Origin of the sequence: Desulfosporosinus sp. FKA, from assembly GCF_002196785.1 — a bacterium.
Lineage (GTDB): Bacteria > Bacillota > Desulfitobacteriia > Desulfitobacteriales > Desulfitobacteriaceae > Desulfosporosinus > Desulfosporosinus acididurans.
Window position 1 is genome coordinate 346029 of record NZ_NAHZ01000032.1, and the last position, 57671, is coordinate 403699.

The following is a 57671-nucleotide window of genomic DNA, read 5'->3' on the forward strand; positions in this document are numbered from 1 at the left end:
CCCAAACATGCGGAATCTATCGCTGCTTTACCTGAAGCAGAATTAGTTGCTGTATGTGATATTGTACCTGAACATGCCCAAAACTTTGCGGATAAATACGGGGCAGAGCCTTATACGGATTATCAGGAAATGCTCAAGAGACCGGATATTGACGTTGTGACGATTGCCACTCCCAGCGGTTTGCATGCCGAAATCGGAATTGCTGCTGCTGAAGCCGGAAAACATGTCATGGTGGAAAAACCGATGGCCATGACGTTGAAGACGGCCGATGCTCTGATTGCTGCCTGCCGCAAAGCCGGCGTGAAATTAGCGGTTATTCACCAAAACCGTTTCAATGCCTCGATTAAGCTTGTGCGTAAAGCATTAGAAGATGGACGTTTCGGCAAATTAACCCATGGACAGGCCACTGTGCGCTGGAACCGCAATGACAATTACTACCTCCAAGCCCCCTGGCGCGGAACAAAGCTTCAAGACGGCGGGGTTCTTATGAACCAATCGATCCATAACATCGACTTACTGCAGTGGATGTTCGGCCCCGTGGATTCTGTTTTTGGCTATACGTCAACATTTTTGCGCAAAATTGAAATGGAAGATATGGGCGCAGCCGTGATTAAGTTTAAGAACGGTGCCATCGGTATCATTGAAGCCGCCTCGACCATTTACCCCAAGAACATTGAAGAAACGATCAATGTTTTCGGAGAAACGGGGTCTGTTATTGTTGGCGGGATTGCCGTGAATCGCATTGAAGTCTGGGAATTTCCGGACAGCGATGATGAGAAGAAACAAATCTTTGCCAGCCAGGAAGTTGACCCGCCGACCGTTTATGGTTTCGGACACCGTGAACTCATCTTGGATATGATTCATGCCATTCGTGAAGACCGAGTTCCGGCCATACCCGGAGAGGAAGGGCGAAAAGCTCTGGAAATTATTCTGGCCATTTATAAATGCCAAGAAACAAAACAGCCCGTTGTGTTTCCGCTCATAGAAAGCTAAAAAAGGAGTAGAGTCTATGTCTCAAAACAACGTGCCGCGGCAGATTGCCCTGAGTGCCGTAGTGCCTTCAAGCGCAGCGATTGGGCCGTTTTGTGTGATTGGCGAACATGTTATCCTCGGCGAAAATGTCGTTCTGGGAGCCGGTTGTGTTCTCGCTGATGGGGCAATTGTAGGTGCCGGAAGTGAACTCGGAAACTATGTGACCCTTGGATCAGGAGCAAAACTGGGGCTTCATTCCCGGGTAGGAGACCATACTACGATATATCAGCAGACTCAGCTTGGTGATGAAGGCTTTATTGGCAGCAGCTCTTCAATCGGACGCTTGCCCAAAGCCGCCGCAACAAGTACGGTAAAAACCCAGGCAGACCTTCCCCCCCTTAACATGGGGAATGGCTATACCATCGGTTGTTCATCGGTTCTCTATGCAGGGACAACTTACTTAGACAAAGCGTTCATCGGCGACGGAGCAATAGTCCGGGAGCGGTGTTCAGTAGGTCAAAATGTCGTGATCGGCAGCGGAGTCGTCGTCGAAAATGATACTAAGATTGGCTCCTTTACCAAAATACAGACCGGTTCCTACATTACAGCCTATATGGAAATTGAGGAACGGGTATTTATCGCTCCCATGGTTACGACAACGAATGATAACTATATGGGACGTACGGAAAAGCGTTTCAAATCGATAAAAGGTGCGACAATTCAAAAAGGTGCCAGAATTGGCGGTGCGTCCATCCTTTTGCCGGGAGTAAAGGTTGCTCCCGAAACCTTTGTGGCGGCAGGAGCCTTGGTTACGAAAGATACCACAGCCAAACGTGTTGTTAAAGGTTTCCCGGCAAGAGACATACGAGAGGTTCCAGAGGAGGAGCTTTTGCCTTGAACCTTGTTAGTCCTGAATTAGTATTGAATAGTAACAATAGGGTCGCAGCCTTTGTAAAAGGTTAGGCAACAAGGAGGAAAAAGATGTTCTGGAACATTGGAGTTACACGCAAGAACTCAAATAAATTGCTGCTTATTCTGGCTATCATGTTATCGACCATGATCTTGCCCTCAATAGAAATCCGTTCGAGTTTACCCCGCGTGCGTGTAGACGATGTCTTGATTTTCGGGGTATTTGCCCTCAATCTCGTTATTGGCCTGATCCATCGTACGCCGTCGGAGTATGACCTTGGATTAACGTATCATGAGGAGCAGGCTCGGGGGATGAGAGCGGTTACAGGTGTTTTCTTGCTCTTGTTGGGATCGATGATTGTATCGAATTTATTCGGGCTCATTTTTTTGAAGACCCCTTTTGGTCTCCGCGATGCCATGGAAGGGGTTACCCTGGCAAAATACTATCTGGCTGCCACATTGGCCGTTTCTCTGGATTTGCAGGAAGGGGAATTCAGCCTTTTACGTAATATCTTTCTTGTGGGCTTTGCCTTTATACTCCTTCTTTCCTGGGGGCAGTTTTTAAATATCGCCAATGTCAACGCCTGGCTGACGCCTTTCTTTGCCCGGTCACATTTGGACAATCTCGTAAATGCCAATCCTCCTCGGGTTTTAGGGACTTTTGACAATCCCAATGTCATGGGAATTTTCTCCGTCCTTACGTTAACAGTATTTGTCTCCATGTTTTATTTTCGAGACAATGAACGTGCCAAGTCACTCTTTCTCTTTGCTGCCGTCGGATTGACCATCAAACTGATCTTTATGACAATTTCCCGAACGGCGCTTTTGGGAACAGCTTTTGTGCTCGTACTCTTAAGTCTTTGGGCTTTGTTTAAATTCCGCTGGAAAAAGGACATGCTTATAAAAGTAGGGGCGTTGCTTATTTTAACCTTATTAATCTTTTTCACCTCGCCCCGCGGGTTTACCACTCGAATTAATGAAGCAACGAATTTAGAGACAAGCACTTCTGCTCAGGGCCACCTTCTGCGAGCGGGAAATGCTTTTGGGTATATTAAGGAATCTCCCATTTTAGGCTGGGGCACAGCTAAAACCACCATGACGACGTTGGTGGATGATGAATATGCCTTGATTACCCGACGTTATGGTGTGATTGGGCTGGCATTTTATCTCTGGCTATTTCTGCGTCCTCTGAAAGCTGCTCTTTGGAAAGCCAGGTTCTACAATTTTTCAAGTCCTGACCAAGGCTTGAGGGAAACAAAAATATTGCTTGGTATCGCCTACGTGGCTGCGACAGGGGCCGTCTTTATTTACAACATTACTGCCGGGATATTTTACAATCTTCAGTTAATGACTTTCTTTGCCCTGTTTATGGGTTTGATTTATAGGATAGAAGGGGAAAACGATTGAAAGTCTGCATATTAACCACGGCCCATTCTCCTTTTGATGAGCGAATTTTTCATAAGGAAGCCCGCAGCTTAGCTGAGGCAGGTTACGAAGTGGTCATTATTGCACCTTATACGGCCTCAATGGTTAAAGATGGGATTAGGATTCAGGCTGTGCCGCCCTTATCCTCCAGGTCAGACCGCATTTGGCGGTTAAGACCTTTATACCGAACGGCCCTGCGGGAAAAGGCGGATATCTATCATTTCCATGACCCGGATTTGATTCCCGTGGGCTTGCGCCTGAGCCGTAAACATCGGAAACCGGTTATTTATGATGTCCATGAATATTACGGCGACAGTCTGCTTACACGTTACTGGCTGCCAAAACCAATGCGTAAATTTGTGGCTAAAACAGTGGATCGGGTTGAAAAACGGGCAGCACGCTCGTTTGCCGGTATTATTACGGTAAACAATCACATGGCAGAACTTTTCAAACGGGAAAATCCCGAAGGGGAGATCCTGCATAATTATCCGTTGCAGCGGCAATTCCAATTTCCCCGGCCGGAAGGCAGCAAACCTCCAGTCGTCTTATATCTCGGCGGCATTAATCGGGAAAGAGGCTTGGAGATCATCTTACGGGCGATGCCTTTAGTTCGGGAAAAGCATCCCGAAGCCGTCTGCGAATTAGTGGGGCCGGCAGAAACTGAAGATCTGGGGCCGGACTTTTCTGATCTTACCCCCTGGTTAGAGCGGGGAAACGTTCACCTGCGGGGCAAGGTCCCTTATGAGCAGGTTCCGGGAATCTTGGCTCAGAGTTCCATAGCCTTAGTCCCTTTGCTGCCCACCTTGAATTACCGCAAAGCGATTCCTGTCAAGCTCTTGGAGTACATGGCTGCCGGATTGCCTGTAGCAGGCTCGAGTTTTGGCTATATTGAAGAAATTATTGAGAAAAACAAGTGCGGGCTGCTCTGCAAACCCGGTGATCCGGAGAGCCTGGCCCAAGCGATATGTACGTTCATTGAAAATCCTGCAGAATCCTTAACCTATGCTCAAAATGGCTGGGACGCCTTTCAGAGCGAGTATACCTGGGAGAAAGAACAAAACAAACTGCTCAGACTTTATGAAAGAATTTTGTCTGCGAGGAAGCTGTAAGATGCGTGTTTTAATCTTGTCTCACATGTACCCGAATTCCGTATCCCCTTTAGGGGGGATTTTTGTCCGCCAACAAGCTGTCGCCTTGACTCAATTGGGCGCAGAGGTAAGGGTGGCAGCTCCGGTACCATGGGTGCCGGGTTTTATGTCGGGGCGGGGAAAATGGGGAGGATATCCGACTGTTCCTTTTTTAGAGGAACCCGATGGATTTCCTGTTTTTCATCCTCGTGTGCTGGAATTTCCCCGTTCCCTGTTTTTTGAGTATTATCCGCAAACCTTTGCCCAGGGGCTGCAAAAGGTAGTTGCCGAACAGATCAGGCAAGGTGTCGACGTGATTCATGCTCATGTGGCTCATCCTGACGGAGCAGCCGCTTTAACATTCGGCCAGAAATACCATCTTCCCGTTGTGGTCACGATTCATGGCCAGGACTTTGCTTATACTTTGCAGCGGAGCCGCGTCTGTGCGGAAAGTGTCAAAAAGACCCTCAAAGGGGCCTCGCAGGTGATCTTGGTCAGTCAAAAGCTTCAAACTCAGTACGGCTTGGAAACCTGGGCAGATAATTTAGCCAAGTATCAGGTTATCTACAATGGCGTTGATCTGGAGGATGTCGTTCCAAGTCCTGACGATAAGGAAAGGCAGGCTGAAATGCCTGCTTCAGATTGTGCTTCAGAAATCGGACGCCGCTGCCTTCTAAGTGTCGGTTTTTTACGCCCTGACAAAGGCCATGCTGTCGTCCTGCAGGCTCTGCCGGAGCTAATCCGGGAATTTCCTGATTTAGAATATCGGATTGTGGGTGATGGGTCAGAACGTCAGATGTTAGAATCACTCACCGAGGAATTAGGCTTAAGAGACCATGTCGTTTTCTTAGGGAGTCTGCCCCATTCTGAGGCTATGCGTGAGATGTCCAGGTGCGACGTTTTTATATTACCAAGCTGGAAGGAAGCCTTCGGAGTCGTTTATCTTGAAGCCATGGCCCATGGAAAGCCGGTTATAGGCACTCAAGGTGAGGGAATTGCCGAAATATTAGACCACAACGATGTCGGCAAAGCCGTTCCCCCTAAGGATGTACAAGCCATTGTCACTGCTGTGCGGGAACTTTTTAGAAATCCTCAGCGGCGACAGGACATGGGAATTCGAGGGAGAGAGCTTGTGACCCGTGACTTTACCTGGCGCTCCAATGCAGAGAAAACTCTCGCTGTTTATGAAAAGGCGAAAGAAAGTTTTTAGATAATAATAAATTGAACTTGTTCAGCTAAAGCTGTCCCTTTCCAGTTGTAGACGTGGGAGACTTATGATTGGTTAAAGACGTGGGCGCGTTTTAATTATCACTTTGAGTACGAACGACCTGATGATCGTAGAAAAGTTTATGGATAAAACGGTTGATTAATGGTTGAATAGAAAGGTGAACCTAAGTGGAACTACGATTAGTTCTTAAGAATGCTGCCGCCTTAAGTCTGGCAAGTGTACTTTCAAAAGCTATTACGGCTGTTGTGGCCATTGCCGTTACCCGTTATTTGGGACCGGATATCTATGGGGAGTATAATTCTGCCCTGGCCTTTGTAAGTACGTTTATCCTTTTTGTAGATTTTGGCCTGAGCAACTATATGGTTCAGGAAGGCTCCGTTGATGAGAGTGTTTTGCCCCTTTATTTGGGGAACACTTTGGCCTTTAAGACATTTACCTCACTGGCTATTTATGCACTCATGCTTATTCTGATGCCTGCCAAATTTGATTTAGCGATCAGGAACATGGTTATTGTCTTTGGGGTGGCCAGTGCGCTAAATGCCTTAGACAGTTCGGTTTATAACTATTTTCAGGCTAAGCAGCAAATGTATTATGCGGCAGTGTACCAATTCTTATCGACGTTTCTCATCGGTTTACTGACGATCCTAGTGGTTTTAGGCAAAGGAAATGTCCTGATGATTACCTTTGCTCAACTGGCCGCGACCCTGCTCGTTTCAATCTTGCTTTATATTCACCTGAGAAGAAGCATTCGTCTTAAGTTTAATGGACAACTTCTGGTTAAGATGCTGAGAAAAGGTCTGCCCTTTGGAGCCGCGGCTATTTTTTTATATGTCTATTTTCAAATTGACATGTTCATGCTTACCTTAATGAGTTCTAACCGGGAAATAGGGATTTATTCAGCGTCCTATCGCTTGATCGCCGTACTCTTATTTATCCCGGGCATTTTGACGAGTGTGATTTATCCCATCTTGTTTCAGCTCGGGGTGGAGAGCCGCGATAAACACCGGGAAACCATCGAAAAAATCTTTAAGGTCCTCAGTGCCGTGGGAATTCCGGGCAGTGTGCTGTTGTACGTTTTAGCCAACCCTCTATTATCCTGGCTTTACCATTATCGCTATCAGGAAACAATCCCTATTATGATGATTCTTTGTTGGTTTTTCGCGCTTGAATGTCTGAGCTACTCCTTAGGTGATATTTTAACAACAACCAACCGCCAATGGACGAGAGCCTGGATTCAGGGCGGGGCAGCCCTTTTAAATATCGGGATCAACCTTTACGCAATTCCCCGCTATGGAATTTACGGTGCCAGTGTGGCAACACTTATTACGGAACTGTATATCTTTGTCATGTATTATGGAGTTGTAAGGTTAAAAGTCTATAACGTGCGCATCTGGCGGCAGCTGCCGGTTATTGTTCTGGCATCTGCGGTTATGGCGGCAGTCGCTTATTTCCTGCGTCATCTCCATCCCTTACTTTCAGGAGGAATTGCAGGAATTATTTATCTCGCAATTTTGATCAGTCTGGATCGCGACTTTCAACGCATTGGCGGCTATGTTTGGCGTCAGGCAAAACAAGTTTTATCAAATTAGAATCGAGGTATGAAATACTATGAAAATAATTACCGTCCTCGGTGCCCGGCCCCAGTTTATTAAAGCGGCGCCGCTTTCCGCGGCTTTGCGGAAGAACCATGACGAAAAAATTGTCCACACGGGACAACATTACGATTACCAGATGTCGGATGTGTTTTTTGAAGAATTGGGCATTCCCAAGCCGGAGTATTTTCTGGGAGTAGGCTCCAAACAACATGGAGCCCAGACCGGGGAAATGTTAACCAAAGTGGAAGAGGTCTTACTGAAAGAAAAACCGGATTGGGTTTTAGTGTACGGAGATACGAACTCGACCTTGGCCGGGGCTTTGGCGGCTGCGAAACTCCATATTCCGATTGCACATGTAGAGGCAGGGCTGCGCAGTTATAACCGGCAAATGCCCGAAGAAATCAATCGTGTCCTCACAGATCATCTGTCTGCCTTACTTTTCTGCCCCACTGATCGGGCTGTGGAGAATTTGGCCCTGGAAGGATTGACTGAAGGCGTAGTACGCACCGGTGATGTCATGGCAGATGCCCTTTATTATCATGCCCGGAGGGCTGAAGATCGCCAGCTGGGAGAAAATCTGCGCTATCCGGAGAAATCGTATCTGCTGGCTACGGTTCACCGCGCTGAAAATACGGATAACCCCGAGCGCTTGCAGGGGATCGTGGAAGCTTTCGCCCGGATTAAGGGGCAGATCATTCTTCCCCTTCACCCCCGTACGAAAAAACTTCTGCAGGACCACAATATCTCTCTTCCGGAAAATGTTAAGCTGATTGAGCCTGTGGGCTATTTAGAAATGGTCCTTCTGGAAAAAGGAGCAGAGCTCATTCTTACCGATTCAGGGGGAGTTCAGAAGGAAGCCTACCTCTGGCGGGTGCCCTGTGTGACGATGAGAGATGAAACGGAATGGGTAGAGACAGTGCAAATAGGCTGGAATACCCTTACAGGCGCTTCTGCTGCTAAGATTGCGGCCGCAGTTGCCGGTTATCGCCAAAATCCTTTACCCCCTTATCAAGAGAATCTCTATGGAAACGGCCGAGCCAGCGAAGAAATCGCAGCGGCTCTGGAAAAGCAAAGAAGGTGAGTTGGGTGAGCAGCCGTAACGAACTTGGAAAGATTGGGATTTTTGTAGCCGAAGAGTTAGAGAGAGTCTATCAGGAGCTGACAGCACTGATGGGAATTCCCGCACCTGTTTGGCTAAAGGAGTCTTTTTTAGCTTGTGATGTTGTTATCGTGGATGGTATTTCTTTGGAGGATTTTAAAGCAGCCGGAACAACGCCACTAGCAGGAACAAGCCCCTTGATTATTGTCTGCGGACCAATACAAGGAGAAAATCCCGGTCTTCGTCTTGAAACCTTGCCTTTTAATCTTGGTCAAGAGGGGACACGCTTACTCATGGAAGGGCGGGACTATACGGAAGCGGGAGTAGAGGAACCTTCTCTCGATCTGATGCTTGAGACACTCCGCAGTGTTTTGCGCCGGGAAGTAAAAAACTATCTGGAACTTCCGCCGAAGCCCTGGGGCAATGCTTACATTATGACTCTTACTCACGATCTTGACATTTTAAGTCTGAGGGAAATGCCTATTGCCCGCACGTTTTTAGGGTATTTTTACCGCAGTTCCCTTGTCAACTGGAAACGTTGGCGCTCAGGCAAGGTAACGACCTCGGAGTTTCTCCAGACCCTTTGGGAAATGGTTCGCACCTTGGCGGCGAAACTTGGTATGGGCCAGGATGTCTGGCAGAGAGCTTTACCGCTGCTCCTTGATTTGGAAGAACGCTTGAGCGTTCGCTCGAGCTTATATTTTATGCCTTTTCCGGGTAAGCTCGGCCTCTTGCCGCAAGCGCTGCAAGACGGCAAAAACCAAGGTGAAGCTGAAGTGTACGCTCCTGCCAATCGGGCCTCTTTTTATGATGCTGCTAAACACCGCAGAACGATAACCCGCCTGGAAGAAGAGGGTTGGGAAGCCGGAGTTCATGGTATTGATTCCTGGCATTCGGCCCCGGCGGCCAGAGCTGAGTATAAGCGAATTTCGCAGCTGACGGGACAGAAGGAACTAGGGGTGCGGATGCACTGGCTCTATTTTGAGACACCTGCGTCTTTCCAGGCCATGGAAGAGGGCGGATTTTTATATGATGCTACCTTTGGCTATAATGAAGTTGTAGGTTTTCGAGCCGGAACCCTACAGCCTTACCATCCCTTAAACTGCCAGACTTTATGGGAATTACCCTTACATATTCAAGATGGAGCCCTTATGGCCGAAGAACACCTTGATTTAACACGGGAAGATGCTTTCAAGCAAGCGAAACCGGTCTTGGCCTGGGCCAAGCGCTTCGGCGGAGCGGTCAGCTTGCTTTGGCATAACCAGAGTTTTACAGCGCCTCGTTTTTGGGGAGAAGTTTATGAACAACTGATCGCTGAAGGGAAGCAGGACGGTGCTTGGATTGCCATCCCGCGCCAGGTGCTGAAATGGTTTGGTTTGAGACGGGAAGCTGAAGTGACCTTGACTAAGGAAGGAGCAAAATGGCAGGTTTTTTGTACTCAACCTGGTGGAGAAGCCAATGATGGGCCAGCAGATACTCCCCTGCCTCCTCTGCGAGTCCGGCTTTATCTTGATCCAGGCAGGATCAAAGAATGTTCTGTTGCTTATGAGGCGGGTGAAGGGTATATCGATATCCCGGCCCAACCCCTGGTAACCTTAGAAGTGGAAGGAGATGAACCGCGGTGATGCTGGTTCTGCAATGGTGTTTTTTTCTCCTCAGTCTGGCCGTCGTCGTATATTGCGGCTGGAAAAAGCCAAGCGCCTTAATCTCCTTTTTGGCCGGAGCCGTTGCCTTAGATGTCTCGATCAGGTGGTTTCCCCCTCTCGGGGGAATCGGTTCCCAGATTAACAGTTTGGCCCGCCTGTTTACAGTAGGGATTATAGCCGCACTCCTCTGGTCTCTTGGGCGGAACCCTGAGAAACGTCGGGAATTAAAGAAATTGTTTAAGCAACCGCTGACCATTGCCTTGTTGATTTATATCGCGGTCGGTGCTTTCAGCATTGTTTACACGATCAGCAAAGCCGATACGATCATGGGCGTCATCCGGCTTAGCACCATGTTTTTGCTGTATGTGGGCGTTTATCTGCTGGCAGAAAAGAATACCGGTCTGCTCCCGCTGAAGGTTGTTCATTGGATGGGAGTGGCTCTGGTTCCTCTGACAATCTATGAAGGGGCAACAAAGCATTTTCTGTGGCGGGGATATTTAGCCGAGGGAATGATTGCCCGGGTCAATGCGACCTTTGTCGATCCTAACATATTTGCCCGCTATCTCGTTTTAGGGATTGTGGCTAATTTGCTGCTTCAATATCTGTGCCAGGAGTCCCGCAAGCGGTTTCTCTACCTGGGAACACTCATAGCTTTATTAGGTGCCTTAGCCATTACCTTATCCCGCAGCGGCGTGGTGACCCTGGTGGCTGTTTTAATCCTTATGTGCCTGCTTATTCCCCGCAAAGGAATACTTCAGCCCATTGGCGTACTGGGAGTTATCGGAGTAGTGATTGCGGCCCTCAGGCCGACGGTCTGGAACCGCATTTTGACTATTCGCAACGGCTTGGGAGCGTTAGATGAGCAGCGTGCCTATCTGTTTAGAGTCTCCTTTGCCATGTTTCACGATCACCCTCTATTCGGAGTCGGTTTAGGCGGATTTCAGAAATCGTTTTTAACGAATTATCCGAGCTACAAGACAGTCATCCCTTATGTACAAGGGGTAACACTCTCGCACACAACGATCTTGACCATTGCGGCGGAATTAGGTATAGTCGGACTGACAGCCTTGGCTTTAGTTTGGCTGGCCATTTTTAGAAACTTGTGGAACCTGCGCAAAAGCAGACAAGTCGAAGCAAGTAAAAGCGGCGTAAGTCGTCCTGAATTTTATAAGGGCACTGATCTTAATAATGCCAACCTTGAGGCTGCAACAGAAAACACTGGTAAACAGGAAGCAGGCAGCGGAAAGTCAGGTTTTCCTAGAGACTATTTATTGGGTGTCGGCTATTTTTTATGGATCGCCGCCGTATTTATCAGTTCACAGTCTGAAGCACGGTTTTTTGAAGATCCTATGATCTGGCTCAGCATGGGTATGATGGTACACCTGTTGGTGGGTAAAGTTGGGAGTGGAAATAGACGTGAGTTTAACGATACAGCCAATTGAGCGTAAGGAATGGGACGATTTCCTCAAAGGAATCCCTCAGGGATCACTGTTCCACCGCTGGGAATGGCAGGATATTATCGAAATAGGTTTTGGCTTAAAGGTTGACCGACTGGGCCTTTTCGATCAAGAAGGGGTCTTAAGAGGGCTGCTTCCTTTGGCCAAACGGAAGATGAGTCTCTTAAAGTTAGCCGGAAGTGCCTTGTCCGGAGCGGCAACCCCTCACGCCGGACCTTGGGGAGCAGTAACGCTCCAAGACGTCCTTCCGGCCCTGGAAGATTATTTAATGAAGAAACATATTGATTATGTCGAGGTTAGACTTCCGGATATGGCGGGGAAAGAAATTTTCGAAGCACAGGGGTACACCGTCGAAGAATTATTGACGCTGGATCTGACGATGCCCCAGGATGAGGAAACATTATGGGCCGGTTTGGAAGTACGCTGCCGCAACGCCGTGCGCAAGGCAGAAAAATCCGGCGTCGAAGTCTATGAACCGACGACGTTGGCAGAGTGGCTGGATCCCTATTATGAGCTTTCAGTCGGCGTTTATCGCCGCCAGGATAAAGAGCCGCCGTTTACCAAAGAATACTTCACAGCTCTCTGGCAAAAACTATATCCGCCAGGAGATTTAGTCGTTTTGCTGGCTCGTTATGAGGGCAAGATAATAGCGGGAGGTATTTTTCCCAGGGATAAAAATGTCGCCTATTATTTAGATGGGGTATCTAATCGGGACTACAGTAAACTAATGTCCAATAACCTTGTGCAGTGGGAATATCTCAAACGGGCCCAAGCCTTAGGGATTGAACTTTATGATATGGTAGGTGCCAACATTCCGAGTATCGCTAAATTTAAGAAAAGCTTTGGCAGCACAGAGCGCAAATATCTCTATGCCTACCGCAATCGTACTATGGCGGCCAAAGTTGGACGGTCAGTCTATGCCAAGCACAGTGATACGATTAAGAAATTCCTCAAACGCTCCTGATAAAGCTCCCCTTTGGCTAAGCAGGCGTGTCATGTTAAAATGGAGTAGAACATTTACCGAGGAGTAAAAAGGAGCGGCGTTCCGATTGCGTATTTTAATGTTAACCCAATATTTTCCGCCGGAGTCCGGGGCAGCACAAGTCAGGCTTAAAGAAGTTGCTAAAGGACTGCAGGCCAACGGTCATCAAGTGACGGTGGTTACAGCTTTCCCGAACCATCCCAGCGGCATCATTCCCCCCGAATATCAAGGGCATTGGCGAATGAAAGACGAGGTCGATGGTATCCCCCTTTGGCGGACCTGGATTTATCCTGTTCAGCGGGGACGTTTTTGGAAACGTCTGCTGAACTATTTTTCCTTCGTTTTTTCCTCCTTTTGGGGCCTAAGCAAAGCCGGAAAACAAGATATTTTGTTCTTTGAATCACCGCCTTTATTTCTGGGCATTACAGCCTTAATCTATGGCTGGTTTACCCGCACCAAGATTATTATGAATATCTCAGACCTCTGGCCGGAATCAGCGGTGGCCCTGGGACTGGTCAACAGCCGCTGGATGATCGGCGCCGCCGAATGGCTCGAAAAGCTGCTCTACCGCCGATCCTGGAAAATATCCTGTCAGACGGAAGGAATACGTTCCTCGCTATTGGAACGAGGTGTACCCAGCCATAAAGTGACTTTTTTACCGAACGGAGTGAATTTGGATCTTTTTGCCCCGCGGGAACGGGATGAAGCACTGGCACAGAAATTGGGCATTAAAAAGGATGACTTTGTTCTGATCTACGCCGGGACAATGGGTTACGCTCAGGGATTGGAATCGGTGATTAAAACGGCGGAGCTCCTCCGAGAAGAACCGGGGATTCGCTTTTTATTTGTCGGTGACGGTACGGAAAAACCCATGCTGGAAGGTTTAGTCAAGGAAAAAGGCCTAGAGAATGTAAGCTTTGTTGATTTTCAGCCCGTTCAGGAAATGCCAAGATATTTTTCTCTGGCTTCAGCAAGTATTGTTCCGCTAAAAAAGAATAAACTATTTGCAGGAGCACGTCCTTCGAAAATGTTTCCCGCCCTGGGTTCAGCAGTTCCGGTGATCTATTCAGGAGAAGGCGAAGCAGCCGATTTGGTGTTATCCTCCGGCGGCGGCGTTGTTGTTGAACCGGAAAACAGTGCTGAATTAGCCCGGGCGATACTGGAATTAAAGCAGAATCCGCAGCGGCGGGAAATGGGGCAGCAAGGACGGAAATTTGTCCAAGAGCATTATGCCTGGAGGCAAATAATTGTTCATTGGCTTAAAGAGCTTGGGATATAAACGATACTTGGCATATAAACAATAACTAAGCGTTAACACGTTAGACTGGAAGAACAAACACGAAGACTTGAACTAATGTTAAGATTGAGATCATACTTCATGAGCCAAAGGTAAGAAATAGTTATTAAAGAATTGATACTATAGAGTTTGTCCTTGATTAGGAGGGAGACGTTATAATGAATCAGCGATCTTCGGCATCCGTAGAGAGCCTTAACGCTACCTATCCCCAGTGGCAGCTTGTTTTAAAACGGTTGTTAGATTTTGTGGTCGCTTTAATTCTCCTTGTACTTATATCGCCGTTTTGGCTGCTCATCGTCCTCTGGATACGCTCAGATTCCGAGGGGCCTGCCGTATTTACTCAGACCCGGGTGGGTTTACATGGTAAACCGTATACGATTTACAAGTTTCGCACCATGGTTCAGAACGCCGACGCCTTAATCAAAGACAAATTGGCCCAGGTTAAGGACCTTGAAGGATTTGTATTTCAGGAGAAAGATGATCCGCGAATCACCCGCAGCGGGCGGTTCCTCAGAAAAACGAGTTTAGACGAACTGCCTCAATTGTTAAACATTCTGCTGGGCAACATGAGTCTGGTCGGTCCGCGGCCGGAAGTGCCGGAAATCGCCAAACTTTATACGCCCGAGCAGCGGCAAAGGCTTAATGTTCTGCCCGGAGTCACGGGACTGGCCCAAATCAACGGCCGCAGTGAATTAACCTTAGGTGAAACCATGAACTACGACTTAGAGTATGTTCGGACCTGGAGTTTTTGGCTGGATTTAAAAATCCTCTGGCAAACGGTTTTTGTAGTTTTCAGTGGGAAAGGAGCCTACTAAGACCGGAAACCGGAGGTGCAGACAGTTGAACGGACGCTAAGAAAACGGATCTGCTGATTATATACGCAGCAACTGGAAGGGGGCTGTGACATTTTAAGGCGATTTCGCTCCACAATACCAGTGAAGCGAGATCGCCTTTCGCTATCTGAACCCACTTTTGATTTTTAATGTTAAGTTTCTAGACATCCCCTTTCTTTATTTTCCTGCGTTGGCTTTCATTCTCCAGCCTTAAGAAGATATCCATAGAATCATCACAAAACGGACATTAAATTCTAAGAACTCCTTGCTATGATTTAGATACGAAAGTTACCCAGCTCCAATGATTTGCCTTATTGGCTGATGTCTAACTTACGGTTATTAATTCGTTTAATGGGCAAGCTATTTCTTGAAAATAAGGTTAAATCTGCAAGTGAACAAACGTAAGGAGTGTCTTACAGTGTTAAACAAAGAACCTCATTATTCGCCGGAGATTGAGGTCGAACCATTAAGTCCCTATCATATTCCTGAAGTTGCTCAATTATATGAGGAAGTGTTTGGCGATCATTTCTTAGGCCATATGGGTCAAAGATTTTTGAGACCCTTTTGTGCCCAATTTATGAATTCTCCTACTAACTATGGGTATGTCGCCAAAAACAAGGGCAGAATCGTTGGTTTTGTCTTTGGGACAATCAACAGACGGCCTTTTTCCCAGTTTTACAGGCAAAATTTTTGGAAGCTGGTTGCTTTGGTTCTGCTCCGCTACGCTAGAGATGATTATGTCAGAAAACATCTTAGAAATAGAATGAACTATGTTTCGGAGGCCCTCAAGTCCCTTTTTTGCCTTCCAGCAAAGGAACTTCAAATTTCTCCGGAACGCAGCTTGTTTGCTCCGGCTAGAATCCTGGCCATAGGTGTTGCTCCCAACGTTCGAGGCTTGGGTATTGCTAATCAATTAACCGGACATTTCTGTTCGCAAATGAAACAAGAGGGCTTTAAGAAAGTTGGCCTGTCAACGCTGCCCTGGAACGAGCGCGCCATCCGCTTCTACAAAAAAGATGGCTGGATTGTGGAAGAAAGTAATGATTCTTCGGTCAGCTTTTTGCGCTCGATTGGTTAGAACAAGGTTCAGCGATTGACTTAAGAAGTAGTTTTTTGCCTTAGTACGGAATTTAACCGGACTAAGGCAATTTATTTTGGGGTAGAGTCCGAGTTCACTTTGTTTTTCCCCCCGGGAGGACTGCCCTAATTCTTGTCGAATATATGAGTAAAGAAACAAGAATTAGGTTGGAAGGGGAAGAAGAAGGAAATGTTTTGGCGCCGATACAAAAAGTTTTTGGCCATTTTTATGGCCGTGCTCTTTTTTATGCAGCTGGTACCGGTCAGGACAGCTTCGGCAGCAGTAGATAAGACAGCATATTACACTGAAATCGGGCAAAAACTTGAATACTGGGCAGACAAATATAATATCCCTCCGGTACTTTTGAAATCCATTGCTTGGATGGAAAGCGGCTGGAGGCAATATGAGCTCGATGATTCGGGACAGCCTATGCTTGACCATCCTTTAATCGGGAAGGACGGCATAGGAATCGGGATTATGCAAATCTCGAGTTACAGTTCGACCGATACAGCGACGATTGACAAACTGAAAAACGATATTGACTATAACATAGAAATAGGCTGTCAATTACTTAATCAAAAATGGCGGGCTGCGCCTAAAATTGGCAACGGTGACCGCAATGTTTTGGAAAACTGGTATTTTGCCGTCTGGGCCTACAACAACTGGGGCTCACGCAACAACCCTAATTTCCGAACAGGAACTCCGGCTTATCAGGATTCGATCTTCAGCCTCATGGGTCAAAAATATAACAGTGCAGTTACCTTTGCACCCGGGGCCGCCACGTACCCGGCGAACCTCCTGCCCTCTGTCAATCCGCCCAATAATTCCAGCCGTTACAGCACACCGGCGGAAACCCATACCGGCGACCTGAAGATTGATCAGGATCAATTGCTTGCGACGGGCGGCGGCAGCGGTGGTGATGCCGCGAATGGTGATTATTGGTTCAACTATGCCCGCTGGGCCTCCTACTATGCTCTTGGTTTTTACAATACGGCCTATGACAGCTCCACGATTGCTGATAAAACCGTTGTTACGCAGAAAATCCAAAGTGCTCAAACTAATCTTCTGGCTGAAGCCGATTCCCTCATGCAGGAAGGGAAGGATTCCTCCGATGCCACTGCCGCTAAATATTATTGGACAGTTCTCCAAGGGCCAAGTTTGAATCAGGATACTGCTTCCCGGGCTGCCACAGGTTTAAAGAATGCCCTGGGGAAATTACTGGATGAAGCCGACAACTTGGTTCAGACGGGAGATGCTTCAGGAGCTAAAAGCGCGGTTCAAGACTATGAGACAGTTTTACAAGGTTCCAGTGTTGATGCAGATCTTGTTCAGCGGGCAAACAACGGGCTTCCCACTGCCTATAATAAGCTATTGGACGAAGCCGACAAACTGGTCCTTGAAGGGACAACCGATGATAAAGCCACTGCGGCGGGTTACTATCAAACAGTTTTGCAAGGCCCTGGTTTAGATGCCGCTCTTACACAACGTGCTCAGACCGGTTATCAGGCAGCCGGCGGCTCGGGTTCATCAAGCTCCGGAACAACTCCGTCTTCAGGCTCAACTCCAGGGTCTAGCTCAGGTTCAACCTCAGGTTCTACTTCAGGCTCGACTCCCGGCTCAACATCGGGTTCAACTTCGACTTCACCTGCGCCGTCACAGACTGCGGGTGCGGCAATTACCCGGCTTTACGGGACCCATGCTGAAGATACGGCAATTAAGATTTCCCAAGAAGGCTGGGCTGATAACTCTGCTCCGGTTGTGCTTTTGGCCCGGGTGGACCGCTTTCAGGATGCCCTGGCGGCAGCCCCTCTGGCCAGAAAATTAAAGGCACCCCTGCTTTTAACAGCCCCTGACCAACTGGAGAGCAATGTCTTACAGGAACTGAAACGCTTGGGCGCAGGGACAAAAGTATTTGTTATCGGGGGAGAAGGGGCCATCAGCCCAAAAGTAACGGATGCCCTGACCCAGGCCAATTTGCCCTATGAACGTATTTATGGGAATTCCGCGGCCGATACCGCTGCGGCAATTGCCAGCAGAATGGGGCCCAGCACGCAGGTTATCCTTGCTTCGGCGACGAGCTTTCCTGATGCTTTATCCGCCTCGGCTCCGGCTGCTGCCTTGGGGATTCCTATCCTTCTGACGGAACGGAATACGCTGCCTGACTCAACACTGCAGCTTTTGCAAGATTACAAGGTAACGAAAACGATTATCGTCGGCGGGAAATACGCCGTTTCCACAGCCTTTGACAGCAAGGGCGGTCCCTTGGAGAACTATGGGCCGGTGCGCTTGGCTGGGGAGACAAAATATGATACGATGATCAAGATTGTAAACTATTTTCAACAAGACCCAACAACGTTAGTTATTGCGACGGGCGAAACGTTTCCGGACGGATTGGCGGGAGGAGCTTTTGCCGCCGTTACGGGAAGCCCCTTGCTCTTAATTCCGCAAGGGAGCTTAAACGCTGATACAAAGGCCTACCTGAAGGCTCAAAGCGGAAAAACAACGAAGGCTTATATACTCGGCGGAACAGGAGTTATCTCAACGTCTACTGAGCAGACTTTAAAAAGTCTGCTGACGTCTTCTTAATTCTATGGAGAAGAACACGGGGGTTGATTCATTGGCACAGCAATATAAAAGGCTATGGATAACAGGCCTCCTGTTCTTCATAGCCTTAGGCATTGAGCTTCTATATATAAAATCCTATCCGGTACGCTATTTTATCTCTCCGGACGGCTATCTTTACTCCAATATCGCTGAAAATTTTCTCCAGGGCAAAGGCCTGATGAACACGGTGAATTTTGCGGAAGGCGTTAATCATGTTGTCCAAGCTTTTCCTAAGACGCGTGACTATGTGATAGGACCGGTTTACCCTCTGCTTTTGGCCTTAATTTATGGAGTTTTCGGTTTTAAAAGTTACGCAATGGTAGTTATGGTTCTCCATGGTGTGCTTGGAGCCGTCAGCGCGGTACTTGCTTTCAAGACCGGTGAACTTCTGTTCGGTAAGAGGTATGGTTGGATACCTTACGTCTTGACACTTGGTTACCCCTTGTTCGCGTTCTGGGGGATGTATGTCTTGACAGAAACGACGTATGTTTTGGCCATTTGGCTGTTCCTGTATTATTCGGCGCGCTATGCCCGCGAAATCAGCCGCCCTAAACTAACGACTCTTTTGATTTTGGGAGTGGTGATAGGCGTTTCCAACCTTGTTCGTCCCTTGCTTTTGCTCTATTTCCCGGTTCTGGGATTTTGGATATTCTGGATGAAAGGCTGGCGGCTGAAGCAGGCGCTGCGGGATTTTATGCTGATCCTCTTCATGACCGTTGTAGTCATGTCTCCCTGGTGGATACGTAATGAGTTGAAATATCACCAGTTTATAGCCGTTTCCAATTACGGTTCTTACGAGTTTTATTTAGGGAATAACCCGCGAACGATCACCAACAGTTATTTCGTCATGGATCAACCAAGCTATGACCCGGCAGTCAAAGCAAGGATTGACAAACTTCCTCTCCTGGAGCAGGAAAAAGAGTATAAGAGTCTGGGAGTTTCTTATATTTTAAGCCATCCAGTGTTGTTCCTGGAGCGCACCTTTGCCAAAGAAAAGAATCTGTTTTGGCAGCCCGTAAGCCCCGAAGACGGGCAGTCCTATAAAATGAAAGGGTCCTTCCTGGACAAGTGGTATCTGCTTTTAGGCTTAAGCGGAATAATCCTAAGTATTATTTGGCTGAAGAAATACAGCTTTCTTTTGCTTTATATCCTTTACTACAGCTTTATCGTGAGTATGATCTCAGTCGTTTCAGGTGGACGCTATCGCCTGCCGGTGATGCCGGCAATGATTTTGCTGGGGTCCCTGGGTTTTGTGCTGCTCCTTCAAGGAGCCGGGAAGCTGCTGGGAAGACGGGGAAGCGTCCAGAGGAGGTTGGCATAAACGATGTCGCGTGTCCAAATCGTCGTACTCTTTATGAGTATTTTGGTCACAGGTTTTATTATCGAACAAGTTCGCCAGCGACGTCTGGCCGTGGAATATTCTTTAATCTGGATTGTTGCGGGTTTCGGCATGATTTTTTTATCCTTGTGGAAAAACGGGATTGAATACTTGGCGGAGCTTATGGGAATTTACTACGCACCCTCCGCAATTTTCGTAATCTTCGGGGTCTTGGTCTTTATTCTTTGTGTCCATTTTTCTCTGGAGATATCCAGATTGAGTTCTACGAATCGTGTGTTGGTGCAGAAAATTGCCTTACTTGAAGATGACTTAAGAAATTTTCAGCAGAGCCCTCAGATAAAATCCACGCAAATCAGGAAGCAGAAACAAGCAGCGGAAATTAGTCCGCATAAGGACGTGTAAAAAGAAGGTATGCAACGAATTTTAGCGATTGTTCCGGCCTTGAATGAAGCTCGGAATATCGGCACCGTGGTGGATAATCTAAAAGAAGTATCCTCTTGGCTGGATGTTCTAGTCATCGATGACGGCTCGACAGATCAAACGGCGGAGGTCGCCCGCAGTCATGGGGCAAAGGTCATTTCCCTGCCTGTGAATTTGGGAATCGGAGGAGCAGTACAAACTGGGTTTCTCTACGCCGTTAAGAACCACTATGATGTCGCTCTGCAAGTCGATGGAGACGGGCAGCACCGGGCTGAAGAGATCCGGAAATTGACTGAGCCCATTCTCAGGGACAGGGCCGATGTCACCATCGGATCGCGGTTTTTGAGCAAAACGGCCTATAAATCCTCCTTGTCCCGGCGTATGGGAATCTATCTCTTAAGCAAAACGATCCAGTCCGTCGTGCGCAGGAAATATACGGACCCCACCTCAGGATTTCGCGCCTATAATCAGAAAGCCCTGCGTATGGTCTCGGCCCATTATTCCACAGACTACCCGGAACCCGATGCCATTGTAACCCTGGTCAAAAACGGCATACGGGTAATAGAAGTCTCGGTGGAAATGGACGCTCGTATTTCAGGCAGCTCATCAATCACCCCCTTTAAAAGCGGGTATTATATGTTCAAGGTTAGTTTAGCCATCATTCTTAACTCAATGATGAGCCGGATCTGGCCCGATCAATAATTTTTTGGGGACAATCCAGCAAATCATGATATAATTATCTCAATCCTTTGTTTGGGAGAGGAGATTGATAGTTTGAAAGCAACTAAAATCGAAAATAAGGACATCCTTGAAGCAGTTAATTCAGGTTCATCTTATTTTGAAATTGGTAACCGGAAATTTTTATTATTCGAAGTCGAACAATATCCGGACAATAATGATGCTAATGTTTACGAAGTAACTGATGACGAGGAAAAACGACTGCTATTAGAGGCTTTAGAAGGAGATAACCCGATTCTTTCTGATCCAGAAATTGATAAAGCGTTAGGTTCTTTATGAAAATCCACTGGAGAAGATCAGCGGTTGATTCGCTCATATCAATACTATTATCTATTGGAAAATCTGGGCCGTACAAAGTTTTCTATCGGCTTGAAAAAGATGAAATTGAAATTCTCCTAGTTCGTCATCCTCGACAAAATGAGATTTAATACACAAATCCGGAGAAATATTATAAACAATAAACAGAAGCTGAACGAGTTCACTGCAAATATGTACTCGAATTTTGCCCCAAAAAGCCGCCACTATTTTATTCAGTAAATTAGTGGCGGCTTTTCTCTTAGCGCAAATACTGCTTAAGGAGTGGGAAGATGGCGTTAGAGCTTGCAGGACTAAGTGACCAGTTGAGTGACCAGGCTCCGATTCCGCCAAGTCCATATTGGTTGAGCAGGGACAGTTTAGCGTTCCAGCTCTGAGCATCGTCGTAATAAACAGTATGGTTTCCGGCTGAATCCGTGTAATTGAAATAAGGGACTTGAGAGGAATCTCTCTGAATGGGTCCTTGCGCTAAAGCCTCAAGTTCGGCCATACCGCCGGCTTTGCGCTGATAGGTGGCGTCGCTGCCGCTGCCCGTAGTCCACCAGTCATTGCCGTAGTAAGGGATACCGAGGAGTACTTTATGCATATCAACACCTTGACCTTCAGTGTATTGCATAACCTTGTTCATCCAATCAAGGGGCGCAATAGGCCCGGGAGTTGAATGGCTGTAGTCATAGGTCATAACATCCAGGTAATCCACGTTTTGCGCTAAAGCAGCGTAATTAAATTCTGACAGCCAAGACTCGGAGCCTGTGCGAGCCATAACCGCTTCAATGACTAACTTGTTCAGAGGATGAAGTTTAGCATAGAGTTCTTGCATAAATTGCGTAAGATAGGGTCCTGTACTGCCGCTGATGAGTTCAAAGTCGATGACAATTCCGTCAGAGTTAGTGCTTTGGATTAAAGCGACAATCTTGTTTTCCAAGGCTGCCCGAGTAGTTGGTGAAGACAAGACTGTGTCCACAGTTTTGGGAGACGCCCAGCTTGACTGAATTACGGGCAGAACCTTGAGATCGCGGGCATGGACGGCGCTTGTGAATTGAGTATAGTTTTCCGGGGTGGCATCCCAGCCCCCGGTTACATTGCCATTGGCCGCGTCATCAAGGTAATACCAGCTCGGTCCAATCAGGTCTGCATAATCGGTAGCCGGTGAAGGAATTGATTGGAGCTGGCTGAGCATTCCCTTCGCTCCGCTGAGCCCGCCTTGAGTAAACTGCAGGGAAATCCGGGGCTGCACAACTCCCGTACGCAGGATACTTTCCATCTTGTAATTAATCACGCCCCACCCCCCAAGAATCGTAAAGGCAGTGCCGGAAGATCGTTTTTGATCGAGATAAGCGGATGTATAAGAAGCTAAGGGTTTTGAAGGAAACAAAAAGATCGGAGAATTCGTTTTTGCCGCGAGGGCCGCACCTGCTAAGGCATCGGGGAAATTTTCGCCTGTGGCAACATAGACATGAGAACTGTCAAAGGGAAGCTGATTTAGAACGATACTATTTGTTTCGTACTGATCATATCCGGCATAACGGGCGGTAACAGTAACCGGCTGCGGGAGTTTCGCCAGCTGGTCTTCTACGGTTTTCTGAATAACAGCTGTTCCGCCGATCAGAGTAACCTGCCGGACGCCCATTTTGGCAAGAGCCGAGGCGGTGTCTGAAGGTAAGGAATCCGGACGCGTCAGTAAAATCGGTATCCCGTGAGCCGCCGCATAAGAAGAAATACTTAACGCATCGGGAAAATGTTCACCATTAACGATGAAAGCTTGGTCCGAGGTCGGAGTCGCCACACCGGCAATCGCTGCAGCAGTTCCATATTGATCCGTCCCAGCGAGACGTGTCGGCGTAATCCCCTGGTCGATCAGGGTTTGCTCAATAGAACTGCTTAGAGCAACGGTTCCGCCGAGCAGATAGACATTTTTCGTCCCCAGTCGTTTCAGCTCGCTTAAAACAGCAGGATCTAAATGATCGGATTCTGTAAGCAGCAAAGGTCCATTTACTTTATGCGCCAGAACAGATCCTGTGAGCGCATCCGGGAAGTTTTGCCCTGTAGCGAGGACAGCAACGGGAGCTTGATCCCAACCGGCTTTGGAGATTTCTATGGCCGTATCGTAGAGGGTATTGCCGTAGATTCGGTCTGTGACGGAATCAGTAGGAGCGGCCTGGGCTACAAGGGAATGAAAGGGAACCAGATTGCTTATAACGGCTAAACCGCAGATAAGGGCAATGGTGCAGGAGACCAGGCGGAATTTGTGTTTGCTGGTGCTGTATGGCTGATTGTGATTAGTTATCTTAGATTTTCTTGTGAAGAATTTAATAATCCTTCCCCTCCTTTACAGGGATTTATTAACAAGCATTTGGCTGCCACTAAGTATTCGTTACAAAAATGAGAAAACCTGCCGAAATTTAGATAAATCCAACTGCCAATATCAAAATAATTAGGGAGATTGTAGGAGATTATTTTCGGCTCAGGGCAAAAAAGGGAAAAGGAAAGTGACGATTTTTGTCGAATTAATCGTAAGCATTAACTCGTACATAAAGAGGTGGAAGATATTCGTAGTATAAAAAGTTCCTTAATTAAAGAAGTAACACCTAAAATTAAATATCTCCTCGTTCCTTTTTTAATAATTGGATTGAATGTGAGTCTTATACCCTTGTCTTTAACAAGTCAGAACCATCTTACACCGCGAACGTCACAAACTCAAAACCAAATTTTAACTCAATCCCAAACCAGAACTCAACCTCCGTCTCAATCTCAGTCTCAGTCTCAGTCTCATAGCACAGTGAAATTAGCCGGGTCGTCTTCGGCGGGAGCAAGCTCTGTTTCCTCACACACCTCGCAGATTGTCGTCTCCTTAGCCTCTAAAACCGATGTCACAAAGCTGGCCCAAGAATTTAAGGCCACGGTTTTGCGTCAGGGACCGCTGAATTTTGCAACGCTGGGGTTTGCTAAAACGGTCAATATAGCGGCGATGATCACAAGCCTGAAAAGAGTTCCCGGGGTACTCAGTGCTCAGGAAAATCATCGTCACAAGATAGCCGGCGATTCCTTGACCACCTTGCCTTCTGATCCGTATGTTAAAGATCAATGGTCCCTTGTGAACGGAGATGTTGCGGGAGCATGGGGTATGGGGGCAACAGGCAAGGGTATAACTATTGCCATCGTAGATTCGGGCATAGACCTTAACCATCCCGATTTAAAGGATAATATTGTCCCGGGGTACAATGCGATTACCCAGAGTGATGCACCTGGGGCAAATCAAGATGATAACGGACACGGCACCCATGTTGCCGGAATTGCTGCAGCGGAGAGAAATAATGTAGGCATTGTCGGGGTGGCCTATCAGGCGAAAATTATGCCTATCAAAGCAGTCAGTTTCGACGGCGATGGCTATGATGACGCCATTGCCAGCGGAATCGTCTGGGCTGCCGATCACGGAGCTAAAATTATTAATCTAAGTCTGGGATCAGATGATGAAGCATTCTCAGAGGTGATTGGTCAGGCCGTCCTTCACGCCTATAATAAAGGATGTTTGCTCGTAGCTGCCGCCGGCAACTTCGATCCTTCCTCGCAAAAAAATCCCGGGGTCACGTATCCTGCTTCAGATTCGCATGTTCTGGCTGTTGCGGCAACGGACAAAAATAATGACGTTGCTCCATATTCGGCAACCGGTCCGGAAATCAGTTTAGCCGCCCCAGGCGACAAAATTACCAGCGATTGGTGGAGTTTGGCTGAGGGCTCAGGCTATGCTGATGCCAGCGGAACATCGATGGCTTCACCGTTTGTGGCCGGTGAAGCGGCTCTTATCTGGGGGCAGCATCCGAAATGGACACGAGACCAAGTCGTTGAAGCGCTGGAAGCCGGTGTCAAAGATTTGGGAACGCCTGGGCGGGACAATGATTACGGTTACGGCTTAGTTGATGTTGCCCGTGCCGTAACCCTGGCCGCGCAAACCCAAGAAACTCTGCCTTCACCGGCGGATGTCAATAGTTTGGGAGGTAGTGTCGAGACGATAGATGGGTCTGCTGCCTTAACACTGTCAGTTCCTCCTCAAGCCTTCCCAGCATCAGCAAAAGTTTCCCTGACGTCTGTCGCAATCCCGGAAGCTCTTCCGAACGAAGCAAGGTTCTTAACGCCGGCCTTTGACATAGAGTGGGGAAGCGAGACACCGAAAGAAATGCTTGCTTTAAAATGCAGTGATCCTTCTCTGAACGAAATGCAAAACACCGTTATTTATCACTGGGACGGCGCACGCTGGATCGCCTTAGGAGGAGAACTGCAAAATGGGGAAATTAATTTCGGCCTTTTTAATCCGGGGATATATGCCGTGGGAACAATACAGGCCGCCAATCAGTCAGTCCAGCGTTTTGCAGGCACAACGGCCGAAGGAACGGCGATTCAGATTGCACAGGCTGCCTTTCCTACCGGAGCAGATACGGTAATCCTCGCTCAAGCCAATCAATTTCCGGATGCATTAGCCGGTGCGCCTTTGGCCTATAAGCTCCAGGCTCCGATTTTGCTTACCCCCAGCTCCGGACTCACACCTGAAGTTCGCAGCGAAATCCAGCGCCTTGCTCCCAAAACCATCTATCTTTTAGGCGGCCCGGTTGCTCTTTCAGCGAATATTGAGCTGGAACTTCAGCAAACCTACACTGTAAAACGCCTTTACGGGTATACAGCAGAGGGTACGGCGCGGGCTATTGCAGAAGAACTGGGTACAGAAGGACGAGCTGTGATTGCTAATGTCAATCATTTTCAGGATACGTTAGCCATTTCCGCCTGGGCGGCGCGTCAAGGAGTTCCGATTCTGCTGACTGGAGCAGATGCACTAGCAGAAGAGGCGCAAACAGCGCTTAAGGAACTTAAGGTTTCCAAGACCTTGGTCATTGGCGGAACGGCCGTTATAAGTTCGGCCGTTGAAGATCAGCTGCCTCTTCCCCAAAGAATTGCCGGTAATACGGCCTATGATACTACAGCTGCCGTTTTGCAGGCGTATCCGCCAAATTCTTCGAAGCTGGAATTAGCAACGGGGGAGAACTTTCCCGATGCTCTGACGGGAGCAGTCAGGGCGGCACTGCAAGGTTCGATGGTCGTTCTGGTTCCGACCAGGACAGAGCTGCCTTCCAGTCTTATTACTCTGCTCACTTCGTGGAAGGGTAAGCAAATAGAGGCTTTGGGAGGGAAAGTCGCACTTCCTGATGCTGTTGTGCAAAGCGTGGAAGCATTACTTTCGTAGGTGTGGGATAAAATACCACATTTCTTTGCAGGACATCGGTCATTAATATCGAATTACAAAGTATTTTGTAGAAAAGGAGAGGTCGTTAATGTGTCACATTTAAAATGGAAAGTTATGGGGATGCTGCTTTTTGTCTTCTGTTTCCTGTTAGGGCTGCAAAATACTGCTCAGGCATCGCAGTTGAACTTTACAACCACCAGGATTTCCGGGGTGAGGCAAATAGACACTGCCATACAAGTTTCTCAGGCAGGGTGGCAGCATGCAGATACTGTCTTATTGGCGAACTGCGATAACTTTCCCGATGCTTTGGTTGCAGCGCCGCTGTCGCACGAGTTGGATGCCCCTATTCTTCTGACTCAGAAGCAGGGGGTCGATCCCTATGTCATGGATGAAATTAAACGTTTGGGTGCTAAACAGGCTATTCTCTTAGGAGGAACAGCAGCTTTAAGCGCTCAGGTGGAAACGGATCTTGAAAACGCCGGGATCTCTAAACCAGATCGAATCTGGGGGCAGGATCAATACGAGACGGCGCAAAAGGTTGCTGAACGTGTTGGATCCAAAGGTCAGGTTATCCTGGTAAGCGGGGAACAATTCCCGGATGCTCTGTCTATTTCTGCTTACGCAGGAAAGACCGAGACGCCGATACTTCTGACAAAAGCCAACACAATGCCTGAAGCTACGAAAGAAGAACTTGCGGCCTTTCAGCAAAAAGGTGATACCCATACGATTGTCGTCGGCGGAGAAGCGGTGGTGTCCAGTTCCACGTTGACCGGACTGCCGGATGTCCAGCGAATTGCCGGTCAAGACCGCTACGAGACTGCGGCGGAGGTCTATGACTTTGCTCAAGACGATTTAACCGCTCCCAAAACATACGTGGTAACCGGGGAGAATTTTCCCGATGCCCTGGCTGCAGGAGCTCTGGCCGCCAAAGAAAGCGCAGAGCTTATTATGACTCAAAAGGACGCCTTGCCGGGAGCAGCCTATTCTGTGCTGTCTAAAGCCGACGAAAGTTCGAATTCCGCAGTCATTATCGGGGGGACAGCCGTTATTTCCGATCAAGTCAAAGGGATGCTCGAGGGAACGATACCGCCGCCTTCCTTATTAGCAGGAATGAAGATTGTTGTCGATCCAGGTCATGGCGGCCCGGATACGGGAGCTATCGGTCCATCAGGCACCTACGAAAAAAATAACACTCTGGCTGTTGGGCTTGATTTGGCCAGTGTCCTGCGCTCCGCAGGCGCACAAGTCATCATGACCAGAAGTACAGACGTATCTCCGGCTGTCGGACAATACTCCGAACTTTCAGATCTCCAGGCGCGAACGAAAATAGCGAATGATGATAACGCGGATCTGTTTATCTGCATCCATAATGACTCCTTCAGCAATCCGAGTTCCAACGGAACAACAACGTATTACAGTTCAGCCAGTTCCGCAGCCGGCCAATCCAAGACGCTTGCCGACAATATCCAAAGTGAGTTAGTTAAAGAGATTGGTTTATATGACCGGGGGGTAAAGGATGCACCCTTTTATGTTATCAAAAACACGAAGATGCCGGCAGTTCTCATTGAGGTTGGTTTTATCTCCAATCCTACGGAAGAGAAGCTCTTAGGATCACCGGATTTTCAGCAGAAAACGGCTCAGGGGATATATAAGGGTATTTTAAAGTACAAAGGATTCTAGCTTTTTTTATTAAAAACTAAAACTTTGACTGAACCACTTGTAACATCTCTGAAACCTCCTCAACAAAATATTTATGGGATGTTAACAGAATATCCACATTTAAGATGATATTTTGTGGTATACTCAATTAGCTCATTAGTTTTTTTTATGTATTTTTTTTGGCTAATGGTGGAAAACTAATGGTTTTTAGTGTAAACTAAACTACATTGATAAAAAAAGTACTAACTGCAGATTCGAAACCCGTCCGAGAATGAGGTTTTAGTTTGAAGACCTTAAAAAAAATTCGGACAGTAAGCAGGAATATTAGTTATTATGGAGAATACATATAGCTAATGTAGACCCTTTTTTGTGGTTTCAAATTTTCGATGCGGTTCTAAAGGGTAACCTGGGCGGATGAGATATCATCTTCAGGGGGGACGCTCCCGCTAAAGCTCAAGGTCTACTTTTAGATATTGCGCAATGTCTAAAGATTGTGCTACTCATGTTAAGGGGGTGAGGGACGACTAAAAGACGTCCTTAGGTAAGGAAAAGAGATAGTCATTCACCAGACAGAAGAGATCCAAAGACGAGAGGAGATATTCACTACATGAAAAAAACTAAAAAAGCCTTAGCATCTTTAGCTATCGCTGGAATGGCCTTGACGACAGTACCGTTCAACGCTTTTGCTGACGGTGCAACGACTACAGCGCCCACAATGCCCACCCGTTTGGCAGGTACTACTGCAGCTCAAACTGCAAATGCAATTGCCGATCAAACAGGCTGGACTGGTACAGCAATCCTTGCATCCTCTACTTCCTATGGTATGGTTGATGCTCTCACAGCTGGACCGCTCGCCACTTACTTAAAAGCTCCTATCCTTTTAACCGGTGCTGGAAGCACACTTGATGCTGATACCAAAGCTGAACTCACCAAATTGAACGTTAAAACTGTTTATGTAACAAGCGGAACTGCTGTTATTAAACAATCAGTTCTTGATCAACTCACCGGCATGGGCATTACAGTTGTTCCCCTCGGCGGTATAGACCGTGCTGCAACTTCCGTAAACATTGCTAAGAAAATGAGTGGTGTAACCAAGGTTGCGGTTGCAAACGGAATTCCTGATGCTCTTTCAATTGCTTCTATCGCTTCCGCTGCTAATGAGCCGATCCTCTTAACTGACAAAGACTCACTTCCTGCCAGCGTTTCTTCCTATTTAGCTTCTAACTCAGGAATTACATCTTCAGATGTTATCGGTGGAACAGGAATCATCAGCGACGCAGTTAAAGCACAATTACCAAGCGCTACACGTCATGCAGGAACCACTGCCTATGACACCAACAATCAAGTTATCCAAGACTTCAGCTCAGCTCTGAAATTCACCAACGTATTTGTTGCTAACGGTGAAACCAGAATTGACGCTCTTGCCGGAGCACCCCTCGCTGCTCAAACCAGCTCACCGATCGTTCTTACGAACGGAACTGCTCCTGCAGCTACCACCTTTGTACATGGCAAACTTGATAAGAATGCTGTAGTAACAGCTCTCGGCGGCGAAGCTGTTGTTCCTGAAAACGTACGTACCGCAATTGTTACCGGTCAAACCGGCCCGAACAACAACGGTCCGTTATCCGTAACTTCCGTAACAGCTACTGCAGCTGACAGCTTTAAAGTTGTCTTCAACCATGCACCTGCTGATACTTCAAAAGTTACTTTCGACGTAGAAGAGTTCAACACTCCTTTTACAGTAACGACTACTTGGAACTCCGGTAATACCGAAGCTACTCTGCAAAATTCAGCAGCATTTCCACAAGGCACCTACACCGTTGATGTTAAAGACGGCTCGACAGATCTGGGAAACACCTCAGTAACTGTTGATCAACAAAAGATCGCTGCTATTAACATCACAGCTACCAAATTAGGTGTTGTAACTAATAAAGATAACACCCAAACAGGTTATGCAACCTATAAAGTATTAGACCAATACGGCAACGATATTACAACCGGTGGTTTGGCTAATAGCTTGAACTTCCAAAGCGGCGTCGGCAGCATTGATGCTAAAGACGGCTTGCTCACATTACACTCCAATGTTCAAAACTTGATGCAATTCTCAACCGTTGTCATCACCGGTTATGATTCAACTTCCGGTGTATCAACGAGTGCTACCTTAAATACATCAACCCAAGTTGGTACCTTAAGTGATTTCCAACTCGGCCAACTTACCAATGCTGACGGCAAGAAATTAACCGATGGAGATTCCAGCGTATTCTATGCCAGCTATACCGCTAAAGACATCAGCGGTAACCCAACAACTAACTATGATTTGATTAAAGGCGGCTTGATCCTCCATTCCGACGGAAATGGCAATGATAACCTCCTTACTACTTCAAACTCATACGTACAAGCCAGCGTTGAAGAAGATCCCAGCGATTCCAACAAAGCAGTTATCAAAGTTATTGTTAACAACACTTCAGGTAATTCCCTGACAGTGGACATGCCGACAGTAATTACGGCTATGACTTGGAATGGAACAACTTCAACTCTGAACACAACCTTATATAAATCTTCGAAGATTGACAGCTTTACCATTATGGCTCCTGCCGACAGCATTGCTGTTGACGAGTGCAAACAAATTCCTTTCCGTGCTTTAGACCAAAACGGAAAAGAACTGACCAAGTATTCTGATCTCAGCACAACTGACCTTACCATCACGAATGCATTCTTGAAAGAAAACTCTGATGGAACTGCCAGTCTGTGGTGCGGTCCGAAAACCGAAACAGGATTTGGCATTGACGGACAACAAGTTATTACAGCCAATACTTCAACCGGTAAATACAGCTCCATTACTATCAACATTCAAAAAGCTGCTAAAGCTGATACCTTACAATTAGACCAATCCGTAGTGGCTACCAATATGCAAAGCGGCGCACAACAAGGCGTTGACTTTGGTTGGAACTACGGCGGCTTCACCGTAAAAGACCAATATGGCCGCGTCATTGACATGCAAGGTAAATACCAAGGCGGCGAAGGAACAACAGCTGATCCTAAATTCAACTATCAAGTTGTAGCGTCTGCTACCGGTGATCTTCAGGTTCTTGGTTCGGATTCCGGCGAGAGCTTAACGAATGGTTCTCCAGTAGCTTACGGCGGAAATGGTATTCGCATTGTGGCTAACCCTGGTTTAACAGCTAATGGTGGTTCCGGCACAGTTAAATTCTCTTTAATTAACCTTGCTGATCCTGCACACAATACTCCGGACACCGCAATTGATACCAAATCAGTAACTATCTCCGTCCTGAAAAACAACGATATCAAGGACTACTATGTTGATACGGTTAAAGATCCAATCTATGTTGCTGATGCTACTGATGAGGCTTCAGCTACTGGTAGACAAAAAGCTTATGCAGCTGAACCATATGTCTATGGTAAGTCTTCAAGCGGTTCAAAAGTCATCTTGGCAAATGGTTCTGTTCTCGGAGCCAGTGTTGACAGCAAAGACTTCTTTGCCGCATATGTTAAGGATTCTACAGACTCGAATTGGGAGCCTTATGATTGGGAAGATGTCTATGTGTATGGCAAGAAATTAGGAGACAACGTTACTTCTTCCAGCACGACCTTAAGCGTAACGATTAATGGTGCTGATGGTGTAATCCACTCCGTAACAACTCCTATTAAATCTTCAACAGCAGATCCCATTCCATCAGGTATCTATGTATCCGCAGCTACCTTTAAACCAGGCGTTAAACTTAATGATTTAGGTGACGATGCTCAGGTCAGCGTTGACTACCTGAAGGATAATACTCTTCTCGAAAGATTTGATACCTCCGGATCTAGCACTGGACGTTCTCCTGTATATATCTATGCTAAGGATCAATATGGCACCAAAGCTATGGCGTTGTCCTATCTCAGCATGACAGTAACCAGAGCTGGTTCAACAACTGCTTCGGCTCCTGTCGAATTGACTGACGGCAGAATCCCTGCAGGTACTAATCTGCAACCTGGTGATAAGATCACATTGTCTGGCGTTGCTTCAGGATATGCTAAGACCCTCGATATTGAGGTTGAACCTAGCGTAGGCAGCTCTACTGATACAACTGCTCCTGCCGTAACAGGCGTAACTACCGGTTCAACTTATACTTCCGCTGTTACACCTGCTAGTACTGCTACTGACATCGCCAGTGTAACCCTTACTCAAAACGGAAATCCAGTTGCTAACTATACATTGGGTACTGCAATCTCCAACGCTGGTGTATATGTTCTGACTGTCAAAGATACTTCCGGAAACACAACAACGGTTAACTTCACTATTAAAGCCCTTGCTGCTAATCAATTGCCAGGAACCTTTACCTCAGCATTTGGCCAAACCTATGCTAAAATTACATTACCTACAGGTTACCAAGCAGTAACTGCTGTAACTGTAGATGGTGCTACTAAGGTTAGTGGAACGGATTATACAGTAAGTGGAAATACTTTAAGCCTTCTGAACGTTACTTCTACCAATGTAGTTACTGTAACGGTTGATGGAACAGTTTATACAGTTGTTGGTCAATAATTAAACAGAATTAGTTAGTTTTTTAATAAACTATAAGACAAAATCAAGTACTGAGGGGGTGCCTCTTACCCCTCAGTACTCAAAATCTTATTTGAAGGAGCACTAAAATGAAAAATAAGTTAATTGCGGGAATGTCGAAAATCGCCATTGCTACCGTGCTTTCTACTGCTATGGCTGCTACTCCAGTATTTGCAGCGACAGGCGATCTTTGGAATGGCTCCCAAGATGTTGGCAACGTTGGTCAACTGATATTACAGCCTACAAAATTCCTTGATCTAGTAGCTCATATGAGCAACTATAAATATGAAATTAACGGAAACTTATATGATGCTACTGCAGCAAATAATGTTTTCCTGAGCAATCCAAATGCTGCTTTAGCTGATGTTCAATCAAAGATTGCTTCTTCAGTAACTGGAACTCCTGTTCCTACACAACAAGCTTTAGCAGTTGCTTCGGTAAGTGCTATTAACGTGAAACAAGTCAAAGTAACATTTAATCAGGCAGTTGATTCAGTGTCTGCACAAACTGGCGCTAATTATACACTGTCAGGCGGGACGTTGCTTGCTGATCCTAATGGTGCCGTTCTTCAACCAGATGGAAAAACAGTTATTTTAAATGTTTCTGGTGCAGGGATGGCTAACTTTACCCAGGAGACTCTGACCGTAGCAAATGTCAAAGACTCAAACGGAAAAGTGATGACAACATCCTCGACAAACTTTACACCACAGGATCAAGCAGTTCCAACGGTAACATCTATAACTTCGTTAGGTAACCAAAATGTCAATATTACGTTTAGTGAGCCAACACAAAACTGTGAGACCTTCACAGGTTCAACCTTCAACAATATTGTACTTGATGGAACAGCGTTGACTACTTCACAGGCTTCAGCAACGTATAGTTTAGATCATACACAATTGACACTTGCCTTTACCGGTGGATTATCACAGGGACCACATACAATAGCAATTAAGCAAAATGGAACTGCAAATGATGCTGCATCATATGCAGGGTATAAAGTACCATCAGTTTCGCAAACTGTTACAATTAATGCTGGAACCACTGCACCCTCAGTCGCAGGAATAACGGCAAATAGCCAAACAAGTGTGACAGTTAAATTTAGCGAGCCAGTCAATATTAACACTTCTGCTGATCTGGCTCATTTTTACTGGAATACTTCAAATAGTGCATCCGATAATTCAAAGACCGCTGATTCAATAACACAAGTTGATTCACAAACATATACAATTTCATTTACTGGTACCAATAAGCCTTTGACAGCCGGAACTGACTATTTCTTTGTAACTGGCGTTGCTGATTTTTCTGGCAATCTTTTAGCTGGTAACGTTGCAGCAAATACTTATGGTCAGTCAGTTACAGTTACAGCAAATGCTCAACCATCACTTACAAGCGTGACAGATAAGGATACGACGCATGTAGAGGTGTATTTCTCAGCTTCTATGGATTCTTCAACCGCTCAAAACGCTGGGAATTATGTTGTAACTGATAGTAAAGGTAATACTGTCACTGTTAGCAACGCTGCTTTTGTTGCAAACACTAATCAAAAACAAATCGAGCTTACTACATCAGCCATGACATCTGGTTCGTATACAGTTGCGATTAATAATGTCAAAGATGTTGTGGGTAATACCCTTTCTGCTCAACCTGCATCGATCACTGTTGTTGACACATCTGCACCTGCTGTATCTACATTTGGTTTTGAAGGACAGTCTGTTGTTATTAATTTCAATCGTGCGATGAGTGTTAGTGGAACATATTCAGTTTTAAATACTGCCGCTTACCAATACAAAACGGCCGCAGGTACTAGAGGTGCTTTACCATCAGGTAGTACGATAGTACCATTTAACGGCAATCAGTCTGTTCGAATTACATTACCAAGTACTACTGTTCCAGCCACTGGAGATACCATTTATGTTGGTGGTATTTCAGGCACAACTTTGAATACTGTTGCGGACGCTGCTGGCAATCTCTATGTTCCAGATTCTGGTTCTGTACTGACTACAGCTGCTACAGCGATTGATATCAGCGCTGGGACTCCGAGCTTAAAAGTTGTCAATTCTTCAACACTTAAATTAGTTGAAGCTACAGGAAATGCATTTGGTACTGTGTCTCCTTCTGACTTCCAAGTCACTGCCGATGGTTCGACATGGGTTACCCCTTCTGCAGTAACAATTGATTCAACTGATACTACATCACATACTCTATTATTCACATTCCCAAGTAATGTAACACTAACTGCTGGTAGCACGACTACAGCTGGAGTACGTACTGTTACAACCGTATCATCGTCAACAACCGATATCTATGGTACAAAGCTTGCCTCTAGCAAGACAGTTGCAGGTACTGCATCCAGTGCGATCGCTCCAGTTCTATCGGGTGCTACACTTGTTAGTCCGACAGAGGTAGACGCCACATTTAGTGAAACTATGGCTAGTCAAATTGGTGGCGCTCTTGAAAATTCAATTCAAATTGTACAAGGAAGTAAGGTATTAACGGGCTATAGCGCAACACCAGTTCAGGGTGCAATTAAGGGTAGTGTTGCTTCAGGAGTCAATGCAATAGCGTTCACTCTAAACGCTGCAGATGCTCTTGATCCTTCTCAACCAGTAACTGTTCGCACGGTTAGCGCCGACTATATGCAGGCTAAAGATACGAATGGTAATCTTTTGGCAGCTAATACAACTGGTGTAACTGTGTCTACCTTTGCTCCTGTATCTGTTGCTCTTAGTACCACTTCTCAGTTGAAAGCAACGGATACTTTCACTGTTACGTATAATAAAAATGTTGATCCTACTTCTATTATTTCCGGTTGGGATGGTTCAACCCCTAAAACTGGTCTTACAATGAGCTTTAATTCGGATGGTTCTGCTACAGTTGGTGGTACAAACCTTGGAACATTCAAAGGTTTAACCGTTTTGAATACTGGTACTGCAACGGTACAAGTCTCAATGCCCACAACCACATCAGTTGTAGTAACCGTAACTACTGTAAACGGAAGCACGAATGTTACTGAAAACGGTACACTTACTTATGTACCAAGTACTGGCATTAAGTCACTCGCTGGTAATTCAATATCAAGCACAAATGCAACCGTGGCAGTCGATGATTCTCCATATGTTGCAAGTGTATCATTAGTTAATGGAACTGGTACAGTAGGTACTGCCGAAGCAGGTGATAAGATTGTAATCACCTACAGTGAACCTGTGTCAATTGCTGGATTAACACCTGGAGCTGCAGCTATTGCTTCTACAACAACTCTTGGTGATACTACAACTGCAGGAACTATTGCAGGAGTGGGAAGTTTTGCTACTCCAGGTGGTGTTACGGTTGCCACTGGCGGAAATACTGTGGCGCTTTCGGCTGATGGTAAAACTCTGACCATTACCTTGGGTACATTTACTGGAACAACTGTTGCTCCGTCTGGAGTATTTACGCCTGTAGCTGGACCGACAGATAAAGAAGGTTCGTCGAAGGCATTAATCTTGACTATCACTCCAACTGCAACAGGTGCTTTCTAATTAAATCACGAAACGTTGTCTTATAAACTACCTTAATGTAGTGAAATAGGCGAAGACAGAAGGCTTTAGTGAATCACAACAAATGTGGTCGCTAAGGCCTTCTTCTTTAATTGTCTTGTCGATTAGGTACGTGAAAGTCGCACCCGTGAAAACAGCATCGAATCATGAGCCTAATATCCTGCAACCGCAATAGCTAGTAATCCTTTGAGGTTGAAGTCAGGTGAAGTCGTACCCTTTGCAAGGGGCGGGGTTCCATAAAAGGCGACTATGGCTAGGAAGACGAATCCGTTATGAGTTAGGGTAAGAAGCTGATTCTTTCAAGGATACCGTTAGCTGGGAATTGGTTCTAGTAATTGAGATACTACTATGAGGATGAAAACAATTTGCTGTTAAACTCATCTCGCTTATACCGACGAACGGAGGCCTAAGGACGTCAAATATAGGGATAGACAAGACGGAACGTTTGAGAGCCTGCAGGAAGAGGAGAGCTAGCTCTGATGAACCTGCAGGAAGTCAGCAGACCTATAGTAGTGATGAGGGCATGCCGTATGCACCACCCTGGTAACTTGGTGGGAGGATAAAACTTGCCGGAGCGAAGGGGTCCAGTCGGTGATATGTTTGGATTATGTCGAAGCTGGTCGAAATAAATGTTAAAATGTCCAAATATAGTTATATTTTGTATCATCGATGGAACGCCGTATGCGGTGAAAGCCGCACGTACGGTGTAGACCTACCGAAATCCTCTAATGAGGATAGGTAAGGAATGGTGGAATAAGTGCAACGACTGATGAGAATACAGTCCTTGCATCAAACGTAAATTGTATCTTTTCTGGAGAAACATTGAACCTGAGTAGTGCACCTGCCTCTGGTGAAACAGCATGGCTGGCACCATCGGGTATTACCTCTGCTTCATCTTTAATTGCTAATGGATCAACCATTACTTCGACCACTACTGGAAGCATTATAATCCCGACCACACCAGGTTCTTACAAATTATATATAATTAAATCTGGAACGATATCTCCAGCTTCAACGCATACAGTGACAGTTAAGGCATCCGACATGTCTACGGTGATTCAGACTAATTTGAATGGCGCAGCAGCTGGTACCTCAATTAGCTTAAGCAGTGCTCCACAATCGGGAGAAATGGTTTATATTGCTCCTGATAGCGCGTCGGGATTGTTATATAGCGGCGGCTCCGCTAATATTACTTCAATTACGAATCTTGCAGGTGATGGTTCAAGTTCATCCATTACAACACCAACTATTGCAGGTACTTATTACCTGTACTTAGTCGACTGCAAGGGCAATATTTTGAAATCAACTAACACAATCACTGTCGCTGCAGGATCACCGTATGCAGTAGAACTTCTTACACAGGGTGTAGGTGGCCTACCGATTAGTGGATTACCCACAGTTGGTACTCAAATTTCTAGTAATATTTTTGAATCCTTTTCATGGTCTTCTGGTGGCGGATATTTAGAAGCTAATATAGTTGATCAATATGGGAATGTCGTGTCGCAAAATAGTGTGAATGCTACTACTGTCACGTTTGTATCTGGGGGTTCAGGATCGTTACGTTACGACCCTACAGGAGCCAATACATTAGTTACAAGTTCACAAGTCGGTATCATCACTGCTACAGGAACGTACACAGGCACTGATGGTTTTTATAGTTTTATTTACAATCCATCCTCCTATACAACTGATATAATAACTTTTGTTCATGGAGGCATAACTACGACAGTCACAATCAATTAGTGCATCTGAACCCGAAATTGCGATAGTAAATTTGGTATAAAAAGTGATTACAAGCGTAGCTAATTCTACGAAATCAACTTAAAGTTAATAGAGAAAACATGTGGGCAGGTGGGCAAATGATCGGCACATTAGAATCTCACTGTAAAAGATCGCCGAAGTGGCTACTAAAGTTATCTATAATCCGTAAATTGACTTAAAGCCATCATGTGTATAAGAAGGATAGCAATTTTCTATCCTTCTTTTTAGAATTTGATAGTTATTCTACCTAATAGTAAAAGTATTTATTTATCAAAATTCGCTGCAAAACTTTGATAAACTCACTGTAAAAATTTCCGATAATCATTGAATATCTTAGAAAGCCATTCATAGCAACAAAGGACCAAATAGAGACTTGCTACCTAATCTAAATTAGATAGTCAGTTGAGCAGAAACGGAGTTTGCAAACTACTCAAAGTACCGAAGTCGCCACAGAAAGGAATTTGTAAAACAAGTGACACAGTGACACAACTGTCAGCATTGTCGCTACAATTCAAGCCTCACGTTCCTACAAAAGGACGTGGGGCTTCCTCTGCGTTTCAAAGAGACTAAGAAAGGAGTGAAACTAATGGCATGAATTGGTAGCCTGTTGTATAATGAATCTAAATGAAGGGAGGGAGGAGCTTGCGAGTTGTATATTCCAGAGGTGCAGTCAAGGCAATCAATAGTTTTGATAAGTCTGTAAAGCAGAGAATTAAAACAGGAATAGAAGGGCTGCTTGAAGTACCCCCAAAGGGTGATATTAAGCAGATGCAGGGTATAAATCCTCCTATTCTTCGTTTGCGAATAGGAAAATATCGGGTATTATATGAGTATACAAATCTTAATGACGAAGAAGTGTTAATGATTAAGGATATCGGATCACGAGGAGACATTTACAAGTAAGGGAGATGATAATATGTCCGCAGTCTCAAAGCAAATTATTGATATGCTTGATATGCTCCCTGAGTCGGAACAGGAGTTAGCATTCGAAATGATTAAAAGAATGGTCCTTGCATGGGACAGTGATTTTACAAAGCTGACGCCTCTGGAGAGAGAGAGGTTAACCCAATCAGAAAAAGAAATAGCTAAAGGTGAAATCGTTAGCCATTCAGACATTGACTGGAATTAAACCGAAAGTAGTGGCGATGATTAAGTAACGAAAAATGCTACTACTGCTAGATACGCTGCATGATGCGAATAATGAGGAGAAAAGAATTTGTCAAACCAAGTGACACAGTGGCACAGCGACACGAGCATCGGCTCTATTCACGCCTCACGTCCAAACAAAAGGACGTGGGGTTTTTTGTGTTTCCAGACAAATGAAAGGAGCGAATCAAATTGAACGGAAATCTTCAACAGATCATTTCAGGACAGACTAAGATCCAGTCAGGTTTTCGCCAATACTTACTCGACGACGGGAAGGCAGAAAGAACAGTTCAATCCTATGTGATCATTGTATCCCACTTTATACTCTATGTTAGAGAGAACAAGGTCAGACCGCTGTCAGAACTAACAAGGCAAGATGTGCTAGTCTTTCGGAAAGCTAAAGTTTCCCTAAGAAACAGGCTCATCGGGTCAATGTTCCTAATAGTGAATTTATATTTGGATATTACTTTCTATACTTAATGTTTGCATAGTGGTATGATGATTCTAATTATTACAAGTGAGGGTTAGTACAATGAGAAAATCATTAGTTTATACATTGTGTATTTCATCAATCTTTTTTCTATTTATCGGAATTCCTAAAGTAGCGTACGCATTTCCATTAGACGCAAATGAGACAATCTTAAGTCAGAGAGCACTGCCTAATGGAGATGAACAAGTATTTACAAAAAAAGATAATCTGACCTACATAAAACAATTCAAGCTCTCAGATGGAAACTGGACCTTAGAAAACTCACAAGAGCTTACATTACATAAATCTGGACTAATCACACAGAACACAGCCAATAAAACAGACCCCAACTTGTCTAAAGCACTCGAAGTAAAATTAAAAGCCTCTGGAATCAATGTTGGTGCATTACCAAGTTCCGTAGACTATTCTTCCTCCCCTTATCTTCCACCTGTGGGAACCCAGACAGTAAACGATTGTGCTGCCTGGTCAGCAGGTTATTATTTGCGTACATATCAAGAAGCTAAGGATCTCGGATGGGATGTTAAATCTAACGGATTACCGATTAATGCCCATATATTTAGCCCAAGCTTCATCTATAATCAAATTAATGGCGGGCAAGATAATGGTTCTGCATTTGAAGACGTCGGCAATCTATTAGAAAATGAGGGCGCAGCATCCTTGGCAGATTTCTCCATTAATGAGGGAGATTATCTAACACAGCCAAGTGCTAGTGTCATTAAATTGGCGTATCCTCATCGCATTAAACAGTGGAGATATTTGTTCTCTTCAACTGATTCGTCGAGTTTCAAGGTTGAGCAGACGAAAGAGTATCTAAACACAGGAGATCTGCCGATCATCGGCGTAAATGCCGGCTATAACTATGAATATCCGGAATTCTACAATGGAAAAAGCTTTATCACCTATGACAGGAGCTATATAGGAGCTCACGGTTTAGCCGTTGTAGGTTATGACGACACCATTCAAACGCCTGACGGGCAGGGAGCCTTTAAAATCGTCAATTCCTGGGGAACTAACTGGGGAGACAATGGCTTTGCTTACATAACCTATCAGGAGTTTATGAAAAGTGCGATCGAGGGTTTTGTCTTTACCGATTTAGTTAATGGGCGAACCGTAGACACGATTGACTCAACTGCTATCAGTGCTAAGGCTCTATCCTCAACACAGGCTCAATACTCCTGGAATGCCCCCTTAAACGCTACGGGCTATAAGATCTTCGATGATTCTTTTAATCTTATTGGCAATGTCAATTCTACACAATATACAGAAACCTTTCCCCAGGCTAACGGCGTTTACACACGTTATCTTGAGGCTTATAATAGCTACTCTGCCGATGATCCGGTGAAGTTTACTGTCGATCTGACCAATGCGCCAACTGTCAATACATCCCCACTTAATGTTAAGATCCAAAACGTGGTTCAATTCAATGTCCAATTTATTGGCAGTGGTAACTATAGTTTATCGATATTTGATCAAAATGGTAATAATGTCGATACGATGTCTAATTTGCGGACGTCTGGCGGCATGACTTCTGTGGTGTGGCCTGGAACTGATGCTTCGGGTAATCCTGTCAATGATGGACAATACACGATGAAAGTCACTGCCAGCCAAAATGGACAAGATCAAACGATTTATTCTCAGGCATTTACGAAGAAAGCCGAATCATTGACCGCAACGGCTGAAGTCAATCGGGTCAATGGTGTAATCCAGAGTGTCGTAGTCCACTTAACCCCAGGGTCAAATGGGAGTGCAACTATTGATGTCAATAATAATGGAGTAAAAACGGTAATCGCGAACAATCAGGCGCTAACTGCTGGACAAACCATAGATTATACGATCCCGCAGAGTGTCTATAATTTCAATAATGTTGACTTGACAAAGGCGACAATTGAACTAAACGTTCAATAAAAACTCTCAGTATGAGCAGATTCTACAGAAAACATAAGAAAAAAACGAAATATCAAGGTTCTATGGGGTAAAAAATTTTCGGCTAAAGGTGTATAATTTGGGTAAAAGTAGTTTTAGGAGGAAATAATGAGCAAGAAATTATTTATAAGTCCGAAGAAAATCCTTACTATTTTCATCATTGGAACCACTGTAATGGTTACACTCCCCACTCCGGCCTTAGCTTCCACAGGAGATTTTTGGAAAGGATCAACTAAAATCGGTAGTATACAACAATTAATATTGACCCCTAGTAAATTTCTTGATCTAATCGTCAATATGAATAGCTATTTCTACGAAGTTAATGGTAAAATTTATAAGGCTAGTGAAGCCAATGATATTTTTATTAAGAATTCTAAGTCTTCAATAACTGATATTCAAAATATGATTGAATCTCAATTGTCAGGGACTCCTTTAAATTCTTTACAGGCTTTAGTGGGCACCTTTGATACTATAAGCGGAGTACCAAGTTGTCAGGTTACATTACCGGATAAAACTCAGACCGTTACAAGTCTCACAGTTGATGGGGTTACTCAAGCACAAGGAGCTGGGTATAGTGTATCTAATGGTGAGGTAGATATTACGAATGTTACCGCGAATAATGTAATTATAATTACGACTGCTGATGGTTCTACATACACAGTTTTGCAAATACAAATCAGCTAATTAACATTAGTTTTTATATGATGTTATTAATGGAAACATTAATCCGTTGATTTCCTCTTGTTAGGATATGGATACCTCAAGCAACTTGAATAAGCCGAACTTTGGAGTAATTATTATGAATATAAAGGTGTAGATCGTCAATTTGTTTTTACACAAAGAATCAATAAAGCGTCAGAATAAAATTCTTTTCATCTACTAAACCCGAAAATATTTCGCGTGAAAATTCATCAAAATTTGGTCGGGTCAATTTGGGTATNTTCCACGAACGCAGTCTTAACACATTCTTGACATTTTCAGCTAATTTGAAAATAGTCCCAGCCACAAAACCATTGGTACAGGCGACTTTCAAAATGTAAGTGCTTTCAAACTTACCACGGTCTCAACGTGGGGCGATGTTGCACATTTAAGTGAATAAATTGAACTCTAAATGAATTAAATTTACTAAACTTTATTGTTAGTTCATCTAATTCTACCGTCAAACGGGCATTTCAACAGTATATTTGCCATGCGGGCAAAATCCCTCTTCGTTCAGGAATTAGTATCTCCATCCACAATACAAAAATGAGGACATTTCCTCTAGTTCTTCTCGGCTGAATACTCATACTTTTTCAAAACGATCACTGCATTATGACCCCCGAAACCAAACGAATTTGATAGCCCTATCCTCATATTTTTTCTACGAGCAATATTAGGTACATAATCTAAATCACATTGCTCATCGGACTTTTCTTGGTTAATTGTGGGAGGTATAATTCCTTCTTGCAAACTTTTTGCCAGTGCAATTGCCTCTACTCCACCCGCAGCGCCTAACATATGCCCTGTCATAGACTTATTTGCTGTTATGGGAATCTTATAAGCCTGCATTCCGAAAGCCCTCTTGAGTGCAATTGTCTCGGATAAATCACCCGGCAATGTACTTGTAGCATGGGCACTTATTACATCCACTTGTTCACTTGAAATACCTGCATCTTTCATAGCCTTATTCATCGCAAGAAATGCTCCATTACCTTCAGGATGTGAAGCAACCATGTTGTATGCATCGGAACTTAGACCGTATCCGATGACCTCAGCATAAATCCGTGCATCTCTTGACTTGGCATGTGATAAAGACTCAAGTATTATGATCCCTGCACCTTCGGCCATGACAAATCCATCCCGATTAGCATCAAACGGGCGACTAGCTTTAATAGGTTCATTATTCCTTGAAGACAGTGCCTTTGCATTCGCAAAACTAGCTATTGCCAAATCAGTGATCGCTGCTTCGGCACCTCCGGCAAATATGACATCTGCTTCACCATACCTGATTAGTCTAAACGCTTCACCAATTGCGGTGTTTCCGATTGCACATGCGGAAACCGGTGACATTGTGGGCCCCATCGCACCCCATTTAATACTGATCTGTGCTGTAGCAGCATTTGAAATCATTGCAGGCACCAAGGTTGGACTTACTCTCCCTGGTCCTTTTTCTCGAAGAATATCCACATTGTCAAGCAAGGTGTTAATTCCACCGATTCCAGATCCTACATAAACGCCAAGACGTTCCAAGTTAATTTGTTTTATTTCCAGCTTTGAATCTAACCATGCTTGATCGGCTGCAGCCAAGGCAAATTGACAAAATCTATCCATATGCCTTGCATCCTTACGACCAAATATCTCTTCCGGGTTAAAATCACGAACAATACCAGCGATTTTTGTTTTCATATTGCTAACATCAAATAAATCATTAGTAGAAATTCCTGACTTACCTGCAATTAAACCTTGCCAAAATTCTCCCACATTGTTTCCCAACGGTGAAACGATTCCCATTCCTGTGATAACTACACGTTCCAATGTTGATCCCCCCTGATAAATAGGTTTTTCTATATTCTTACACGTTAGTTATCCTATTACAATTTATAGATTATCATAGTATAATTAACACTATGAATATACTTAGGGGGGACTCAATATTGAATGATAAATCAAGATTAGAAGCATTGTCTGCATTTCTAAAATCAAGGCGCGCCAAAATTCAAGCATGTTCCGTCGGATTACTAACTGGTACTCGGAGAAGAACGCCCGGCCTAAGGAGAGAAGAAGTTGCTCAATTGGCAGGAGTGAGCACCACTTGGTACACCTGGTTAGAACAAGGACGAGATATCAAAGTTTCTTCATCCGTGTTAGATTCTATTGCAAAAGCTTTACAACTAAATAGTGATGAACGTAAGTACCTGTATGACCTTGCTTTTGAATCGAATACAAAAGTTTATGAGCCTGGGGTCATGCAGTCTAAGATTCCTTCTTCTTTAGAAAGAATTATAGCTGAGCTTAAATATTGTCCAACATTTATCACAGACCGGCATTTTCAAATTGTCGGTTGGAATCCTTTAGCGGCCCTTGTTTTTCTGGATTTCGAACTAATTCCACCCGAGCAACGCAACATGATTCGTTTGGTATTTTCAAGGAAAGAATTAAGATCTTTAGCTGTCAATTGGCGACATTTTGTCAAAGGATTTATATCCATTTTTCGAGCTTACTATGGTCAGTATGTAAATGATGAGTGGTACAATCAATTTCTACAAGAAATGTCGGATCTTTACCCAGACTTTCTGTCTTTGTGGCAAGAAAGTCAAGTGAGTATGGCTCCGGAAGTAATCATTGAATTTAGACATGCAAAAGCGGGAAGAATGCTCTTCAATATGACTTCTCTTCAAGTACAAGGTGATATGGATTTACGATTCAATATATATACCCCAGTGGAGAATTCATTAACTGAAGTGAAACTGAAACAATTAATAGATAAACATAACAAATAATCACGCCATTTTTGCCTACTCATCTAATAGTATTTAGCCTACTTATTATTACCCCCTTTTTCCAGTTGATTCCATTATATAAACTGTCGTCGTTGCTGGGTATTTGAATAATGTTTTATTGGCCGCATGCCCTGTTTGTACTTCACGTAAATTCCTTTGTGTTCCTGAATTTCCTCTGCAAGTAGTTTTCAAAGACGAGTCCAACCGTAACATAAAATAAAATAGGCATACCTCTCTTTGAGCATATGCCTTAACTAAATATTTCAATGAAGTAACACCAACGTGGGTTGACTGTTTACAAGGTCTTAATATGTCTCGGCATAAACAAAAAGCCAGATCTTAAACATCCGGCTGAAAACTACTCATGGTTTATTTCACTCATAATAAACTATTGTACAAATCACTATATATTTGTTAAAAAAAACACCAAATCTGCTGCTTGCAATAGTCATGCCATTCTTATTTTTCCAGTTCCTCAGCTATCGTTCTTAAGTTTTCAATAATACCAATATGCTGAGGACAGACCCGCTCGCAGTTTCCGCAGGCAACACAATCCGAGGCTTTACCGTTAAACCTGGTTTCAAGCCCATAGCGGCTCTTCGCGCTGGCCAAATCATTATAAACCAACTTGCGGTTATATGTTGCAAATACATTGGGAATAAGTATACCCTGCGGACAGCCCTTTACACAGTATTGACAGGCCGTACAGGGAATACTGGGAATTTCACTGATCGCTTTCCGCGCCTTCTCAATTACAGCAAGCTCGTCTTGATCAAGCGGTTTAAACTTTTCCATAAAAGATACGTTGTCCCGCACCTGGTCTATTGTCGACATTCCACTCAGAACCGTGATGATATTATCCAAAGAGGCCGCATATCGTATAGCCCATGATGCCAGCGAAACACTTGGATTGGCGTCTTCAAATATTTTTCGGACGCTTGTAGCAGGGTTCGCCAAAAGGCCGCCCTTAACCGGTTCCATCACGACGATCGGCTTGTGATGCTTGAGGGCCACTTCATAGCATTTTCGAGCCTGAATGGTGGGGCTCTCCCAGTCATCGTAATTCAGCTGGAATTGGACAAACTCCATCTCAGGATGCTCGGTCAAAATTTTATCCAGCGCGTCCGCATTGTCATGGATTGAAAACCCGATATGCCGCACTAGGCCTTTTGCTTTAAGTTCATGGACATAATCCCACATCTCAAAATCATCAAAGCTTTGAGTGCGGCTGTCCCCCAGATTATGCAGCAAATAGAAATCGATATATCCCGCCCCAGTGCGCTTTAATGAAGTCCAGATCATATTCTCGGCTTCTTCTTTCGTTTTCACAATCCAAACGGGGCACTTTGTCGCAATTTGAAAGCTATCGCGTGGATAACGGTCAACGATTGCGGCCTTCATCGCCTCTTCAGACTTTCCGCCATTATAGGCCCAGGAGGAATCAAAATAGCTGAAACCTTTGGACATAAACAGATCGACCATTTCCTTTGTCTGCTCGATATCAATTTTTTCACCGAGCATCGGAAGCCGCATAAACCCAAAACCAAGTTTCGGGATGTTTTCACCTAAATATGACATACAATACCATCCTCCAGTACTTAACATCTCTGACTACAGATTTATACTTTTTACCAAACACATTATATTGGTAAGATTATTTTAAAACTTCGAGTATACTCTATGTCAACAACAAATTGATGATCAAAAGTGTAAAATGAAAGACAAAGGCATCAGAATTTCATTGTTCCTCTACCTTTGTCTTCTATCTACGAAGTGGCAGCTAGCACCAAATAAGTGGCGGCCTTAACGATTATCAGCCTTGAACCTCCCTTGACACACGCTGTACTGAGCTTCTTTCCTATTATGAAAATGTATTGTAGAATACGGTTTCTTCAATCGGTTTTCTATGGCAATGCATCTGTTCATTTGGAGCCGCATCCTCTGCCGGGTAACCTAGCGGCAACAGGGCAACCGGGACATAATGTTCCGGTAGTGAAAATTCTTCTCTGACAGTGGCTGGATTAAAATGTGCAACCCAAGTACTCCCCAGCCCAAGTTCGACTATTTGCAGCATCAGATGTGTTGCGACAATACTAGCGTCGGCTTCCCCAGTATTATAGTTGTCATAGTTGCGTTTAGCGGAGGCAGTCTCATCATAACAGACAAGCAACGCCATGGGAGCATTAAAGTGGCAAGGTGTGCATCTCTTTAATTTTTCCAATGCCTCGCTGCTTTCGATGACAAGGATACGCTGCGGCTGAAAATTTGCGGCAGTCGGTGCAAGCTGGCCTGCTCTGAGTACAAGATCAACCTTTTCTTTTTCCACCGGTCTTGAACTGAATTTGCGAAGGGAAAATCGATCTTCTGCAAGTTTTACAAAGTTCATTTTAATCTCTCCAGCTTTCTCAATTCAAATTCATTTCATTATTCGGGCCAATTTCATCAAATTCGAGGAAATATATCTTCTAATTAAGTTTTGCTAACTTGAATTTATAGGCTTGCCTACTAGGCTGTTCATTGGCGATTTTTCAAAATCGATCCTAATATTTTGCCAATTCTTTCGGCATGATATTTTTCTGTTGCGTGTTCTTGGAAATCCTGAGGAATCTGTTCAGGTTCTATCTTATCGAGAAAACCATGTTTTCTAACAACATAACCAACTCCACATTCATGACCGTAACCACAGGTATAACATTGGGAATATCCATGTCCCTCCATAGAGTCGACTATGGCCATTTTATTTCTTAACATAAAATCTTCTATTTCCGGCCTTACAAAATCATTGTTTTCGTATTCCACACTAACAATGACTCCCAGCTTACCTGCCAAACTAAAAACTTCTCTATGCCTGAAACTAAAGGTCCTCTCCCAACATGCATGTCCTAATGCGTTCATCCTTCCAAAATAATTGGGCGCTCCGAAAACAATTGCATCTGCTTCAAGCATCTTTTCTCCTATAGCATTCCAATCATCCTGCACTTTACATTTGTTATCAGAAGCACAGAGCGTACAGCCAATACAACCATTGATTCGTTTTCCTGCAAGCGAAATATACTCGTTTTCTGGCCCTGCGGCTTCTAAAATCGCTTTTACAATCTTACTTGTCACACCGTCTTTTCTACCGCTTGCACTAATTCCTAAAATCATATAGTACCCCTTTCTAAATTGCCAAGAGCAACTATGTTAAAGGCCTATAAAAATATCTATGATTCAGAGACTAGTTTACCTGCTTTAGCCAGATCGGTTTTCTGAATGTCGTTAAATATTACGGACACAGCCTCTGGCTGACAGTTTGTAATCTTAACGAAAGCTTCTGTGATAGCTTTAGCAAGTGCTGCTTTTTGTTCAACCGTTCTTCCCACCAGCATCTGAACATTAACGAAGGGCATACTTTTCACTTCCTCTTCTCGTTTACTTATTCTTCCAACAAAATATTTGTTCTCACCCGCTGTGAACATTTCTTTCGCGTTAAAATTTAATCATTTAGAACTTCAAAATATAGATCTCTAGTTTTATAAAATTTGATGATAACTGAACTTCTTCTTGATCCTCAAATAAGAAAAACTTCCATGCTCATCATGTTTTATAGAGAATCCTTTTTTCTATACTCGTCACGCATGCAATATACGATCACTGGTTTAGCACGGTGAAACTGAACGCATTCGTAACATTTTCCATGCCTTTCGCAGTTGGTCTTTGGGCAAGGACAATTCGTCGCTTCCTGGGAGCTTTTTATCATGATAATTCCTCTTTCTTTTAACAACTGTTATTTTCTCAAAAATCGTAATTCACGTTCATTTACGACCTTGTTCCTATGATGGGAATTCCTATACGCCCGTCAGCAAGTCAGCCATCGCAGTGAAATTTGGTCTGACAACGACACTGACAGTAAGTCGCTTGGAAATTGTTTATTTCAGTATTCCCATGACTCTTACCCGAAGTATCATGATAGTTGAAATAAGCTCACTTATCCAAATAATTCTCTCCATAAATTTCTTCTTCGGAAAACGGGCTTTTTAAAAAGTAATCAGTTTAGCGTCCCGTTTCAATATGTTAGTAAGCGGTTGCCCCATATATTTTACTTCAATACCCAGTTTCTCTAAAGTATTGGTAATCCCGTAACTGTCTGTACAAGCCTTGCATGCAACCACTTCTACACCAGCTTCGATCATCATGGCCAAATAAGCCTGAAGTTCTTGGTCTTCAGATAAAAGTTTGCTTGAAGGACCCCAAACTATCAGACAGACATCTTCCCACCATCCTTTAGTTTTTGCATTAAATGTATACATAAATACCATTTTCAATGCAACTTCACGGTCCGCACTGGTCCAAAGCACAACCAGCTCGTTTGCTTCCTGTGGATTTACTGTTAAATTTTCCACGATAGATTACTCCTTTCTTTCTTGGCAATCACGGATTTTCCATAGATACTAATTAACTCGACAGATGGCAATATCCTTCATGCAGCAGAGTGATCTTGTACAAAAGAATTAACCAAATACCTAACCAAATCAGTCACATCAATTAGAACTTTGATATCTTGCTGACTTTTCATCATAAGAATTCCGCCTTCGAGCATAGCTACAATTCCATGTGCCAACTTGTCAAGCTCTTCGGACTTTGGTTGAGACGACTCTTTAATCATTCCTGCCAGCACCGGTTTCAATTTATCCACCCAAGTATCAAAAACTGCTTTTATTTTTAGCCGGAACTTTTCATCATGTTCACTCATTTCAATAGCAAGGTTTCCAAACACACATCCGCATTTAGCCTGGTTAGATATATGATTCTGAACCACCCATTCCACCATCTCATCGAACTTAATTTTCGGATCTTTTTCAGAGCCTAGGATTTCTCCCAACAGGCGCCGATTCCAATTATCAAAAAAATAATCAATAACTGCCAGACCAAACTCGTGTTTCGAGGAAAAATAGTGGTAAAACTGACCTTTACCAATCTGGGCTGCCTCTAGAATATCGCTGAGTTTAGTGTTTTCATACCCTTTTGAGTGCATCAGAGCTGCCGTTGCTTCAACAATCTCTTGACGTTTGTCTATCAAGTTCATCGCCTCCTGTACCTACCGGTTGGTACAAATTTATGATACAATATCACTAGTGCTGTGTCAAGATTTCGTCAAAATCTTATTTCCAAAATCATTGGCAAAATCAAAAATGAACTATTCTTCCAGGTTCCGTTCCCCATACTCCTCATTTTCTTTCTGATTGGTCAACTCCGCAAACTCAAAGAGCTCTCGGCACTTTTCACGCAGTTTTTTCTTGTAACGTTTGGTTGAGTTTCCCCAGACCCAGCTGTACTTATTGGCATTGGCTTCGATTTTCGTTCCGTCTAAAAAGTAATTTTCCAGCTTGATGTAGCCCTGTTTATGTAGGAGTTCAACAACTTCACTAAAAATCTCAACCAGCACATCTTTCATGCGTTCTCCCCGGAAGGTGTTGATGGTTTTAAAATCCGGGCTATTTCCTCCGCACAACCACATATACATGATGTTTTCGCGAGCTGCCTTTTCTATGCGGCGGCTGGAAAAAATCTTGTCGGTGTAAGCATAGGTGAGCAGTTTGGTCATCATGACGGGATGATAACTCGAACGTCCACCTTCGGGATATTTCGCCAAAAGAGGTTCAAGATTCATTTGATCGATAGCAGAGTTAACCACTCTGACCATATGACTGGGAGGAATTAGACATTCCAGATCCATCGGTAAACTCAGTTGATTCTGATTGTACTCTTTAAAAACAACTTGGTTATGTACTTTTTTTCCCGGTTTTGACAAGGAGAAAACACCTGCCCCATTCGTTCTTTCCTTGTCTTAATTATACCATTTTTCTCCCTAATACGCCGAAAAACCGCCGAAATCTAATGATTTCTAGCGGTTTCTCTCGGCTGTGTTTTCACACATCCCCTTTATAAAAATATATACACATCCCCTAAAACGTTCAATGAAGAAACGCCAACGTGCCTGGAGTTGCCAATATGTCGGGTTTGAGAAGAGTGCTAATCCCGTTGCTGAACTTATTATTAACACGAGACCTCTTTCTTCTTATGAGAAAAGCATCCGTAATTAGTCTGAATGCACCTTTTGACTTCTTATATTAAATTTCGATATTCTCTTCTAGCATCCACGATGGCATATATAATAACTAACTCAGTATCTTCGTTTATCTTATAAAACACAAGATGCCTATCAACAATTATTACCCTATACCCTTGCTTTTTTAAAGTCGAATATCTAGGAATACTTCCCGACTCTGGAAACTCCTGAAGACGATTGATTGCGGTTTCAATCTTATCCAAATAGCTTAGTGCAATCAACATCACCTGAATCATCTGCAATATAAAAAATGATTTCACGAAGCTGTTCCTCTGCTTTATCCGTTCGTAAGATTTTATACTTCATTCATTCTTCCTTTCCAGTAAAGAAGCACGAAGATCCTTAAACGAATCCTGAATTGGTGCTACCCTTCCACGTTTCACATCATCTTCCGCTTCCGCAAGTGTTCTGAGTAGTTCCAGTTCAGATTTCATCTGATAGTAATCTTGCAATCCAAGAACTGAATGTATCTCCTCGTCCATTTACAGTAATAATTACTGCATCCCTTGATTCTCTGCACTGCCTAGAAATTTCACTATAATGATTCCTTAAATCTGCTGAAGGTCTGATTGTTGCTTTCATGGTATCACCGCTTTTTAATATTTTATATAGTCATATTATATCTTGAAATGACTATCAATTCAATCAATTAATCACGCTCGTATATTGATAATATCCTTATTCAAATCAATCTTGTTCATTTTCATGCAGTACGACAGTCTCTGTATGCTGCATTCATGGAAACATATTTTCGATGAAAACTTACAATGAAGTAACGTCAACGTGCCTCGGGTGCTTGATTTGTCGGTTTAGCAAACACATAAATATAATCACCTGATGAGATTACTCTTTACCTTTTCTGAATCTAGAAAAAGATCATACCGCGATCACCCCAGTAACTCAATGATAAGGCATAAAATGGTTAGCACCTTTAGCAGCTATAAGGAAATACCCCGGAGAATTTTGCGCTCCGAGGTCTTAGATAATTGTGTTTATACGACCACTTACAATTCGCTTGACCTTTCCAGCCTATGGACCTCATCCAAAGGGATATTCCAGGATTTACAGGCCTCAACATCGACGATTTCCTTTATTGGGCTGCTCTCATAAAACAATACATATTCATCTTGCGGCCAGTCTTCCGCCAAATAGGAAAGTCCCTCATGTTGTTCTATGAATTCCGTTGTAAAGTATTCATCCATAAGCATTTTCTGCATGAGGAGATACTCATAAAAGGAAGCGTGCTGTGCCGTACTATGAAAAAGTATATTCCCTGAACGATTGAGTAATACGGCAGCTATGACGCCAATGGCAGCAACTCCACCGACCAATACCACTTTCGGTCCCATAATCATTTTCGCCAAACCTCCATATATTGGTTCTTTTTGGTATATTATTCTTTGAAGAGTGGAACGGGCACCCCCCGCCTGCACCTCAGAATAAATATCCCAGAGCGAAGTGGAAACTTCCGTCTCCGAAAGAGATATGTACAATGCTACTTTATAAGTTGCTCGATCTATTTTGCCTATCAACCAACCTTTTTAGGCTTTAGCCTTAGCCAAACGATCTTCCCAATAAATAGATACACCCCCCCACACCAAAATTAGCCTTCTTATCAATTTAAAAGATCCTCCATCATTGACGGCGGATCTTAAGAGGAAAAATGGCTGGTTTAGGTCACAATATATTTTATTCCAAATAGCACAAAATGTTACATTTGATGCCTTTGTCTTAAATCGCCATATACACTTCACGGTATTCTATATAATGGAATATTATATATTAATATGAGAGGAGACTTGAGATAGAATGCCTCCGGAAAATAATTTAATTTTGAAGCAATATCTCGGAAGATTTAGCCCATATATTAGAGAGGTTATATTGTAGATCGTCAATTTGTTTTTACACAAAGAATCAATAAAGCGTCAGAATAAAATTCTTTTCATCTACTAAACCCGAAAATATTTCGCGTGAAAATTCATCAAAATTTGGTCGGGTCAATTTGGGTATGTTGGTGACGTTTCACACTCTGAATCGCCATCGGTTTACATAACACCGTTCTCGTTGATTAACTTAGTTCCTACCTCACGAGTTCAAGAAATTGAAGTAACGTGAGGTATTTTATTAACCATCTCTAACTCTAACTGGAAATTAGTTCGAAGGTCAAATAAGATGCGCGCAGGATAACGCATACCCCATGAGGTCGTAGTGCCTGTGGGCAGTGTGGGCAAGTCAACCCTAAAGAATTACTTTCAATCAGACTTGTCCAAGACCTGGGGGAAAGCTCTTTTTAAGACAGACCTAAAAATGCTTTTCCCCAGGTTGGCACTGTCCACAGGCTCAGGATGAGAACTACTTGATTAATCTGAAGCGACATATTTATCTATTGACCTGTCCGAAAATTCTAATATCATAATATAAAGAGAAGAGAAAGAGTCCGTTTTGCTTGGCCGCTTAACACTCTTTCTCTTCCCAATATGCATATGAAAGCACATATACGAGATTATGATAAGATTATTCAATATATTTTGCAAGCTAAATTTTAAAACTTTATCAGCAAATCATCTCTTTCTTTGGGCCATGAAGGACTTTTCGGAGGAAAAGATTCCTTTATTAAAGCTAGCCTGCCCTAATTGCGGTGCCAAACACCCTGTTTGGGCCTATCATGACTCCTACAAGCGTTATCTGATTTCCTATGAAAACCAATCTATCACAACAGACATCCTAGACATCACCAGAATCATCTGCTCATCCTGTAAGAGTACGCACGCAATTCTTCCGGAAATCATCATCCCCTTCAGTTCATACAGCCTTCTCTTTATTTTGTCTGTGTTGAACGATTATTTCCGGTCAAGTGAAACCGTCGCCTCCTTGTGCATGAAGTATCAAATTAGTGTTTCAACATTGTACGAATGGAAGCGGCTCTTCCTGATCCATAAAAAACTTTGGCTTGGAATCCTTGAGGATATTTATCAGGAATCCATTGAATTTTTATCGTCCATGCCGGATATTAATACCTCCGAGCAATTACATACGTTTTTCTCCAACGTCCATAGTTCCTTTCTTCAGGGCAGGACCCAAACGGCTCATTTTAATTCTGGATGAATTTTACATTTTATCCCTTTTGTTTCTCCACATAATCCAGTAATAGACCTTCAAATTTAGTCATACTATGATGCTTTTGGAGGTGTATTACGTTTGAAAAACAAATTTAGCGACAAAACCGCCATTGAAATGGCCTATTTCCGGTTCTCCCTGATTGCTCCGGTGATCCAGGGCACGTTTACCGAACCTACAAAAACTGCCTACTATCGAAGGGTCACTGGAAATCCATTGGTTCTGCCGAATGGAAAAACGATGATGTATCATCCCAAAACACTGGAAAAGTGGGAAGAATATTACCGCAAAAAAGGCATGGACGGTTTAATGCCAAGAGAACGCTGTGATTCAGGAAAGACAAGGGTTTTAAACGAGGTGGTCATCGCTGAAATTTATCGATTGAAAGATAAATTTCCCCGCATCAATGCCACTCTTATTTACACCAAGCTGGTAGAGGACGGCTTCATTAATCAGCACCAGGTTTCCCTGTCAAGCGTTCAACGCTTTATCAAGCATAATGCCTTGAAATCCGCTGTTAATCCCAATCAGAAAGATCGTAAGGCCTTTGAAGAAGAATATCCCTGCGGCATGTTTCAGGCGGATACTTCCTACACCTGCTATATCAAGGAAAATGGCAAGCTGCGGCGTACCTATTTAATTCAGATCATCGATGATCATAGCCGCCTGATTGTAGGCTCTCGTTTCTTTTACAATGAAAATGCCTATAATTTTCAACGGGTGCTTAAGGAAGCCATTTCCCGCTATGGCCTCTGCAAAAAACTTTATTTGGACAATGGATCCCCTTATGTCAATGAACAACTGACGTTGATTTGCGGTTCCCTTGGCATTGTCAAGCTGCATACGCCCGTAAGGGATGGAGCAAGCAAGGCCAAGATCGAACGGAGCTTCAAAACCCTGAAGGAATCCTGGCTCTATGGCTTTGACCCTGCCACGGTGTCATCCCTTGATGAACTCAACCGTCTCCTTGCAGACAAGGTACGCGCAAGGAACACCTCGGTTCATAGGATGATCGGCGAAACCCCCATAGAACGCTATCAACGGGGTATCGACCACGTTAGGATTCCCAAAAGCAAGGAATGGCTTGATGAATGCTTTATGAACCGGGTTACAAGGAAGGTAAACCTGGATTCTACCCTATCCATTGATAAGATTTATTATGACGCACCTATGCAGTTTATCCGTTCCAAGGTTGAAATCCGATACCTTCCTGACCGCATGCAGGAGGCGTATATTCTCTTCGAAGGCAAGAACTATCCAATTTGTCAGACCAATCGGGTTGAAAACGGCCGCACTAAGCGCAATAACCAGCATGCCATTGATTATTCTAAGATGAGAGGAACGGATGATGTTTAAATCCTTTTACGGTATGACCTTGAATCCGTTTGACAAATCCTTGCCGGAAAACCATGCGTTTCAATCGAAAGACCATGAACAGATGCTCTCCCGTCTGAATTACCTTAAAAGTTCACGCGGTATAGGGCTTTTTACCGCGCTGCCTGGTATGGGGAAAACCTTTGCTCTGCGCTGTTTTGCCCAAAGTTTAAATCCGAATCTCTATCAGCTCTCCTACATTTGCCTTTCAACCGTCAGCGTCACAGAATTCTATCATCAATTCTGCCATGAACTTGGGCTTGATCACGGACCCAAGAAAGCCGTCATGTTTCGGAACATCCAAGAACGACTCCTGTACCTGTTGAAGGAAAAACGAAAAACCTTCCTGTTGGCGATCGATGAAAGCCAATATCTGAATCTTCACGTGCTCAGGGACATTAAAATGCTGATGAACACCCATTTTGACAGTCTGGACTGCTTTTCGCTCATTCTGATCGGTCAGCCTTATCTCAGCTCCATTCTTGAAAAACCGGTACACGAAGCGCTTAAGCAACGAATTGTCATTCACTACAACTACGAAGGACTTTCTCTTGATGAAACGAAACATTATATTTATTCAAGAATTGAACTCGCCGGAGCTGCACGCAGCATCCTTGAAGAAGCTGCCGTTCATGCGGTAGCAAACTTCTGTCAGGGAACACCCCGTATTATCAACAGCATTATGACCAACGCACTGATTCTTGGTGCTCAACTCAAAAAGAACACGATAGATACCGAGGTTATATTATCGGCCTGCAATAGCCTTTCTTTAAGCTAGCCGCCTTACAAATCAAAGGCATAAAACAGATTCCAATCCGGTACAAAAGGAGTACAAATACATGGAATTCATCAGAAACCCTATTACGGTAAAATTACTGGCAGTCCAGATGATTAAGGCCTGTGATGGCTATATCGAATTGCAAATTTCGGAAAAGCAACTCAAGGATCTTATGACGCATTATGCCTCTCAACATGGAAAGAAACTGTTTTCCCACAGTGGACTAAATCCTACGGTTGAAAATCGAATCGGTAAAAAGAGGTCCGCGCTGGTTAACATCATGCTTTCCGGTTTTCAAACCAAACTATGGGGTTAGGTGAAAGCATGAATACTTTTATTTGCAAGTACAAGAAAAAATCCTGGCCCGGTCTAATATCTATGTTTAAAGACGATGGTACTCATTATGAATTTATGGTTCAAAGCCGTTCAAGCATCATGGTTGTGTTTGGCAAAACATCAAGAGGCTATTTTGCCTGCATGCCGGATTTTGATGTCGGCTGTCATTTGGCGAATTTGAATGATATTTTTTGGAATACAGAAAGGCTGACTGCTGTTCTCGGCGTAGTTGATGGCGTTACTGTCGCAGCTGCTTTGCAGCATTTGTACAAAGAATTGGGTTATCCGGAGTTTTGATTCTGCAGGTCATTGACCTGTTTTTTTTTGACGTTTTCGCGATAGGATTGTGCTTTCAGAATTCTAATTTGCTGTTTTTGCTGGTTTTAGGAGAATTCTAATTTGCTGTTTAACCCGCCTTCAAAGTGCTGAACTACAGTTATATGTAAAGACCCAAATTTCTTCCAAAGGTATTATTCACTATTACTAAATCAAGGACGGAAATGGTTCGCTAGCAAATTGAACCCATTTAGGCTTTGTCCCGATACTATAATTTTTTGGTTTTTTGTTCGTCCATACAGTGCCATTGGACTAGCAATACGTGATCTCCAGAAAGTGCAAATTTTTTGGCGCCAGCAAATGGAGCCCAATGAGACTATATACTTGGAATTTATGATGATTGAACTAAAACCGCCTTATTCTATGACCCTATTGGCTACTTATGCATCCCTTGCTTTAGTAATTATTGACGCAGCTAACAGGGTTTTTGAAGTATTTGCAGGTCAAAACAATCAAAAACAAATGATTACGGATATAGACTCAAGCAATCTTTCGTTAGAACCGACTGAATTAAAAGAGATAATTAAACAGGAAGTAGTAAAAGAGCATAGTTATTCTCGAAGCAGCCGTCTTGAACCATTTAGCCTTACTCCAAGAATGTCTATTTACTATCCCGTCTATGATCATCATACATCTGTAGGTTTTCTTACTATTGACTTTCGTCACGTCGAGTTGAGTGTTAAACAATCCCTATCGCCTACTGGATGCTTCGAAAGGATCGTCTCCGAACATAGTACTTCTTACCCCTGCGATTTTTGGAGGACTC

46 protein-coding genes (2 of these 46 cut by a window edge) are annotated in these 57671 nt (G+C 44.2%); 34 read left to right on the forward strand and 12 right to left on the reverse strand.

Annotated elements, in window-relative coordinates; all coding sequences use genetic code 11:
* From B5771_RS18560 to B5771_RS18645, 18 genes are all read left to right on the forward strand, one after another.
* Positions 1-993, forward strand: partial view of a Gfo/Idh/MocA family oxidoreductase gene (locus tag B5771_RS18560; protein WP_088188854.1) — the 3' portion only. Its footprint begins 54 nt before the window's first position; only the last 993 of its 1047 coding nucleotides appear in the window; its start codon lies off the left edge, out of view; it ends in the stop codon at positions 991-993.
* A 16-nt stretch (positions 994-1009) separates the two neighbouring features.
* A complete protein-coding gene (locus B5771_RS18565) occupies positions 1010-1870 on the forward strand; it encodes an acyltransferase (protein WP_088188855.1) in 861 nt (286 codons plus the stop codon).
* An 83-nt stretch (positions 1871-1953) separates the two neighbouring features.
* Complete coding sequence (locus tag B5771_RS18570) at positions 1954-3288, forward strand: O-antigen ligase family protein (RefSeq protein WP_088188856.1); 1335 nt, start codon at positions 1954-1956, stop codon at positions 3286-3288.
* The gene (locus B5771_RS18575; RefSeq protein WP_088188857.1) at positions 3285-4415 is read left to right on the forward strand and encodes a glycosyltransferase family 4 protein; all 1131 of its coding nucleotides are present in this window, start codon (positions 3285-3287) and stop codon (positions 4413-4415) included. Before B5771_RS18570 ends, B5771_RS18575 begins: the two co-directional genes overlap by 4 nt.
* A gap of 1 nt (position 4416) precedes the next feature.
* A complete protein-coding gene (locus B5771_RS18580; RefSeq protein WP_088188858.1) occupies positions 4417-5643 on the forward strand; it encodes a glycosyltransferase in 1227 nt (408 codons plus the stop codon).
* A 185-nt stretch (positions 5644-5828) separates the two neighbouring features.
* Positions 5829-7250, forward strand: a complete 1422-nt coding sequence (locus tag B5771_RS18585; protein ID WP_088188859.1) for a flippase — start codon at positions 5829-5831, stop codon at positions 7248-7250.
* A gap of 19 nt (positions 7251-7269) precedes the next feature.
* On the forward strand, positions 7270-8337 hold the full coding sequence (gene wecB, locus B5771_RS18590; RefSeq protein ID WP_047808774.1) for a UDP-N-acetylglucosamine 2-epimerase (non-hydrolyzing): 1068 nt from the start codon (positions 7270-7272) through the stop codon (positions 8335-8337).
* 5 nt (positions 8338-8342) lie between these two features.
* Positions 8343-9980, forward strand: a complete 1638-nt coding sequence (locus B5771_RS18595; protein WP_088188860.1) for a hypothetical protein — start codon at positions 8343-8345, stop codon at positions 9978-9980.
* Positions 9977-11443: an O-antigen ligase family protein gene (locus B5771_RS18600; protein ID WP_242966883.1), complete on the forward strand. Its 1467-nt coding sequence runs from the start codon at positions 9977-9979 to the stop codon at positions 11441-11443. The genes B5771_RS18595 and B5771_RS18600 overlap by 4 nt, the downstream gene beginning before the upstream one ends.
* A complete protein-coding gene (locus B5771_RS18605) occupies positions 11418-12422 on the forward strand; it encodes a GNAT family N-acetyltransferase (RefSeq protein ID WP_088188862.1) in 1005 nt (334 codons plus the stop codon). The genes B5771_RS18600 and B5771_RS18605 overlap by 26 nt, the downstream gene beginning before the upstream one ends.
* Before the next feature lie 85 nt (positions 12423-12507).
* On the forward strand, positions 12508-13719 hold the full coding sequence (locus tag B5771_RS18610; protein WP_088188863.1) for a glycosyltransferase family 4 protein: 1212 nt from the start codon (positions 12508-12510) through the stop codon (positions 13717-13719).
* A gap of 176 nt (positions 13720-13895) precedes the next feature.
* The gene (locus tag B5771_RS18615) at positions 13896-14552 is read left to right on the forward strand and encodes a sugar transferase (RefSeq protein WP_088188864.1); all 657 of its coding nucleotides are present in this window, start codon (positions 13896-13898) and stop codon (positions 14550-14552) included.
* 436 nt (positions 14553-14988) lie between these two features.
* Complete coding sequence (locus B5771_RS18620; RefSeq protein WP_088188865.1) at positions 14989-15648, forward strand: GNAT family N-acetyltransferase; 660 nt, start codon at positions 14989-14991, stop codon at positions 15646-15648.
* Between the two features lie 189 nt (positions 15649-15837).
* Positions 15838-18234, forward strand: coding sequence for a cell wall-binding repeat-containing protein (locus B5771_RS18625; RefSeq protein WP_088188866.1), 2397 nt, complete (start codon positions 15838-15840; stop codon positions 18232-18234).
* Positions 18235-18265: 31 nt separating this feature from the next.
* On the forward strand, positions 18266-19573 hold the full coding sequence (locus B5771_RS18630) for a glycosyltransferase family 39 protein (protein ID WP_242966884.1): 1308 nt from the start codon (positions 18266-18268) through the stop codon (positions 19571-19573).
* Between the two features lie 3 nt (positions 19574-19576).
* The gene (locus B5771_RS18635) at positions 19577-19993 is read left to right on the forward strand and encodes a DUF2304 domain-containing protein (RefSeq protein ID WP_088188868.1); all 417 of its coding nucleotides are present in this window, start codon (positions 19577-19579) and stop codon (positions 19991-19993) included.
* Positions 19994-20002: 9 nt separating this feature from the next.
* Entirely contained in the window at positions 20003-20713 is a 711-nt protein-coding gene (locus B5771_RS18640; protein ID WP_088188869.1) for a glycosyltransferase family 2 protein, read from the forward strand.
* A gap of 72 nt (positions 20714-20785) precedes the next feature.
* Positions 20786-21028 carry a hypothetical protein gene (locus tag B5771_RS18645; RefSeq protein ID WP_088188870.1) on the forward strand — a complete coding sequence of 81 codons (243 nt, stop codon included), beginning with the start codon at positions 20786-20788 and terminating at the stop codon, positions 21026-21028.
* Between the two features lie 277 nt (positions 21029-21305).
* Here B5771_RS18645 and B5771_RS18655 read toward each other — a convergent pair whose 3' ends face one another.
* Complete coding sequence (locus B5771_RS18655; protein WP_088188871.1) at positions 21306-23381, reverse strand: cell wall-binding repeat-containing protein; 2076 nt, start codon at positions 23379-23381, stop codon at positions 21306-21308.
* 333 nt (positions 23382-23714) lie between these two features.
* On the opposite strand from B5771_RS18655, the gene B5771_RS18660 reads away from it, so the two are divergent.
* From B5771_RS18660 to B5771_RS18705, 9 genes are all read left to right on the forward strand, one after another.
* Complete coding sequence (locus B5771_RS18660; protein ID WP_242966885.1) at positions 23715-26297, forward strand: S8 family serine peptidase; 2583 nt, start codon at positions 23715-23717, stop codon at positions 26295-26297.
* A gap of 90 nt (positions 26298-26387) precedes the next feature.
* On the forward strand, positions 26388-27977 hold the full coding sequence (locus B5771_RS18665) for an N-acetylmuramoyl-L-alanine amidase (RefSeq protein WP_242966886.1): 1590 nt from the start codon (positions 26388-26390) through the stop codon (positions 27975-27977).
* A 586-nt stretch (positions 27978-28563) separates the two neighbouring features.
* On the forward strand, positions 28564-32502 hold the full coding sequence (locus B5771_RS18670; protein ID WP_088188873.1) for a cell wall-binding repeat-containing protein: 3939 nt from the start codon (positions 28564-28566) through the stop codon (positions 32500-32502).
* Between the two features lie 107 nt (positions 32503-32609).
* Positions 32610-36038, forward strand: coding sequence for a hypothetical protein (locus B5771_RS18675; protein ID WP_088188874.1), 3429 nt, complete (start codon positions 32610-32612; stop codon positions 36036-36038).
* A gap of 840 nt (positions 36039-36878) precedes the next feature.
* Complete coding sequence (locus tag B5771_RS18680) at positions 36879-37799, forward strand: hypothetical protein (RefSeq protein ID WP_088188875.1); 921 nt, start codon at positions 36879-36881, stop codon at positions 37797-37799.
* Positions 37800-38459: 660 nt separating this feature from the next.
* Positions 38460-38720: a type II toxin-antitoxin system RelE/ParE family toxin gene (locus B5771_RS18685; protein WP_088188876.1), complete on the forward strand. Its 261-nt coding sequence runs from the start codon at positions 38460-38462 to the stop codon at positions 38718-38720.
* 13 nt (positions 38721-38733) lie between these two features.
* Positions 38734-38946 carry a hypothetical protein gene (locus B5771_RS18690; RefSeq protein ID WP_088188877.1) on the forward strand — a complete coding sequence of 71 codons (213 nt, stop codon included), beginning with the start codon at positions 38734-38736 and terminating at the stop codon, positions 38944-38946.
* A gap of 549 nt (positions 38947-39495) precedes the next feature.
* Positions 39496-41358 carry a FlgD immunoglobulin-like domain containing protein gene (locus B5771_RS18700; protein ID WP_088188879.1) on the forward strand — a complete coding sequence of 621 codons (1863 nt, stop codon included), beginning with the start codon at positions 39496-39498 and terminating at the stop codon, positions 41356-41358.
* A gap of 126 nt (positions 41359-41484) precedes the next feature.
* A complete protein-coding gene (locus B5771_RS18705) occupies positions 41485-42060 on the forward strand; it encodes a hypothetical protein (RefSeq protein WP_088188880.1) in 576 nt (191 codons plus the stop codon).
* Positions 42061-42636: 576 nt separating this feature from the next.
* Here B5771_RS18705 and fabF read toward each other — a convergent pair.
* Entirely contained in the window at positions 42637-43890 is a 1254-nt protein-coding gene (gene fabF, locus B5771_RS18710) for a beta-ketoacyl-ACP synthase II (protein WP_088188881.1), read from the reverse strand.
* A 119-nt stretch (positions 43891-44009) separates the two neighbouring features.
* On the opposite strand from fabF, the gene B5771_RS18715 reads away from it, so the two are divergent.
* On the forward strand, positions 44010-44855 hold the full coding sequence (locus B5771_RS18715) for a helix-turn-helix transcriptional regulator (protein WP_088188882.1): 846 nt from the start codon (positions 44010-44012) through the stop codon (positions 44853-44855).
* 459 nt (positions 44856-45314) lie between these two features.
* Here the strand turns inward: B5771_RS18715 and B5771_RS18720 are convergent, their stop codons facing one another.
* From B5771_RS18720 to B5771_RS18765, 10 genes are all read right to left on the reverse strand, one after another.
* Positions 45315-46433: an aldo/keto reductase gene (locus B5771_RS18720; protein WP_088188883.1), complete on the reverse strand. Its 1119-nt coding sequence runs from the start codon at positions 46431-46433 to the stop codon at positions 45315-45317.
* A 283-nt stretch (positions 46434-46716) separates the two neighbouring features.
* Positions 46717-47241, reverse strand: a complete 525-nt coding sequence (locus B5771_RS18725; RefSeq protein ID WP_088188884.1) for a nitroreductase family protein — start codon at positions 47239-47241, stop codon at positions 46717-46719.
* 128 nt (positions 47242-47369) lie between these two features.
* The gene (locus B5771_RS18730) at positions 47370-48002 is read right to left on the reverse strand and encodes a flavodoxin family protein (RefSeq protein WP_088188885.1); all 633 of its coding nucleotides are present in this window, start codon (positions 48000-48002) and stop codon (positions 47370-47372) included.
* 56 nt (positions 48003-48058) lie between these two features.
* Positions 48059-48244: a 2-hydroxymuconate tautomerase gene (locus tag B5771_RS18735; RefSeq protein ID WP_088188886.1), complete on the reverse strand. Its 186-nt coding sequence runs from the start codon at positions 48242-48244 to the stop codon at positions 48059-48061.
* A 627-nt stretch (positions 48245-48871) separates the two neighbouring features.
* Positions 48872-49237 carry a DsrE family protein gene (locus tag B5771_RS18740; RefSeq protein ID WP_242966887.1) on the reverse strand — a complete coding sequence of 122 codons (366 nt, stop codon included), beginning with the start codon at positions 49235-49237 and terminating at the stop codon, positions 48872-48874.
* A 77-nt stretch (positions 49238-49314) separates the two neighbouring features.
* Positions 49315-49914 (reverse strand): TetR/AcrR family transcriptional regulator, encoded by a 600-nt coding sequence (locus tag B5771_RS18745; protein WP_088188887.1) that lies wholly within the window; start codon positions 49912-49914, stop codon positions 49315-49317.
* A gap of 117 nt (positions 49915-50031) precedes the next feature.
* A complete protein-coding gene (locus B5771_RS18750) occupies positions 50032-50646 on the reverse strand; it encodes a transposase (protein ID WP_242966888.1) in 615 nt (204 codons plus the stop codon).
* 314 nt (positions 50647-50960) lie between these two features.
* Positions 50961-51224, reverse strand: a complete 264-nt coding sequence (locus tag B5771_RS18755; protein WP_242966889.1) for a type II toxin-antitoxin system RelE/ParE family toxin — start codon at positions 51222-51224, stop codon at positions 50961-50963.
* A gap of 42 nt (positions 51225-51266) precedes the next feature.
* A complete protein-coding gene (locus B5771_RS25230; protein ID WP_348982962.1) occupies positions 51267-51398 on the reverse strand; it encodes a hypothetical protein in 132 nt (43 codons plus the stop codon).
* A 570-nt stretch (positions 51399-51968) separates the two neighbouring features.
* Entirely contained in the window at positions 51969-52319 is a 351-nt protein-coding gene (locus B5771_RS18765) for a hypothetical protein (protein WP_172408310.1), read from the reverse strand.
* Between the two features lie 1150 nt (positions 52320-53469).
* On the opposite strand from B5771_RS18765, the gene B5771_RS18770 reads away from it, so the two are divergent.
* From B5771_RS18770 to B5771_RS18795, 6 genes are all read left to right on the forward strand, one after another.
* Entirely contained in the window at positions 53470-54069 is a 600-nt protein-coding gene (locus tag B5771_RS18770; RefSeq protein ID WP_088188889.1) for a DUF6431 domain-containing protein, read from the forward strand.
* Positions 54070-54162: 93 nt separating this feature from the next.
* A complete protein-coding gene (locus tag B5771_RS18775) occupies positions 54163-55437 on the forward strand; it encodes a DDE-type integrase/transposase/recombinase (RefSeq protein WP_242966890.1) in 1275 nt (424 codons plus the stop codon).
* Entirely contained in the window at positions 55430-56233 is an 804-nt protein-coding gene (locus tag B5771_RS18780) for an AAA family ATPase (protein WP_088188890.1), read from the forward strand. Before B5771_RS18775 ends, B5771_RS18780 begins: the two co-directional genes overlap by 8 nt.
* Before the next feature lie 61 nt (positions 56234-56294).
* Entirely contained in the window at positions 56295-56549 is a 255-nt protein-coding gene (locus tag B5771_RS18785; RefSeq protein ID WP_088188891.1) for a TIGR04540 family protein, read from the forward strand.
* An 8-nt stretch (positions 56550-56557) separates the two neighbouring features.
* Positions 56558-56866 (forward strand): DUF6618 family protein, encoded by a 309-nt coding sequence (locus B5771_RS18790; protein ID WP_088188892.1) that lies wholly within the window; start codon positions 56558-56560, stop codon positions 56864-56866.
* A 363-nt stretch (positions 56867-57229) separates the two neighbouring features.
* Positions 57230-57671 carry the 5' portion of a hypothetical protein gene (locus B5771_RS18795; protein WP_242966891.1) on the forward strand. The gene runs 17 nt beyond the window's last position, so the window shows 442 of its 459 coding nt (coding positions 1-442); its start codon is at positions 57230-57232; its stop codon lies off the right edge, out of view.

Bases quoted from the DNA above. Each gene is read 5' to 3' on its own strand.
- B5771_RS18635 (WP_088188868.1), top strand. From the start codon at position 19,577: ATGTCGCGTGTCCAAATCGTCGTACTCTTTATGAGTATTTTGGTCACA.
- B5771_RS18765 (WP_172408310.1), bottom strand. From the start codon at position 52,319: ATGATTATGGGACCGAAAGTGGTATTGGTCGGTGGAGTTGCTGCCATT.
- B5771_RS18785 (WP_088188891.1), top strand. From the start codon at position 56,295: ATGGAATTCATCAGAAACCCTATTACGGTAAAATTACTGGCAGTCCAG.
- B5771_RS18640 (WP_088188869.1), top strand. From the start codon at position 20,003: ATGCAACGAATTTTAGCGATTGTTCCGGCCTTGAATGAAGCTCGGAAT.
- B5771_RS18700 (WP_088188879.1), top strand. From the start codon at position 39,496: ATGAGAAAATCATTAGTTTATACATTGTGTATTTCATCAATCTTTTTT.
- B5771_RS18790 (WP_088188892.1), top strand. From the start codon at position 56,558: ATGAATACTTTTATTTGCAAGTACAAGAAAAAATCCTGGCCCGGTCTA.
- B5771_RS18735 (WP_088188886.1), bottom strand. From the start codon at position 48,244: ATGCCCTTCGTTAATGTTCAGATGCTGGTGGGAAGAACGGTTGAACAA.
- B5771_RS18565 (WP_088188855.1), top strand. From the start codon at position 1,010: ATGTCTCAAAACAACGTGCCGCGGCAGATTGCCCTGAGTGCCGTAGTG.
- B5771_RS18705 (WP_088188880.1), top strand. From the start codon at position 41,485: ATGAGCAAGAAATTATTTATAAGTCCGAAGAAAATCCTTACTATTTTC.
- B5771_RS18780 (WP_088188890.1), top strand. From the start codon at position 55,430: ATGTTTAAATCCTTTTACGGTATGACCTTGAATCCGTTTGACAAATCC.
- B5771_RS18770 (WP_088188889.1), top strand. From the start codon at position 53,470: ATGATAAGATTATTCAATATATTTTGCAAGCTAAATTTTAAAACTTTA.
- B5771_RS18570 (WP_088188856.1), top strand. From the start codon at position 1,954: ATGTTCTGGAACATTGGAGTTACACGCAAGAACTCAAATAAATTGCTG.
- B5771_RS18730 (WP_088188885.1), bottom strand. From the start codon at position 48,002: ATGATTTTAGGAATTAGTGCAAGCGGTAGAAAAGACGGTGTGACAAGT.
- B5771_RS18675 (WP_088188874.1), top strand. From the start codon at position 32,610: ATGAAAAATAAGTTAATTGCGGGAATGTCGAAAATCGCCATTGCTACC.
- B5771_RS18580 (WP_088188858.1), top strand. From the start codon at position 4,417: ATGCGTGTTTTAATCTTGTCTCACATGTACCCGAATTCCGTATCCCCT.
- B5771_RS25230 (WP_348982962.1), bottom strand. From the start codon at position 51,398: ATGAAATCTGAACTGGAACTACTCAGAACACTTGCGGAAGCGGAAGAT.
- B5771_RS18720 (WP_088188883.1), bottom strand. From the start codon at position 46,433: ATGTCATATTTAGGTGAAAACATCCCGAAACTTGGTTTTGGGTTTATG.
- B5771_RS18690 (WP_088188877.1), top strand. From the start codon at position 38,734: ATGTCCGCAGTCTCAAAGCAAATTATTGATATGCTTGATATGCTCCCT.
- B5771_RS18670 (WP_088188873.1), top strand. From the start codon at position 28,564: ATGAAAAAAACTAAAAAAGCCTTAGCATCTTTAGCTATCGCTGGAATG.
- wecB (WP_047808774.1), top strand. From the start codon at position 7,270: ATGAAAATAATTACCGTCCTCGGTGCCCGGCCCCAGTTTATTAAAGCG.
- B5771_RS18615 (WP_088188864.1), top strand. From the start codon at position 13,896: ATGAATCAGCGATCTTCGGCATCCGTAGAGAGCCTTAACGCTACCTAT.
- B5771_RS18625 (WP_088188866.1), top strand. From the start codon at position 15,838: ATGTTTTGGCGCCGATACAAAAAGTTTTTGGCCATTTTTATGGCCGTG.
- B5771_RS18725 (WP_088188884.1), bottom strand. From the start codon at position 47,241: ATGAACTTTGTAAAACTTGCAGAAGATCGATTTTCCCTTCGCAAATTC.